This is a genomic window from Kitasatospora sp. NPDC049285 (assembly GCF_040678815.1).
In the GTDB taxonomy this organism is placed as follows: Bacteria; Actinomycetota; Actinomycetes; order Streptomycetales; family Streptomycetaceae; genus Kitasatospora.
In genome coordinates this window covers 1-45,627 of sequence record NZ_JBFAQR010000060.1, presented here as the reverse complement: position 1 = coordinate 45,627, position 45,627 = coordinate 1, and the positions used below count along the sequence as shown (strand labels likewise).

33 protein-coding genes, 1 other RNA gene and 1 pseudogene are annotated in these 45,627 nt (G+C 70.4%); 14 read left to right on the top strand and 21 right to left on the bottom strand.

All coding sequences use genetic code 11. The features are described 5' to 3' along the window. The 5 genes and pseudogenes from AB0K51_RS28530 to lanL form a co-directional block, all read right to left on the bottom strand. A pseudogene (locus tag AB0K51_RS28530) lies at positions 1 to 1,091 on the bottom strand (ABC transporter ATP-binding protein); the annotation flags it as partial. A 99-nt stretch (positions 1,092 to 1,190) separates the two neighbouring features. Continuing rightward, positions 1,191 to 2,813 (bottom strand): ABC transporter ATP-binding protein, encoded by a 1,623-nt coding sequence (locus AB0K51_RS28525; RefSeq protein WP_363460034.1) that lies wholly within the window; start codon positions 2,811 to 2,813, stop codon positions 1,191 to 1,193. Between the two features lie 141 nt (positions 2,814 to 2,954). Continuing rightward, positions 2,955 to 3,098, bottom strand: a complete 144-nt coding sequence (locus tag AB0K51_RS28520) for a VenA family class IV lanthipeptide (protein ID WP_363460033.1) — start codon at positions 3,096 to 3,098, stop codon at positions 2,955 to 2,957. Between the two features lie 328 nt (positions 3,099 to 3,426). Beyond that, a complete protein-coding gene (locus AB0K51_RS28515) occupies positions 3,427 to 5,598 on the bottom strand; it encodes an alpha/beta fold hydrolase (RefSeq protein ID WP_363460032.1) in 2,172 nt (723 codons plus the stop codon). Then, on the bottom strand, positions 5,595 to 8,534 hold the full coding sequence (lanL, locus tag AB0K51_RS28510) for a class IV lanthionine synthetase LanL (protein WP_363460031.1): 2,940 nt from the start codon (positions 8,532 to 8,534) through the stop codon (positions 5,595 to 5,597). The genes AB0K51_RS28515 and lanL overlap by 4 nt, the downstream gene beginning before the upstream one ends. A gap of 475 nt (positions 8,535 to 9,009) precedes the next feature. Between lanL and AB0K51_RS28505 the strand changes: the two genes are divergently transcribed. The 3 genes from AB0K51_RS28505 to AB0K51_RS28495 are packed head-to-tail and all read left to right on the top strand — an operon-like array spanning position 9,010 to position 11,805. Further along, the gene (locus AB0K51_RS28505) at positions 9,010 to 9,846 is read left to right on the top strand and encodes a Nif3-like dinuclear metal center hexameric protein (RefSeq protein ID WP_363460030.1); all 837 of its coding nucleotides are present in this window, start codon (positions 9,010 to 9,012) and stop codon (positions 9,844 to 9,846) included. A gap of 35 nt (positions 9,847 to 9,881) precedes the next feature. Next, entirely contained in the window at positions 9,882 to 10,625 is a 744-nt protein-coding gene (locus AB0K51_RS28500; protein WP_363460029.1) for a C4-type zinc ribbon domain-containing protein, read from the top strand. A 4-nt stretch (positions 10,626 to 10,629) separates the two neighbouring features. Further along, positions 10,630 to 11,805 (top strand): bifunctional RNase H/acid phosphatase, encoded by a 1,176-nt coding sequence (locus AB0K51_RS28495; RefSeq protein ID WP_363460028.1) that lies wholly within the window; start codon positions 10,630 to 10,632, stop codon positions 11,803 to 11,805. 93 nt (positions 11,806 to 11,898) lie between these two features. Here the strand turns inward: AB0K51_RS28495 and yaaA are convergent, their stop codons facing one another. Beyond that, complete coding sequence (gene yaaA / locus AB0K51_RS28490; protein ID WP_363460027.1) at positions 11,899 to 12,696, bottom strand: peroxide stress protein YaaA; 798 nt, start codon at positions 12,694 to 12,696, stop codon at positions 11,899 to 11,901. Positions 12,697 to 12,930: 234 nt separating this feature from the next. Beyond that, positions 12,931 to 13,527, bottom strand: a complete 597-nt coding sequence (locus AB0K51_RS28485) for a DUF3995 domain-containing protein (protein ID WP_363460026.1) — start codon at positions 13,525 to 13,527, stop codon at positions 12,931 to 12,933. A gap of 50 nt (positions 13,528 to 13,577) precedes the next feature. Here AB0K51_RS28485 and AB0K51_RS28480 point away from each other — a divergent pair, with 50 nt between their 5' ends. The 3 genes from AB0K51_RS28480 (at position 13,578) to rnpB (ending at position 16,972) form a co-directional block, all read left to right on the top strand. After that, positions 13,578 to 15,038 carry an RNB domain-containing ribonuclease gene (locus AB0K51_RS28480; protein ID WP_363460025.1) on the top strand — a complete coding sequence of 487 codons (1,461 nt, stop codon included), beginning with the start codon at positions 13,578 to 13,580 and terminating at the stop codon, positions 15,036 to 15,038. A gap of 55 nt (positions 15,039 to 15,093) precedes the next feature. Beyond that, positions 15,094 to 16,557: a DHA2 family efflux MFS transporter permease subunit gene (locus AB0K51_RS28475; protein ID WP_363460024.1), complete on the top strand. Its 1,464-nt coding sequence runs from the start codon at positions 15,094 to 15,096 to the stop codon at positions 16,555 to 16,557. 13 nt (positions 16,558 to 16,570) lie between these two features. Then, an RNA gene (rnpB, locus tag AB0K51_RS28470) (RNase P RNA component class A) lies at positions 16,571 to 16,972 on the top strand. 446 nt (positions 16,973 to 17,418) lie between these two features. Here rnpB and AB0K51_RS28465 read toward each other — a convergent pair. After that, positions 17,419 to 17,919 (bottom strand): very short patch repair endonuclease, encoded by a 501-nt coding sequence (locus AB0K51_RS28465; RefSeq protein WP_363460035.1) that lies wholly within the window; start codon positions 17,917 to 17,919, stop codon positions 17,419 to 17,421. A gap of 779 nt (positions 17,920 to 18,698) precedes the next feature. On the opposite strand from AB0K51_RS28465, the gene AB0K51_RS28460 reads away from it, so the two are divergent. The 8 genes from AB0K51_RS28460 to AB0K51_RS28425 all read left to right on the top strand — a co-directional run bounded on the left by AB0K51_RS28460 (position 18,699) and on the right by AB0K51_RS28425 (position 32,847). Then, complete coding sequence (locus AB0K51_RS28460; protein WP_363460023.1) at positions 18,699 to 19,025, top strand: CU044_2847 family protein; 327 nt, start codon at positions 18,699 to 18,701, stop codon at positions 19,023 to 19,025. Positions 19,026 to 19,069: 44 nt separating this feature from the next. Beyond that, the gene (locus AB0K51_RS28455) at positions 19,070 to 23,209 is read left to right on the top strand and encodes a hypothetical protein (RefSeq protein ID WP_363460022.1); all 4,140 of its coding nucleotides are present in this window, start codon (positions 19,070 to 19,072) and stop codon (positions 23,207 to 23,209) included. Between the two features lie 99 nt (positions 23,210 to 23,308). Continuing rightward, the gene (locus AB0K51_RS28450; RefSeq protein ID WP_363460021.1) at positions 23,309 to 25,870 is read left to right on the top strand and encodes a Z1 domain-containing protein; all 2,562 of its coding nucleotides are present in this window, start codon (positions 23,309 to 23,311) and stop codon (positions 25,868 to 25,870) included. Next, positions 25,867 to 26,892, top strand: a complete 1,026-nt coding sequence (locus tag AB0K51_RS28445) for a PD-(D/E)XK motif protein (protein WP_363460020.1) — start codon at positions 25,867 to 25,869, stop codon at positions 26,890 to 26,892. Before AB0K51_RS28450 ends, AB0K51_RS28445 begins: the two co-directional genes overlap by 4 nt. Next, complete coding sequence (locus AB0K51_RS28440) at positions 26,889 to 28,886, top strand: hypothetical protein (RefSeq protein WP_363460019.1); 1,998 nt, start codon at positions 26,889 to 26,891, stop codon at positions 28,884 to 28,886. Before AB0K51_RS28445 ends, AB0K51_RS28440 begins: the two co-directional genes overlap by 4 nt. Continuing rightward, complete coding sequence (locus AB0K51_RS28435; RefSeq protein ID WP_363460018.1) at positions 28,883 to 29,782, top strand: hypothetical protein; 900 nt, start codon at positions 28,883 to 28,885, stop codon at positions 29,780 to 29,782. Before AB0K51_RS28440 ends, AB0K51_RS28435 begins: the two co-directional genes overlap by 4 nt. Then, positions 29,779 to 31,605: a DUF6339 family protein gene (locus AB0K51_RS28430; protein ID WP_363460017.1), complete on the top strand. Its 1,827-nt coding sequence runs from the start codon at positions 29,779 to 29,781 to the stop codon at positions 31,603 to 31,605. Before AB0K51_RS28435 ends, AB0K51_RS28430 begins: the two co-directional genes overlap by 4 nt. Positions 31,606 to 31,737: 132 nt before the next feature. Next, positions 31,738 to 32,847 carry a DNA cytosine methyltransferase gene (locus AB0K51_RS28425; RefSeq protein ID WP_363460016.1) on the top strand — a complete coding sequence of 370 codons (1,110 nt, stop codon included), beginning with the start codon at positions 31,738 to 31,740 and terminating at the stop codon, positions 32,845 to 32,847. 126 nt (positions 32,848 to 32,973) lie between these two features. Here the strand turns inward: AB0K51_RS28425 and AB0K51_RS28420 are convergent, their stop codons facing one another. The 13 genes from AB0K51_RS28420 to AB0K51_RS28360 form a co-directional block, all read right to left on the bottom strand. After that, positions 32,974 to 34,953 carry an ABC transporter ATP-binding protein gene (locus AB0K51_RS28420; protein ID WP_363460015.1) on the bottom strand — a complete coding sequence of 660 codons (1,980 nt, stop codon included), beginning with the start codon at positions 34,951 to 34,953 and terminating at the stop codon, positions 32,974 to 32,976. 372 nt (positions 34,954 to 35,325) lie between these two features. After that, positions 35,326 to 35,808, bottom strand: coding sequence for an NUDIX domain-containing protein (locus AB0K51_RS28415; protein WP_363460014.1), 483 nt, complete (start codon positions 35,806 to 35,808; stop codon positions 35,326 to 35,328). A gap of 126 nt (positions 35,809 to 35,934) precedes the next feature. After that, on the bottom strand, positions 35,935 to 36,828 hold the full coding sequence (locus tag AB0K51_RS28410; protein WP_363460013.1) for a phosphotransferase: 894 nt from the start codon (positions 36,826 to 36,828) through the stop codon (positions 35,935 to 35,937). After that, positions 36,825 to 37,265, bottom strand: coding sequence for an NUDIX domain-containing protein (locus AB0K51_RS28405; protein WP_363460012.1), 441 nt, complete (start codon positions 37,263 to 37,265; stop codon positions 36,825 to 36,827). Before AB0K51_RS28405 ends, AB0K51_RS28410 begins: the two co-directional genes overlap by 4 nt. Before the next feature lie 394 nt (positions 37,266 to 37,659). Next, a complete protein-coding gene (locus tag AB0K51_RS28400; RefSeq protein WP_363460011.1) occupies positions 37,660 to 38,991 on the bottom strand; it encodes a serine hydrolase domain-containing protein in 1,332 nt (443 codons plus the stop codon). Then, positions 38,988 to 39,893: an HEXXH motif-containing putative peptide modification protein gene (locus tag AB0K51_RS28395; protein ID WP_363460010.1), complete on the bottom strand. Its 906-nt coding sequence runs from the start codon at positions 39,891 to 39,893 to the stop codon at positions 38,988 to 38,990. The genes AB0K51_RS28400 and AB0K51_RS28395 overlap by 4 nt, the downstream gene beginning before the upstream one ends. 98 nt (positions 39,894 to 39,991) lie before the next feature. Beyond that, positions 39,992 to 40,132, bottom strand: a complete 141-nt coding sequence (locus AB0K51_RS28390) for a hypothetical protein (protein ID WP_363460009.1) — start codon at positions 40,130 to 40,132, stop codon at positions 39,992 to 39,994. A 106-nt stretch (positions 40,133 to 40,238) separates the two neighbouring features. Continuing rightward, positions 40,239 to 41,096, bottom strand: coding sequence for a protein kinase (locus AB0K51_RS28385; RefSeq protein WP_363460008.1), 858 nt, complete (start codon positions 41,094 to 41,096; stop codon positions 40,239 to 40,241). Continuing rightward, on the bottom strand, positions 41,056 to 41,739 hold the full coding sequence (locus tag AB0K51_RS28380) for a hypothetical protein (RefSeq protein ID WP_363460007.1): 684 nt from the start codon (positions 41,737 to 41,739) through the stop codon (positions 41,056 to 41,058). Before AB0K51_RS28380 ends, AB0K51_RS28385 begins: the two co-directional genes overlap by 41 nt. Before the next feature lie 5 nt (positions 41,740 to 41,744). Then, positions 41,745 to 42,500, bottom strand: coding sequence for a hypothetical protein (locus tag AB0K51_RS28375; protein ID WP_363460006.1), 756 nt, complete (start codon positions 42,498 to 42,500; stop codon positions 41,745 to 41,747). Beyond that, positions 42,497 to 43,129, bottom strand: coding sequence for a hypothetical protein (locus tag AB0K51_RS28370; protein WP_363460005.1), 633 nt, complete (start codon positions 43,127 to 43,129; stop codon positions 42,497 to 42,499). Before AB0K51_RS28370 ends, AB0K51_RS28375 begins: the two co-directional genes overlap by 4 nt. Then, positions 43,129 to 45,024, bottom strand: coding sequence for a radical SAM protein (locus tag AB0K51_RS28365; protein ID WP_363460004.1), 1,896 nt, complete (start codon positions 45,022 to 45,024; stop codon positions 43,129 to 43,131). The genes AB0K51_RS28370 and AB0K51_RS28365 overlap by 1 nt, the downstream gene beginning before the upstream one ends. A gap of 37 nt (positions 45,025 to 45,061) precedes the next feature. After that, positions 45,062 to 45,496 carry an NUDIX domain-containing protein gene (locus AB0K51_RS28360; RefSeq protein WP_363460003.1) on the bottom strand — a complete coding sequence of 145 codons (435 nt, stop codon included), beginning with the start codon at positions 45,494 to 45,496 and terminating at the stop codon, positions 45,062 to 45,064. Positions 45,497 to 45,627 lie beyond the last annotated feature (131 nt).

The window sequence follows — 45,627 nt, the reverse complement described above, 5'->3', positions numbered from 1 at the left end:
GGCGCCGGTGCGGGCGCGGGCGCGGGCGCGGGCGCGGGTGCGGGCGCGGGTGCGGGTGCGGGTGTGCCCGGTGTGCCCGGTGCGCTGGGTGTGGAGGTGGTCGCCAGGCGGTCCAGGACCACGGCCAGGTCGAGCAGCCAGCTGCCCAGCATGCCGGCCAGTGTCCGTACCGCGGGCTCCAGTTGTTGCAGCAGGTAGGTGGCGACACCGAGGACCTGGCCGGCCGTCAGCCAGTGCTGACCGATCAGCCACGGGGCGGCGAGCACCGTCGCGAGCAGCGGCAGCCGGCCGCCGAGGGCGACGATCAGGGAACGGGCCGCCGCCGCCCGGCCGAGGGCGCGGACCGCGGCGCCCTGGGCGGCGACCAGGGCGGTGAGTTCTGCCGCGACGCGTTCCTGCGCGCCGCAGGCGGCGACGTCGCGCAGACCGGCGAAGGCCCGGCCCGCCTCGGCGGCGATCCGCTCGTCGGCGACCACCACCGCCCGGCGGCGGGCCACCAGTGGGCGCAGCAAGCGGACGAACAGCCCGCCGGAGACCAGCAGCGGGAGCAGGACCAGCGGCAGCACGGCGGGCGCCAGGACACCCAGGCCGACCAGGGCGGCGACCAGGCCGATCCCGACGCCGCGGGCGCTGCGCAACAGGGTGGCAGTCAACTGCCGCGCCGACTCCACCTGTTCGGTGATCCGGGCGATCTCCGCCGGGCCGTCCGGGACGGGCCGAGCCAGCGCGCCGTGCACCACCCGGGTCACCAGGGCGTCCCGTAGCGGCTCGACCACCTCCGCCAGGTGCGGGAACACGGCCCGCGCTGCCACCGCCCGCACGGCCGTTACCGCGCCGAGCGCCGCCAGCCACGCGAAGCCCACGCCCGGCCGACCCGCCAGGAAGCCGCGATCGGCCGCCGCCGCCACCAGCAGTCCCGACGCCAGCGCGGGCAGCGCCTCCACCGCCGACCACCCGGCCACCCGCCACCCCGCCCGCCGAGCCGCCGCGTCCCGGGACACCGCCCCGGCCAGCCCGCGCAGCAGCACCCCCGCGAGACCGGCGCTGCCGGCCGTCAACTCGCCTTCACCCGGCGAACCTTGCCGCACCATCCCCTACTCCTCGTCCCCCGAGCGCCGCCCCATTGCGGCACATGCGTCATCGTCGTCCGGGCCTGACTCTCAACTCGCCGCCGCCCAGCGGCCCTTGCGTCACTGACCCGCCGTCACCGCCGCGCCCGCCAGGGTGGTGCGGTAGTCGGGGTCGGCGAGCAGTTCGGTGTGGCGGCCGGTCGCGCGGATCCTGCCGTCGGCGAGCCAGACCACCAGGTCGGCGCGGGCGGCGGCGGAGGCGCGGTGGGTGACGACGAGGCGGGTGCGGCCGGCGGTGGAGTCGTGGAGGGCCTGGCCGACCTGGTGCTCGGTGGCGGTGTCGAGGCTGGAGGTGGCGTCGTCCAGGACCACCACCCGGGACTGCCCGGCCAACAGTCGGGCCAGCCCGAGACGCTGCAACTCGCCACCTGAAAAACGGAGTTCACCGACCTCCGTACGTTCTCCCGCAGGCAGCCGGCTGACGAACGCGTCCGCCCGGGCGGCGGCGAGCTCGGCCGGGCCCGCACCCTCCAGCGCGTCCGCCAGGGTCGGCCCGACCAGCAGCGGACGTTCGAAGGCGTACCCGACCGCACGGCGGCGCGCCGCGACGTCCAGATCCGCCACCGGCACCCCGTCGACCAGCACCGCGCCCTCGTCCGGCACCCGCAGCCCGCCGGCCAGCGCCGCCAGCAGCGACTTGCCCGCACCGGAGCGGCCCACCACCGCGACGGTCGAGCCCCCCGGGACGACCAGCTCCAGCGGGCCGAACACGACCGCCCCGTCGGCGTCCCGCACCGTCACCCCGCGAAAGACCAACTCGCCAGGCCCGTAAGGAAGTTCCAGCATGCCCGTGAGCGTGCCCGGAAGCCCGGCAACCGCCGCGACCCGGTCCCGCCCGGCCCGGGCGTGGGCGACCCCGACCAGCGCCTCGACCTGCTCGAAGAACCCCAGCCCCAGAGCCGCCCAGCCGGCCGCCGCGGCGAAGGCCCCGGGCGGCAGGGCACCCTCGGCGATCAACTGGCCGGCCGCGCCGAGGACGGTGAGCTCGACCGCGGCGATCAGCAGCATCGCCTGCCACACGGTGCTGCGCTGCACCTGCCACAACGCCCGACCGGCCGAAGCCAGTTCAGGCAGGACGGCGAGCACCCGGCGGGCCTCCACCGGCTGGGCGCCGACCGCGTGAATGGTCCGGACGCCCTCCAGCGCGCCGGTCAGCCGGTCGGCGAGCCGGCCCTGGGCGGCCTGGTAGTGCGCGAAGACGTCCTCGGCGGTGCGCATGAACAACCGGACCAGCACCGCTCCCGGGACCACCCCCGCGAAGAACGCCAGCGCCAGCCAGGGGGAGAGCACGGCGAGACCGAGGATCGCGCCGGACGAGGTGAGCAACGCCGTCACGGCGCCCAGGCGGGCCACCCGCGCAGTACCGGCGTCCGCCGCCGCGCCGACCAGACGCGCCGTCAGATCACCCGCGCCCGGCCGTGCCCCGGCCGCCTGCTCGGCCGCCGAGGGGAACGGCCGAAGCCACAGCACCCGGCGCAGCAGACCCGTTCGCAGCACCACCGTGTCGGCGGCCGTGCACGCCGGACCGGCCGCCGCCGCGACCGCCGAGGCCGCCGCCCCCGCGGCCAGCACCGCCGCCAGGGCGCCGATCGCCCAACCGTCGGACCGGCCCGCCAGCACCGCGTCCAACGCCGCCCCGGCGACCCCCGGCAGCGCGAGGGTCGCGGCAGCCTCCAAGGGCACCGAAAGCACCAGAGCCAGCGACCAGCCGCGCAACGAGGACTCCTGAGAGAGAAGGGAACGGGCGGCCCCGGGCCGCCCGGCGGGGCTGTGCCCGCCCCCGGAGACCGGAGGCGGGCACAGCGCGAGCTCGGTGACCCGGCGTCAGCTGATGGTGAAGATCAGGCAGGTCAGGATCAGACAGGTGAACTGGCACCCGCCGCCGTGGCCGCCCAGCTCGACGGACTCGAGCTCGGGCAGCTCCTGAAGGGCCGCGAGGTCGGTCTCGAAGGCGGTCATGTTCTCCATGGTGTTTCCTCCCCTTGGGTTGCTCCGCCGGAACGCTCCGGCAGACTGCGCCCGGGACTCTCCCCGGCGCAGACCTCGCCCCGCCGTCGACGCTCAGGCCTGGCCGGACCCTTGAGGGTCGGCCGGCTCGCGTGCGCGGCGGGAAGTCTGATGTGTAGTCAGGCGGAATGGGCGGCCGTCGGGTCGACGGGCCGATGGCACAGGGCAGCCGGGTCGACGGGCCGATGGCTCGGGATGGCTGTCCAGCCGAGGGGCCGGCGGCTTGGGGTGGCTGTGGCGTTGACGGGCCGACGGCGCCGGGTGGGTGTCGAGGCGACGGGCTGGCGGCTCAGGCGGGTCTGCCGGTCCGCAGGAACCCCGCGAGCAGTTCGTGCAGCACGGCTGCGCCCTCCTCGGCGAGCACCTCGTGACCGGAGCCGGCCGCCTCCACGTAGCGGAAGTCGGCGCCCTCCGTCCGGCCCAGGCGCAGCAACTCGTGGCGCAGGGCCCGGGACTGGCTGACCGGCACGACCTCGTCGCGGTCGCCGTGCACCACCAGCAGCGGGCTGTGCAGCCGGTGGGCCAGGTGCAGCACGTCCCGGGGGCCGCGGGCGTCGTCGATCGCCCGGTCGCCGCCGAGCCGACTGGTCAGCGCCCGGACCGGGGCGGCCGCCTCCGCCAGCAGCCGGCCACCGGACAGGAACGGTGCCACCACCGCACAGCGCGACACCTGCCCGGACGGGGCGTGCGCCGCCGCCAGCAGCGCCAGGAACGCGCCGTAGCTGACCCCGAACAGGGCGGGCGGCTCCAGCCCGAGCGCGGCACGCTGCCCGGCGACGCCCTCCACCAGGGCGAGCACGTCGTCCAGGTCGGGACCGCCCCAGGCGCCGCGGATAGCCATCGCGAACTCCGGCCCGTAGCCGGTGGACCCGCGCTGGTTCGGGGCGAGGACGGCCAGGCCCTCGGCGGCCATCCGCTGCAGTGCCGGATCGAACTCCAGCCGCCAGGCGTCCGCCGGACCGCCGTGCAGCGCGATCACCAGGTGCGGTGCGGACAGCCAGGCGTCACCGCCGTAGACCACCGCCTCGATCGGCCCGGCCGGGCCCGCCAGCTCCAGGCTCTGCGCCGCACGCCACCGTCCGCCGTCGTTCGGCGGGGCCGAGCCGTCCAGCCGCCAGCCCGCCGGTGCGGCGCGCAGGGCCCGTAGCGTGCCGGTCGACTCCGGCAGCGCCGGGGCCGGTTCCGCCGCGCCGTGCTCATGGCCGCTCAGTGCGGCCGCGAGCTGGGACGAACTCACGTGCGCCGTGCCGCCGTTGAGCGGTGCGAGCTGGAGCGGCAGCGGCACCGCGGCGGGCATCACCGCCGGGCCCTGCGCCAGCAGCGCGGCTACGTCCAGGGTGGCCAGCGCCGCCGGATGGTCCGGCGCCGAGTACGGCATCCGCAGACCCGCCACCGACCAGTGGCCGACCGCACCGAGCCGGCCGGGCGGCACCGGCAGCGGGTCCAACCGCCCGCCGCTGGGCTGCCACAGCGCCAGCGCGGAACCCGCGCCGTGGTCGATCTGCAGCGCCACCTGCGGTTCGGCGGCGCCGAGCCCGCCGGGGGCGAGCGCGATCGGCCGCAGGAACATGCCCGGGATGTGCAGGCACTCCGGGAAGCGCACCGGCTCGTCGCCGCCGATCAGCGCCCAGCCCAGCCGGTCCGCACCGGGCGCGTCGCTGCGCAGCATCCCGAACCGGGTCGCCGGGTCGAACAGCACCAGCCGGTCGTTGCTGGCCTCGCCGAGCTCCAACAGTGGTGTGGTCTGGCCGAGTTGGAGGTCGAGGACGACGGTCTTGACCACCCCGTCGGCGACCCGGTCCAGCGCCAGCAGCCGGCCCACGGTGTCCAGCCACACCCCGCCGCCGTGCAGCCCGGGCAACTCGGCGACCTGGCGTGGTGCGGACCCGTCCGCGGCCAGCAGCCACACCGTGGTCACCGGGCGGGTGTCGGTGCCGAGCAGCACCGCGACCGGTGCGTCGGGGTCGGTCAGGTACTTCGGCTCGATCGGGTCGGCCGATGCGTGCGGCTGGGTCAGCTCCTGCGGTTCCTGCGGTTCCTGCGGTTCCTTTGGTTCGTGCGGCCTGGTCCGTGGGCCGGGCATCGCCAGCAGCCGCAGGCCGGGCAACCGCAGGGTGGCCAGCGGGAGTTCGACGGCCGGGCGGAGTCCGGCGGTGGCATCGGACGGGGCCTCGGCGGGCGCTGACAGCAGGGCCAGCGCGTGCCGGTCGGCGTCGTGCCGGCAGACCAGCACCCGCCCGTCCGGCAGTGCCATCAGCTGGGACCGCAGGCTCTCCGAGCGTCCGTCCGGCAGCAGCAGCGCGGTCGGCTCGGCCGGACCGCTCTCCGGCAGCCGCCAACTCTCGGCGTACCAGCCGCCGTCCGCCCCCGCCGCCAGGCAGGCGGCGTGCGAGCCGTCCCCGGCGAAGGCGAAACTGAGGCGGCGCAGCGCCTGCGGCGCGGTTCGCAGTGCGGTACTCATCGGCCACCTGCCAGGATCGGTTGACTGTCCGTCAGTTCGGCCGCGCGGTAGGGGAGCGGATCGGTCCACAACCGCGGGCCGCCGTGCCGCAGGCGCAGCAGGAAGGCCAGCGGGCCGGCGGTGCCGGTGCCGTACGCGGCGGCACAGCCGGTGCCGGTCTCGTCCGGGAGGACCAGCAGGCCGTCCCGGAGGGCGGCGCGGGCGGCGATCAGCCGGGCGAGTTCCTGCGCGCCGTGCCGGAACCGGCTCTCGCCGGTGGCCTCGGCCAGGTCGAGCAGGTACTCGCCGTTCCCGGCCAGCCCGTGGCAGGCGCAGACTCCGCTGTGCCAGCGGCCGTCCAGCACCGCCTGCCCGGCGGCCACCGCGAGGCGGTGCGCCTGCCGGTCGCCGGTCGCCTGCCAGAACCGGACCAGGAAGGTGCCCACTCCCGACGACCCGCTGCACCAGTGCGCCAGCCGGACGTGCTCCGGGTCGCCGTGGCTCTGCGGCCACCAGGCGGAGCCGCCGGACCACCGGGCGGTGGCCGCCAGGGTCTCCGTCGCCGCCTGCGCGCCGGTCGTCAACTGGTCTGCCGTATCGACGAGTTCGGGACGGTCCCGGAGATCGGGCAGCTCGCGCAGGGCCGTGGCGGTGGCCAGCAGGAAGGCGCCGACCCCGGCCACGCCGTGCGCGTAGCCGAGGTGGACCGCGCCGGCGAGCGCCGAGTCGAAGTCCGCGGGCACCGGCCAGACCGTCCCGTACGGTTCGGTGCGGGCGGCCGCCAGCAGGCCGCGGGCACACTCCACCGCCCGGTCCAGGTACGTGCGGGCGCCGGTGACGCGGTGGACGCGCAGTTGCAGGAAGCCGGCGCCGGCCGCGCCGTGGCAGACGTCCGGGTTGGGCCAGGCCAGCCGGACCCGGGACGCCAGGCCCGCCGCGCGCTCGGCCAGGCCCGGGTCGGCCAGCGCCTCGGCGGCCTCCAGCAGCGCCCAGGCGGTGCCGGAACGGCCGAAGTGCAGGCCCGGCAGCACCACCGGCTCGGCGGCGCACCGGCGTTCGATCCACTCGGCGGCCAGTGCGGCGGTGTCCCGGGCCCGTTCGCGGGCGGCCTCCGGCAGCGGCGCCTGCGCGGCGCGGGCGAGCACGGCGAGGACTCCGGCGGCGCCGTGCTGCACGTTGCACGGGTCGGTCAGGCGTCCGGCGGGGACGGTCGGCCACAGGTGGTCCCGGCGCTGCGGGGTGACGGTCTGTGCGAGGTGGCGCAGGCCGTCGTGCAGCAGCCGGTCCAGCGCCGGCGGGGTGACCGGGATTCCGGGACGCGGCGAGGTGGTCACCGCGCGCTCGTCGGTCGGAGCGCCCTGGACGGTTTCGGTGCTCCGCGCGGCCTGGGCCTGCTGGATGGTGAGCTCCTCGCGCACCCGGGCCAGGCTCCAGCGCTGGTCGGCGGCCTCGGCCCGCAGCCCGAGCACCGCCGGCGCGAGCCGCCGGGCGCTCTCGCCGTCACGGGCGGCCAACGCCAGCCAGCGGCCGAGCCGTTCGGCGACCGGCCGGGCCAGCGGCAGATCGTCCGGGAGCAGCGGGTCGTGGCCGGTGGCGAGCAGGAAGAACAGGCCGCCGAGTGCGAACAGGTCGGTGGTGTGGGCGGCCCGGTCGGCCAGGTGCGGACCGGAGTGCTCCGGGGCGCGGTACCCGGGGGTGCCCGCCGATCCTGCCAACACCCCGGCGGGGACGGCCAGTTCGAGGTCGACCAGGCGGAGTTCGCCGTCCGGGAGGACCAGCACGTTGCCCGGCGACAGATCGCGCAGCACCAGGCCGCGGCGGTGGACCCGGTCCACCAGCTCAAGCAACGCCAGCGCCATCGGGCCGGCCTCCGCCCACCCCACGTCCGGCGAGCCGTCGTGGCGCAACCGGGCCGCCACCCAACTGCCCAGCGCCTGGCCGTCGATGCGCTCCTGCACCAGGAACAGCGAGTCCTGCTGCTCGATCAGCGCGTACACCTTCGGCGTCAGCCCGCTGTCCGCCAGCCGGCCCAGCAGCTCCGCCTCGTGCCGCAGCGCGGCGCGGGCGTCGGTGCCGACCCGGTCGACCTCGATGTGGGCGCGGGCCTGCTTCACCACCACCTCGGCGCCGGTCGTCGTGTCGGTGCCGAGGAACACGCCGCCCTTCGCGCCGTGCCGCACGGCGGCGGTCAGCGCGTAGCGGCCGTCCAGCAGCACCCCGGCCCGGCGCTGCGCGGGCTTCGTGGTGGCGGGCGCTGTGATGGCGGGCTGCGCGAGCGCGGGCCTCGCGGTGGCGGGCTTTGCGGTGGCGGGCTTTGCGGTCGACCCGGCCCCCTCGACGGGGTCGACGGCCCACGGCGGGCAGCGGTAGGCGGCGGCGCGGACGTCCTCGACCAGGCTGCCGTCCGGGCCGCGCAGCATCGAGCGGTAGGCGCCGTCGTTGCCGAGTACTGCGTGGCCGGCGAAGGCGCCGTACCGGTAGTGCACGCGGCTGCCGGGGCGGTACGGGCGGTCGGAGAGAATCACCGGTCCGGGCATTCCGACGGTGGCGCGGTGGAGTTCCTCGGCGAGCCGCAGGAATTGCTCCTCGCCGTCCGGGTAGACCGTGATGAATTTCCCGGCCGAACCGCGTTCGCTGTTCCGGGAATTGATTTCGTGGACCTTTTCCCGGTCGGCTGCGAACTTGAACGCGCAGGGATCGTCGACGAGCGCCGAGGCGACCGCGGAGAGCACTTCCACCGCGACTTCGGACGCGGCACTGACGTGCAGTTTCCATCCCTGGGCGGGGAGGTCGCGGCCGGGCGGCCGTACCGTGCACCAGAAGCCCTCGACCGCGACTCCCCAGTCGCCGCCGCCTCCCCGGGCCCTGCTGCCGGTCACGGCCGCCCGCACCACCTCCACCAACGTGCCGTCCACACCCGGCACGTCCTCCTCGACCGGTACCGGCTCCCCTGCCATGCGCAGCGGTGTGCCCGCCCCCATCTGCTTCACACCCCTTCGCCGTGGCTCCGACCGGTACGGTCTTTGGAAGTCACGAGAGCCTCGGCCGCGCCTGCCGGAATTCCGGGAACGGAAATGCCGGCCGGTCGCCTCTTTTCGACCCCCCTGGTCGAGGCAACTCTCGTTCGCAGGACTGAAGTTACTTTCGAGGCGGGGGCGGCTCAACACCGCTCGGGTCACTTCACTCTTAAGGGTGATCAGAGTTCGCTTTCGAATGCGCGTCCACCGGCGCGTGTGGCCTGAGTGCCCCGCGCGGAACCGGACCGCCCCTGCCGGTACAGGCACGGATCGGGCGCCGCGCGCCCCCGCGCGCCAGGCCGCGCCGGGTTGACGCGTGGTTGTGCGGAACTCCGATTCCCGTGCGAATAGCCGGACGAGGGTGCGGCAGCCGGGCACGGCCGGGCCCGGGCGTGACACGCGGTAGTCTCGACAGGTGCCGAAACTGTCCGACGTCATCGCCGTGCTCGAAGACATCTACCCGCCGCAGTGGGCGGAGTCCTGGGACGCCGTCGGCCTGGTCTGCGGTGATCCCGACGCCGAGGTGAACCGGGTGCTGTTCGCCGTCGACCCCGTGCAGTCCGTGGTGGACGAGGCCGTCGAGTGGGGCGCCGACCTGGTGGTCACCCACCACCCGCTCTACCTGCGCGGCACCACCACGGTCGCCGCGACCGGCTTCAAGGGCCGGGCGGTGCACTCCCTGATCAAGCACGACATCGCGCTGCACGTGGCGCACACCAACGCCGACCACGCCGACCCGGGCGTCTCGGACGCGCTCGCCGAAGCGGTCGGCCTGCGGGTCACCGGACCGCTGGTGGCCGACCCGACCGACCCGGCGGGCCGCCGCGGCAGCGGCCGGATCGGTGAACTCCCGCAGCCGATGACGTTGGCCGCGTTCGCCGCGCAGGTCGCCGCCGGACTGCCCGCCACCGCCGCCGGGGTCCGCGCGGCCGGTGACCCGGACCGGCTGATCAGCCGCGTCGCGGTCTGCGGCGGCTCCGGCGACTCCTTCCTCGCCGAGGCCCGCGCCGCCGGCGTGGACGCGTACGTGACCGCCGACCTGCGCCACCACCCGGCGTCCGAGGCCACCGAGGCGGCGCCGCTCGCCCTGGTCGACGCCGCGCACTGGGCCACCGAGTGGCCCTGGCTCACCCTCGCCGCCCGCGAACTGGCCGACCGCGCGGCCAAGCGCGACTGGTCGTTGGAGAGCCGCATCTCCACCCGGGTCACCGACCCGTGGACGGCGCACGCGCCGATGCCGTACGCCCCCTGACCCCCCGTCGAAATCCACCCACAGGAGCCTGACGCGTGAACGCCGCGCCCGCCGACCAGATCCGCCTGCTCGACCTGCAGGCCATCGACTCCCGCCTCGACCAGCTGGCCCACCGGCGCCGCACCCTGCCCGAGCACGCCGAGATCGACAAGGCCGCCGCCGACCACACCGCCCTCAAGGACCTGGTGATCGCCGCCCAGGCCCAACTCGGCGACACCACCCGCGAACTGGCCAAGGCCGAGGCGGACGTGGAGCAGGTCCGCTCCCGTTCCGCCCGCAACCAGCAGCGGATGGACTCCGGCGCGGTCACCTCCCCGAAGGACCTGGAGAACCTCCAGCACGAGAACGTCTCGCTGGCCAAGCGCCAGGGCGATCTGGAGGACGTGGTGCTGGAGGTGATGGAGCGCATGGAGTCCTCGCAGACCCGTGTGACCGAACTCACCGCCCGCCTGGAGCACTCCTCCGTGGTGGTCGCCGAGGCCGAGGGCCGCCGCGACGCCCAGTTCGCCGAGCTCGACGCCGAGGCCGAGAAGGTCCGCCGCGACCGCGAGGCCGTCTCCGTCGCGATCCCCGCCGACCTGATGAAGCTCTACGTCCGCCTGCGCGAGCAGCAGGGCGGCGTCGGTGCGGCCCGCCTGTACCAGCGCCGCTGCGAGGGCTGCCGCACCGAGTTCTCGATCACCGAGTTCAACGCCATCAAGGCCGAGCCCACCGACAAGGTGCTGCGCTGCGAGAACTGCGGGCGGATCCTGATCCGCACCGGCGAGTCGGGCGTCTGACCCGGTGGCGAAGTTCATCGTCGAGGCCGACGGCGGCTCCCGGGGCAACCCGGGGCCGGCCGGCTACGGCGCGGTGGTCCGCGACGCCGACACCGGCCAGATCCTGGTCGAGGCCGCCGAGTTCATCGGGCGCGCCACCAACAACGTCGCCGAGTACAAGGGCCTGATCGCCGGACTCCGGGCCGCCCGCGAGCTCGACCCCGACGCCCGCGTGGACGTCCGGATGGACTCCAAGCTGGTCGTCGAGCAGATGTCCGGACGCTGGAAGATCAAGCACCCCGACATGCAGCCGCTCGCCGCCGAGGCCCGCGGCATCCTGCCGCGCGGCAACGTCGAGTACCGGTGGATCCCGCGGGAGAAGAACAAGGACGCCGACCGGCTCGCCAACGAGGCGATGGACGCCGGCAAGGTGGGCCGCCAGTGGGAGCCCAAGGCCCGGGCCGCGGCCGGGGCGGTCCCCGCGCCGCTTGCCGCACCGGTGACCGCACTTGCCGAGGACGAGGCGCTGCCCGCCGCCCCCGCGCCCCGGGCGGCCTGGGCCGCGCCCGCCGACGTCGGCACCCCTACCACCCTGGTGCTGCTGCGGCACGGCGAGACGCCGCTGACCCCGCAGAAGCGCTTCTCCGGCAGCGGCGGCAGCGACCCCGGGCTGTCCGAGAAGGGCCGCTGGCAGGCCGAGCGGGCCGCCGAGGCGTTCGCCGCCCGCGGGACCGTCCAGGCCGTGGTCGCCTCGCCGATGCTGCGCACCCGGCAGACCGCCGAGGCGGTGGCGCTCCGGCTGGGCCTGGAGGTGCGGATCGAGGAGGGGCTGCGCGAGCTCGACTTCGGCGACTGGGAGGGCCTGACCTTCGCCGAGGTGCAGGAACGCCACCCCGACGACCTGGAGGCGTTCCTCACCTCCGCCAAGGCCAAGCCCACCGGCAGCGCCGAGTCGCTCACCACGCTCACCCACCGGGTCGGCCAGGCCCGCGACAAGGTGCTGGCCCGCTACCCGGGCAAGACCGTGCTGGTGGTGTCGCACGTCAGCCCGATCAAGACCCTGGTCCGGCTCGCCCTCGGGGCCCCGCCGGACGCGGTGCACCGGATGGAGCTCTCCGCGGCCTCGCTCTGTGCCGTCCAGTACTACCGGGACGGCAACGCCTCGCTGCGGCTGCTCAACGACACCGGCCACCTGCGCTGAGCACGCTTTCTGACGGGCCGTCCATAATCTTGTGACGGTCCGTCAGGTGTGTCTGTGGGCGAGGTGTGTGCGGGCGGTGCCGGGGAGATCCGGTCAGTGCACGTCGGTGACGATGACGTCCAGCTGCCAGGGCTTGCGGGCAGTGCCCCGGGCCGAGACCTCCACCCGGTAGCCGAGGCCGGTCAGCGCGTCCACCAGGTCCCCGGGGGAGGCGGGCTCGACGCCCTCGGCGAGCAGGTCGCGGACCAGCCGGCCCTTGGTCGCCTTGTTGAAGTGGCTCACCACGGTGCGCTTCAGCACCCCGTCCACCTCGCGCTCCTGCAGCACCCGCACCGTCGCCGTCCGGCCCGCCAGCTCACCGGCCGGCTTCCACGCCGCCGCGTACGCGGAACTGCGCAGGTCCAGCACCAGTCCGTCCGCGACCTCCGGCAGGACGCCGCCCAGCACGCCCCGCCAGTACGGGCCCAGCGCGCCCAACGGCGGCAGCTTCACCCCCATCGAGCAGCGGTACGGAGGGATCCGGTCGCTGATCCGGACCGCGCCCCACAGTCCGGAGAAGACCAGCAGCGAACGCTCCGCCAGCGCGTACGCCCGCTCGTCCAGCTTGGCCAGGCCGAGGTTGTCGAAGAGCACCCCGGTGTACACCTCGCCGGCCGGGAACGCGCCCGTGGTCGGCAGGGCCGCGTTCTTGCCGATCTCCCCACGCAGGCCCTTGCTCAGGCCCAGTACCTCGGCGGCCCGGTCCTCGTCCCCTCCGCACAGCTCCACCAGCGCGGACAGCACCGCCCGCCGCGCCCCGGTCAGCCCCGGCAGCGACAGCTCCGCCAGCTCCACCGGCGCTCCCGCCTCCGGCGCGGCCTTCCCCTCCGACGGCGGCAGCAGAACCAGCACGGCGACACCCCTCAACAATCTGTAGCACCAGGACGCGCCAACCCTAACGACCTCACCCCCCGACCCTCGAATCCCACCGGTGCCACCGAGTCCCACCGGCGACATCGAGTCCTACCGGCGACACCGAGTCCCGCCGCGGCCATCGAGTCCTACCGGCGACACCGAGTCCCGCCGCGGCCATCGAGTCCTACCGGCGACATCGAGTCCCGGAGGTGCGCGGGCAGCGCCGCCGGGTCACTCGCCGCCGGCCGCCACCACCGCCGCACCCGCGCCCAGCGCCACGCAGAGCGGCGCGTACACCCGCCGGTCCAGCCGGACGAAGCGGGTCGACCGGGCCGGGTGCCCGGCGGCGAACAGCGCCGGACCGCCGACCCCGCGCACCAGCAGCGCCCCCGCCACCCCGGCGGCGCCCGCCGCCCGCACCCAGCGCGGACCGCTCGCCGGCACCACCCCGCCGCGCGCACCCACCAGGTACGCGCCCGCGCCGAGCAGCCCCGCCACCCCCAGGCACATCCCGCCGGACGGCATCGCCTCCGGGCCGACCCCGACCACCGCGTCCGCGAACCGCGCCCGGTCCCGCCAGGGCCACGGCGAGTAAGCCCACACCGCGTGTAGGCCCCCGACCGCCGCCAGCGTCCCCGCCACCGCTGCCGCGGTCGCCCGAACCCGCCGGCCGCCCGGGCGAACCCCGGACGCTCCCGCCGCCACCTCCCGGCCGCACGATCCGCAGGCATGCCCGGCCCGTCCCCGACCCGCAGCCCGATCCGGGCCACCCGTCCCCACCGTCACGGCGCCACCTCCATGGCCAATCCCCCTACGCCACAACCGCATTAGCGGCGTTCCGACGCGCCATCCACGCTACTCCGCCTTACGCTGCGACCATGCCGCGCCGACACCTCAGCGTCCGAGCCGCCCAGACCGCCAGGATCAACACCGAACTCGCCGAGCTCCGAACCCGCTTGGAGATCCGCACCGACTGGCCACCCGAGGTGCTCGCCGAAGCCGATCGGGTGGCCTCGCTGCCCCGGCTGCCGGAGTTCGACGCCACCGACCTCGAACTGTTCACCCTCGACCCGCCGGACTCCCGCGACCTCGACCAGGCCATGCACCTGGCCAGGCGCAACGGCGGCTACCGGGTCCACTACGCGATCGCCGACGTCGCCGCCTACGTCGCCCCCGGCGGCGCCATCGACACCGAGTCCACCCGGCGGGTGCAGACCCTGTACTTCCCGGACGGAAACGTCCCGCTGCATCCCGCCCGGCTCTCCGAGGGCGCCGCCAGCCTGCTGCCCGGCGAACTGCGGCCCGCCCTGCTCTGGCAGCTCGACCTCGATGCCGACGGCGCGCTCGTCCTCGCCGACCTGCGCCGCGCCCGGGTCCGCTCCCGCCGCCGACTCGACTACGCCACCGTCCAGGGCCGGATCGACGCCGGCACCGCCGACGCGCAACTCGGCCTGCTCGCCGAGATCGGTCGGCTGCGGGAAGCCCAGGAGCAGGCCCGCGGCGGGATCAGCCTGCCGATCCCCGAACAGGAGGTCGAGGCTGCCGACGGCGGCTACCGCCTCGGCTACCGCGCACCCCGCCCCGCCGACGGCTGGAACGCCCAGGTCTCCCTGCTCACCGGCATGTCCGCCGCCGAACTGATGCTGGACGCCGGCATCGGCCTGCTCCGCACCCTGCCGCTCGCCCCCGAGTCCGCCTACGCCCGACTGCGCCGGGTCGCCGCGGCACTCGGCGTGGACTGGCCCGCGGAGCTGCCCTACCCGGCGCTGATCCGCTCCCTCGACCCGGCCCGCACCGCCGACGCGGCCTTCCTCAACGAGTGCACCGGACTGCTCCGCGGCGCCGGCTACCACGCCTTCGACTCCGCCCGCGGCATCGCCCCGCCCGCCGACCCCGGCCACGCCGCGCTCGCCGCCCCCTACACCCACTGCACCGCGCCGCTGCGCCGACTCGGCGACCGCTACGCGCTGGAGATCTGCCTCGCGGTGGCCGGCGGCACCGACGTCCCGGGCTGGGTCCGCGACGCCCTGCCGCGGGTGCCCGCGCTGATGGAGAGCGGCGACCGCCGAGCCCACGAGGTGGAGCGCGCCTGCGTGGACCTGGTGGAGACCGAGCTGCTCCGCGGTCGCGAGGGCGAGGACTTCGAGGCGGTGGTGATCGACGTCGACGAGCGCAAGCCCACCGTCGGCACCGTGCAACTGCGCGAGCCCGCCGTGGTCGCCAAGTGCGACGCCCCCGACCGCCTCCCGCTCGGCCGCCGCGTCCGGGTCCGCCTCACCCGCGCCGACCCGGACACCCGCACCGTCCGCTTCGCCCTCGCCCCGCTCGCGGCCGGATAGTGGGGCGGGTAGCGGATGGAAGAGGCCTCGAAACGTCCGGTGCGATGATCGGGTCATGAGTCGACCGAGTACCGCGCCGGACCGTCGCCGCAGGCTGTTGATCCTCGCGATCTGCTGCCTCAGCCTGTTCATCGTCGGTCTCGACAACACCGTGGTGAACATCGCGCTGCCCGCGATCCAGCACGACCTGGACGCCCCCGCCTCCGGGCTCCAGTGGGTGATCGACGCCTACACCTTGGTGCTCGCCTCGCTGCTGATGCTCTCCGGCTCGATCGCCGACCGGATCGGCCGCAAGCGGGTCTTCATGGCCGGACTGGTGCTCTTCGTCCTCGGCTCGCTGCTGTGCAGCCTCGCCCCCGGGCTGGGCTGGCTGATCGGATTCCGCGCGGTGCAGGCGGTCGGCGGTTCGATGCTCAACCCGGTGGCGATGTCGATCATCACCAACACCTTCACCGACCGCGCCGAACGGGCCCGGGCGATCGGCGTCTGGGGCGGTGTGGTCGGCATCAGCATGGCGCTCGGCCCGCTGATCGGCGGCTTCCTGGTGGACAGCGCCGGCTGGCCGTCGATCTTCCTGATCAACATTCCGGTCGGGCTGGCCGCCTTCGCCCTGACGTTCCGTTACATCCCGGAGTCCCGCGCGCCCCGGGCCCGCCGTTTCGACCCGGTCGGCCAACTGCTGATGGTGGTCATGCTCGGCTGCGGCACCGCCGCGATCATCGAAGGCCCCGGCCACGGCTGGACCTCCCCGGCGATCCTCACCCTCGGCGCGCTCGCCGTCGCCGCGCTGATCGCCTTCCCGCTCTGGGAACGGCGGGTCGCCGAGCCGCTGATCGACCCCCGCTTCTTCCACAGCGCGCCCTTCACCGGGGCCACCGTCACCGCCGTCTGCGCGTTCGCCGCACTCGGCGGCTTCCTCTTCCTCAACACCCTCTACCTGCAGAACGTCCGGCACTACAGCCCGGTCGAGGCCGGACTGTGGACCCTGCCGATGGCCGGACTCACCCTGCTCGCCGCGCCGCTCTCCGGCCGGATCGTCGGCAGCCGCGGCCCCCGCCTGCCGCTGCTCGTGGCCGGCGTCGCGATGGCCGCCAGCGGGGTGCTGCTCACCCGACTCACCGCCGACTCCTCAGCGCTCCTGCTGCTGCCCGCCTACGCGCTGTTCGGCCTGGGCTTCGGACTGGTGAACGCGCCGATCACCAACTCCGCGGTCTCCGGGATGCCGCTGGCCCAGGCCGGCGTGGCCGCCGCGGTGGCCTCCACCAGCCGACAGATCGGCCAGTCGCTGGGCGTCGCGGTGATCGGCACGGCGGTCACCAGCGCCGTCGTCTCGGCCGGCGGGTTCACTCAGGCCACCCACCTCGGCTGGTGGATCATCACCGGCCTCGGCCTGATCATCCTCACGCTCGGCCTGGTGACCACCACCCCCTGGGCGACCGCCACCGCCGCCCGCGTCGCGGCCCGCTTCGACCAGACCCCGGGTCCGGTACGGGAGGCCCCCGTCGAGCGGCTACGATGACCAGTACGGCGGACGAGCCGGCCGGGCGGTCGCGTCGGGTCCTTCACGGGCCCGCCGAGGAACGTCCGGGCTCCACAGAGCAGGGTGGTGGGTAACGCCCACCCGGGGTGACCCGCGGGACAGTGCCACAGAGAACAGACCGCCCCCGCCTCGGCGGAGGGTAAGGGTGAAACGGTGGTGTAAGAGACCACCAGCGACCGAGGTGACTCGGCCGGCTCGGTAAACCCCACTCGGAGCAAGGTCAAGATCGACGCCTTCGGGCGTCGTGCGCGGATGTTCGAGGGCTGCTCGCCCGAGTTCGCGGGTAGACCGCACGAGGCTGTCGGTAACGGCAGCCCTAGATGGATGGCCGCCGCCTTGGGCCGCGCAAGCAACCCAGGGGCCACAAAACCCGGCGTACAGGCCGACTCGTCCGCCGCCACCTGCGGCTTTATCCCGGAAAGGGCCTCTGACCTGCGTCGGAGGCCCTTTCCGATCTTTCACGCCCTTGCTGTCTTAGGCGGCAAAAAGTCCCTGGAAGGTCCCTCGGGCAGAGCGGAAAGTCCCTGAAAAATCCCTGGGATGATCTTGGTCTGGCGAAGGCGTTCGCTGGCCGTGGCCCATGGCACCTCAAGGTTCCCGTGGACATCGCCGGTCCTCCGGCCGTCTCAAGAGGTGATCGGTACGCGATTCGCGCGCACATGGCATGCTGAAGCCGTGATCAGAGAACCTGTCGAGGCCGTCATCCGCGAAGACGGGAGCGTCGAGCTTCCCATGGGGATCATCGTGGAGGCAGGCCTCTCGGTCGGTTCGCGGATCGTGGCCTTCAGTGACGGCGATGGCAGGATCGTCCTGCGACGAGAGGCCGATGCCGTCGACGACCTACTGAACGGTCGTCCTCTCTAATCGCTTCACCGCGGTGGCCTTCAGGCGCGCAGTGGTGACCGCCTCGATAACCTGTCGGGCGGCATCCTCTGCCGGGACGTGCTCCCAGAACCGGAGTACCGTCCAACCGGCCTGTTCGAGCAGCCGCACGGTTTCCGCGTCCCGGGCCTTGTTCCCTTCGATCTTCGGAGCCCAGAAGTCGCGGTTGGTCTTGGGTACGGTCCGATGCTCGGCACATCCGTGCCAGTAGCAGCCGTCCACGAAGACCGCCACCTTCGCCTTCGTGAACACGATGTCCGCAGTGCGACGGAGTGTCGGAACCGGCCGAATCGAAACCCGGTACCGGAGCCCCTCTCGGTGCAGGAGGGATCGGAGCCGCAGCTCGGGCTTCGTGTTCTTCCCCTTGTTCGCCTGCATGGACTTCCGGGTGCCAGGAGATGACGCCCACGAGCCCTCTGCAGCCGGCGCGCTCGAGAGCAGCCCGGACGATTCCGCCAACCGCCAACCTTCACGGAGGTTTTCGGCGCGAGTGCGGTGGTCTACCTCCCCGAGCGGGACGCGGCTCGAATGGCCGTCGACGGACCACTGGAGCACGGCCCTCACCCGCCCGGTGCGGCTGGATCCGCTCAGTACCACGGCTGCTGGCCGTAGTCGCCCTCCGCCGGCATCCACGAGCCGTCGCCCGGCGCCGCCGGCTGCACGGTCCTGTTCCCGCGATCGCTGTGCTCTATCGAGTCCCTGGCGAGGCCGCCACGAGCGGTCGGATACGGCCGTCTCCGACGATCTGCTCGTGCTCTTCACTGTCACTGGCCGTCCCTCGGCTGTCGAGAATGCGTTTCGATTCCGACGATACGGGTCGTTGGGTCTTGCTGTTGCTGCGCCGGAGGAGGCCCCGATACCCGAGGGCCAGCTGTGGCACGGCGTGGTCGCGCTCGTTGCGCGGTCTTCGGGAGGCTTTCAGAGCATTCACCGGCCCTGTGGAGTCCAAGCCGAACTCCGAGGGCTGCCCTGTGGTGGGAGATGGCCATCGGCTCCAGCAGGTACCTCGAAGTGGACGCCGGCCTCTGGACGACGGTCAAGCCGACTGGGCGGACGCGAGCGGATCCGACCCCGACCGACGTGCACGAAGGGCGGAACACCTCCCCTGACGAACCGTCACCAATCGCTACGTTCAGGAACGAAACGTTCGCCACTCCGCGAGCGAATGTGCCGCCGGTTCTTCGCCATCCCGGGGTTGCCGGTACCGTCTTCGCAGCAGAGAACTCGAAGGGGGGCCCGTGGCGTCGCAGGTGGTGTCGTACGAGCTGGATCCGGATACCGTGGTTCAGTTCGAGATCGAGCCGACGGATGAATACCAGCAGGTCGGTGCCGATCAGATCCTCGGCCGAGTCCAGGAGGCCGCGCGCCCGGCTATCGAGGCAGCGCGAGCCGTGCTGGACCAGGCCGTGAGGCTCGGTCCCTCGGAGGTCGAGGTTTCGTTCGGTATCAAGGTGAACGGGTCGGTCAACTGGGTAGTCGCCAAGGCCGCCACGGAGGCCAACTTCGGCGTAAAGCTCACATGGCGGCCCGGCACCGGCCGAGACGAGGCCGACGGTCAGGAATGAGCGCGGCATCCCCGGATGGTCGCCGACCGGCGGTGGACGGCTGGGTGGCAGCCGTCCACCGGTCCGAGCTGCACGATAAGCCGCTCGGCTCGGGATTTCTCATCGATGCCCATCGGGTGCTGACGTGCGCCCATGTGGTCTTCGCGCAGGATGAGCTGCGCAGTCCGTTGTGGGTGGCGTTCCCGAAGGCCGATGAGCTGATGCACCGGCGGATCAAGGTCGACCGGGTCGTGGCACCTGATCCGGCTGTCCGAAAGGTGAAGGACGTGGCCGTCCTGATCCTCGAGGAGGCGGTGTCAGAGGAGTTCGCTGCGCCGTTGCGCCGACCCAGGCCGGGTGAGCTCGTCGGCAGCTCGTGGTGGTCCTTCGGCTTCTCCGACGACCTTCTGGGCGACTCCTCGGATGGCCGCGTCGGTGAGTCGATCTCCTACGGTTGGGTTCGCTTGGACGCCGACCGTCGTCCCATCCGCCCCGGCGACAGCGGCGCCGCGCTCTGGTCGGCGGACCACCAGGCCGTCGTCGGGATGGTGGGTCAGGCCCGGCCGAACGGCGACGAGGCCCGCGCGCTAAGCATGTGGGCCATCGCCGATTACCTGCCGGACGAAAAGCTACAGCTGCTTACCGACTGGACCGTCGAGGACGCTGGCGAGGCCGCGCTGTCCGAGTGGGGCTGGACCCTGGCGGGAGATCCGGAAGCCGCCCGACACTGGCGCCCCCGTGCCCGCGGTGTGAGTAGGGATGCCGAGCGAGGCTTCCGGTTCCGTGGCCGTGTGGCAGCGCTTACTGCGATCGTCGACTGGATCACCCGCTCGGCGGGCGATCGCCGACAGGTCCTGGTGGTGACCGGTTCCCCCGGGGTCGGAAAATCCGCCGTGCTCGGCCGCATCGTCACCACCGCCGATCAGGCGATTGCGGCGACTCTACCGTCCGAGGACGACGCCGTTCGTGCGCCAGAGGGATCCGTGGCCTGTGCGGTTCACGCACGAGGCAAGACCGCTCTGGATGTGGCCTGCGAGATCGCCTCCGCTGCGTCCGCCGTGCTTCCGGGCGATGTGGAGGATCTGCCTCTCCTGATGAGGAACGCGCTTAGCGGACGGCCGCCGGGAACTTTCGCCGTCGTGGTGGACGCTCTCGACGAAGCCGCGACGCCCGAGGATGCGCGGGCGATCATGAGGTCCATTGCGATTCCCCTTGCGGAGACGTGTGCGGACCTCGGTGTGACGGTGGTGGTCGGCTGTCGACGTGTGGACGGAGTGGGAGGCCTCATCGCACCATTCGGCGGTGCCCTCGAAGTCCTGGACCTCGACAGCCCGAGGTTCTCCGCGCAAGAGGACCTGGTCGCCTACACGCTGGCGACTCTTCAACTACTCGGTGACGAGCGCTCGGACAATCCGTACAACGCACGAGTCGCAGCCGACGCGGTGGCCGAACGGATTGCCGTCATCGCGCAGGGAAACTTCCTGATCGCCGGACTGGTCGCGCGTTCCCACGGCATGCACGATCGTACGGCGATCGATCCCGCCTCGATCTCGTTCACACCGACCGTCGACGCCGCACTCCGGGACTACCTCGCCTTCCTGCCATCGCTGGACGGTATTCCGGCAGATGACGTTCTTACCGCGCTGGCCTACGCGGAGTCTCCTGGGATGACGCTCGGTCTCTGGTCCATCGCAGTAGGCGCTCTAACCGGTCATACCCCAGCCCCGGACGACCTTCGGGCGTTCGCCCGATCATCGGCGGCGAACTTCCTGATCGAGTCGAGCGATGTCGCCGCTCAAGCGAGTGCCTTCAGGCTATTTCACCAAGCGCTGAACGAAGCGCTCGTCGTCGGCCGGGCAGCCGAGCTGGCGATCGCCGATGAACGCTCGATCGCCATCGCCTTCCAGCGCGTCGGTAGCGACACCGGCTGGGAAGGTGCTCCCGACTACCTGTTGCGCGCACTGCCCGACCACGCCGCCCGGGGACGTGTCATCGACGACTTGCTCGAAGACCACTCCTATCCCCTCTACGCCGACCTTCGTCGGCTGGTGCCAGCCGCAAAGGCTTCGACCTCGGCGGCGGGACGTACCCGTAGCCGATTGCTGCGAATGACCCCGCAGGCACTCGACGCGGCGCCGGAGGACCGGGTAGCCCTCTTCAGCGTGACGGAGACACGCGAACACCTGGGCCACACGTATCGCGACGCCGGGCTTCGCGCGCCGTATCGCGGGGTCTGGGCCGCAGGGGCACCTCACCTGGAAGAGATCGTTCTCGAAGGCCACGGTGACTGGGTCAATGCCGTGTGCATGCTTCCGATGGAGGGCCGCGCCATTCTCGCCAGCGCCGCGAACGACGGTACCGTCCGTCTCTGGAACCTCGATACCGGAGACCAACTGCGGGTTCTCGAAGGCTACAACGGCTCGGCTCAGGCGTTGTGTTCCGTCTCGGTGGGGGGCCGGCCACTTCTCGCGACCGCCGGGAACGATTCTGTGGTTCGCCTCCAGGATCCCGAGTCCGGAGTGCTATTGCACGTCCTTGAAGGGCACACCGGAGCAGTCAGGGCCGTGCTCGCGGTCGAGACGTCCGGCCGGTCGCTTCTCGTTACCGCCGGGAACGACTCCACGGTTCGCGTGTGGGACCCGAGGTCGGGCGAGTCGGTGCACGTACTCGAAGGGCACGACGGTTGGGTCAACGCCGTGTGTGCCGTCTCGGTGGAGGGACGGACGCTTCTCGCGACCGCCGGGAACGACTCTGTGGTTCGTTTGTGGGATCCGGAGTCCGGTGCCGGTTACAGAGACCTAGAAGGACATGCGGGTGCGGTACTGGCGGTGTGTGCCGTCGAGGTGGGGGACCGGCCGCTTCTCGTCACCGCCGGTGACGACTCCACGGTTCGCGTGTGGGATCCGAAGTCGGGCGAGTCGGTGCACGTACTCGAAGGGCACGACGGTTGGGTCAACGCCGTGTGTGCCGTCTCGGTGGAGGGGCGGACGCTTCTCGTGACGGCTGGTGATGATTCCATGGTTCGCATGTGGGATCCGGAGGCCGGTGTGGCGTGCGGGGGGCTTGAGGGCCATACCGGTCGGGTGTTGGCGGTGTGTGCCGTCTCGGTGGGGGGTCAGCCGCTGATCGTGACGGCTGGTGATGATTCCATGGTTCGTGTGTGGGATCCGGAGGTCGGAGCGGTTTCCGGCGGACTTGGGGGCCCCACCGGCCGGGTGTCGGCGGTGTGTTCCGTCTCGGTGGGAGGCCGGCCGATGGTCGTGACCGCCGGACACGACGCTGGCGTTCAGTTGTGGGACCCGGAGTCCGGCGCCGTACGGCGAACCCTGGAAGGTCGTACCGGCCGGATTAGAGCCCTCTGCGCCCTGTCCACGAGTGATCGCAGTCTGCTCGTCACGGCCGGCGATCACACGATCCGTCTTCGGGATGCCGGTACCGGTGAGATTCTGCATAGCTTTGAAGGGCACCCGGACGGAATCAATGCAGTATGCGAGGTCCCGATCGGTGATCGGACTCTGCTCGCCACTGCTGGCGACGACCGAACCGTTCGTCTGTGGGACCCCGAGGCCGTCGAGTCCTCGCGGACCTTCGACAGCGAAACCGGGTCGTTCAATGCGGTATGCGCACTCTCGACGGGTGGTCGCACCCTGCTCGCGGCTGCAGGCGAGCGCCTCGCCGCGGTCGGCGGCGGGACGGTGATTCGTCTTTGGGACCTGGACTCCGGCAGCATGCGGTGGACCTTCGAAGGCCACACCAAGGCGGTTAACGCCGTGTGTGCCGTGCCGCTGGGCGATCGCACTTTGCTCGCTTCCGCCGGTGACGATCGCACGGTTCGTCTGTGGGACCCCGAGACCGGCGAAGTGGTTTCCGTTCACGAGGGCCACACAAGCCGGGTCACGGCTGTCCGGGCGGTCGTGACGGGTGATCGGACTCTTCTGGTGACCGCGGGAAACGACCACACGGTCCGGCTCTGGGATCCCTTCGTCTCGCACGCGGTGCGGGTCATTCCCGTTCGTTCCCCGGCGCTTTCCATCGAGGAGGTCGACGGGCTGGTCGTAATCGGCCTGAACGACGGGGTGATGGCTCTGGCCGTCACCCCGGAAGCGGTATCGCTGATGAATACTCCACGGTCCTCTGGCTTGCACTCCGCCGTGGGTCGGAATACGCGCGGTCTAGCCGCTGGAGCCGAGAGGCGCAGCCTGTGAAGAACGCTAGCGTGTTTTTGCGGTGCGGTAAGAGCGCGACGGCGCGGACTTCGAATAATATTGGCTCTATCGAACGAGATCGGGGAACGGTCGACTGCTATGACCGATGAATTCGACGGAATGTACGACACGTTCAAGGCGCTTCTTGACACGTTCACTCCGGCAGACTCGATTAAGCGGCTGGAGCAGTTCGGTATCGGCCCCGATGTTATCCAGCAAATCCGAGACCGGCACGAACGGGAGGCGATTCGTGTCAGAGAGCTCGAGGAACCCCATGTCGTAGAGGACGGGGCTCGCGAAACCTGGTACACGGGCTCGCAGCCCAAGGACAAGTGTTGGCCGGCGATCGAGGCCCTGCTTCGTAAGGACGGATGGCCGGAGCCAGCGGTCAAGAGTCTCGATGACTCCTCTTACCGCATCGTGTCGTTGCTCAACCATCCGCGGGAGAGGGCCTTTTCCACACGCGGTCTTGTCGTCGGTTACGTGCAGTCCGGCAAGACGACCAATTTCACGTCGGTCGTGGCGAAGGCTGCAGACCGTGGCTACAAGCTGTTCATCGTCCTCGCGGGCGTCCACAACGGCCTTCGTCGCCAGACCCAGGCGCGACTGATTCAGCAGCTCGTGGAGCCGAATCCAACCTTGTGGTCCCAGCTAACGGGGCCCGACAAGGACTTCACTCCGCAGGAGAACCCGGCCTCGTATTTCGGCAAGAGCAACAAGACGCATGTGCTGTGCGTTGTGAAGAAGAACGCCACGGTGCTGCGCAAGCTCGCTCGTTGGCTCGATCAGGCGTCGGAGTACCTGCAGGACTGCCCGGCGCTGATCATCGATGACGAGGCTGATCAGGCGACCGTGGCGACGAAGTCGATCAACCCGCTGATCTTGAGCATCATGGAGAGTCTGCCGAAGTGTGCATACCTCGGCTACACCGCGTCTCCGTTCGCCAACCTGCTGATCGATCCGAGCGCCGAAGATCTTTACCCGAAGGACTTCGTGGTCAACCTTCCGAAGCCAATCGGTCATTTCGGCACGGAGGTTCTGTTCGGGCGCTATGCGCTCGACGGTGAGGATCCGGAACAGGTCGACGACGGGCACGACATGATTCGGTCGATCCCCGACGAAGACGTGCCGTACGTGCGTCCCGCCACGAAGGCGGACGTCGACGGCTTCGAGCCGGTTATCACCGACACCCTTCGTGAGGCCGTCGAATACTTCTGGCTGGCCACGGCCGCTCGACGCGTGCGCGACAGGGGGAATCCGCATAACACGATGTTGATCCACACCAGCGTCAACACGGCGGTACACAACAGCTTCGAGCGGCCACTCGAGCGACTGCGCGATCGGTCTGCGGAGGCCCTGGCGAATCCCGAGTTCGTCGCTCGGCTGCGCGGGCTGTGGGACCGAGAGACCGCCCGCGTCGCAGCCGAGGAGTTTCACGAGACGAAGGTGGAATTCGACCGACTTCTTCCGGAACTCCCGGGCGTCCTCGCGAGCTGCCGGATCATCATGGACAACTCCAGCAGTGAAGCTCGACTGGACTATGAGAACGGTCCGGTCGTGGCGATCGCAGTGGGCGGTAACACCCTTTCCAGGGGACTGACCCTCGAAGGCCTGTCGGTCAGCTACTTCGTCCGCTCGGTGTCGGCGTACGACACGCTCCTGCAGATGGGACGCTGGTTCGGGTTCCGAAACGGATACGCGGACCTCCCGCGGATCTGGATGACCGACGAGCTCGCCGGATGGTTCCGCCACATCGCCACCGTCGAGACCGAGATGCGTCGAGATATCGACGTCTACATGACCGAGGCCGAGACGCCGCTTACCTTCGCCGTGCGTCTTCGTACGCATCCGGCGATGCGTGTCACCGCGGCCGCCAAGATGCGGGGCGCCGTCATGGCCGCCTCCTCTTACGGCGGGAAGCGCGTTCAGACCCATTACTTTCACACCAACGCCGAATGGCTGAGGGGCAATCTCGATGCCGCCCGGACGCTCGTGACCGCGGCCAAGACACACTCGGTGCGGATGGAGGAACGCCCTGAGGACGGTCGCTACATCTTTCGCGACGTGCCGCACGAGCTCGTGACCGACTTCCTGGCGTCGTATCAGTTCCACGAGAAGTCCCAAGAGAACGACGGCGACCTGATCACGGGTTACATCAAGAAGCGAGTCCGTACGGCCGGCTCGCTGGGCAGGTGGAATATCGCGATCGTCGGCCACCCCGGCGGTACCGAAGACAAGCCTCTGACCTTCGCCGAAGGCGTAACGGTCGGCCGGATCAGCCGCGCCCGCGTCACCACCACCAGCCCCACGCCGGACTTCGCCGACATCAAGACGCTGATGAGCCGCCGCGACGCCGCCGTCGACCTGGGGGGCGACACGGCCAAGCTCGCGGAGCAGGAGATCAAGGCCGAGCGGATGCGTCAGTTCCCCGACCACGGCCTGCTGGTCCTCTACCCGATCGACAAGGTCTCGACGCCCGACCCGTCCAAGCAGCAGCGGCGTGAGCCGTTGAACGCAGAAGAACACGTCATCGGCGTCGGCCTGGTTTTCCCCGAGCCGAGGGGCTTGGACAGCACCGTGGAGAAGTACATCTCGGCCGACCTCTCCGGGATCCAGATCGAAGACGAGGACTACAGCTTCCTCGACGGTGAAGGCGCATGACCGACAGCGCGCTCCGGAAGGTCGTCGAACAGCACTGGACCGCTCTCGAGGCCGAACAAGCCAGTGGTGAAAGGCACCTGCGAGTCTCCCAGCTGCCCGTGAACACAGACAGCGGGCCCTTGGCGGTGGGTGTCGATCATGACGGTCACCGCCACCTCCTCGTGCCGATCCATTCGCATCAGAAGGTCCGGACGGGCTTGGACGGCCCAGTTCTCCGGCTGCGCAAGCGACCGTTGGAGGACAAAGAGATCTATCAGACGTACGCCGATCTCGGATGTCTGAGAGGTGACCTCAACGATCTGTTCACGGAACTGTGCGTGGAGGTTCTGGTCGTAGCCGAGAGCATGCCCGAAACCCCGGTCAAGGCCCTATACCGCGTCCTCGACCGGTGGCGGGCGCTGTTCCGTACAGAGAACAAGCCGCTGGGGCCAGAGCAACTCGCCGGTTTGTTCGGAGAGTTGATCCTACTGAATCGGCTTCTAGACCAGGACCCGAGCGCTCACCGGCTCTGGCGCGGTCCGCATGGTCACAGTCACGATTTCTCGACGGCGACCACCGCCGTCGAGGTGAAGGCCACCACGGTGGGTGAGGGACGTAGACCGCGGATCCATGGGCTCGACCAATTGGAACCACCGGCAGACGGTCTCCTCTGCCTGGCCTGGTTCCGCCTCCAGCGAACCACCGCAGACGGCCTGGGCACCGGATTCATCGAGTCGATCGAACGGGCACTGCGGCTCTGCGACGACGAGAGCTCGCTACTCGAACTGCTCGCTTCGGCCGGCTTCCACCCCTCCGACAGCGATTACTACCGGGATGTGCGCTTCGTGATCACCGAGGAGGCGTGGTATCGAGTCGATGCTGAATTCCCCGGACTGACGAGCCAAGCCCTCGCGGCGGCAGGCGTGCCGGTGACGATCCTGGAGGTCGAGTACACGATCGACCTGTCCGGAGAACATCCCGTGCCGCTGACGCACGAGACCGTGTCCGAGGTGATCAACACTATGATCCAGGAGTCCGTGTGACGGATCCCCGCTGGTTGTCCCAGCCGTTCCCTCCGGAAGGCGCAAGTGCGGCCGAAGGCATCCGTAACCAGCTCGGACGCCCCGAACTCGACCTTCTCACCATCTTGGTGCGTGAGTCCGCACAGAACAGTTGGGACGCGCGCCTGGAGGGCTCCCCCGAACCGGTCGACTATCGAATCGACCTGGGGACGGTCGGCCCCGCACACGTACGCGAGTGGCGTGAGCTGCTTCTGGGCGGGGCACCGATGAGCGCCCATCTCCCGCTGCGGGAGTCGCTGATGCGTGGCGTGGTTCGAGTGGTGGCGATCTCCGACCGGGGCACCCGAGGTCTCGGTGGACCCACCAGAGCCGATGACGCGATCGGCGACGACCGAGACTTCGTCTCGTTCATCCGCAACATCGGCGAACCGCGTAATACAGCGCTCGGTGGCGGCACTTACGGTTTCGGCAAGGGCATCTTCTACCTGCTTTCCAGATGCGGCACGATCCTGGTACACACACGCTGCCGGACCGACGAGGGCGGGTACGAGACCAGGCTCATCGGTTGTGCCCTGTGGAAGAGCTACGTCGCCTCCGGGCCTAACGGCGAACGTCGGTACACCGGTAGGCACTGGTGGGGCGATGCCTCGGGCCCGGTCGTCGAACCCCTCGTGGGAGCCGAAGCCGAGGCCACGGCCCGACGTCTCGGTCTCAAGCCGTTCGGTCCCGCCGAGACGGGCACCACCATCGTGGTCGTAGACCCTTCCCTTGAGGACCTCGAGCCCGCGGCCGCGGCAGAGTACCTCGCCGAGACCGTGACCTGGCATCTGTGGCCGAAGATGATCGCTACCGGTACCGGACAGTCCGCGATGCGCTTCACCGTCGGTTGCGACGGCAGGGATCATCCGGTCCCCGACCCGCGGCAGACCCGCCCCCTCGACATGTTCGTCGCCGCTTACGAGGCCATGCTCGGCCCGAACGGCAAAGACATCGAGTGCCGCAAACCCAAGAAGCACCTCGGCAGGCTCGGCCTGGTCACACGGATCATCCCGCCCCTGGAACCCAGCAGCGCCTCTCGCCTGCTCGGGATGGAAGACCTCGTCCATCACGTCTGCCTCATGCGGCCCGCCGAATTGGTCGTCACCTACCACCCCGGACCCAAGCCGCCGAGCGTGAACCAGGGCTACGCCGGGGTGTTCCGGGGAGACCCGGACATGGACGACGCGTACGCGCGGGCCGAACCACCGACGCACGACGCCTGGCACCCTCAGTCACTGGACTACCCCGATAGCACCTTCGTCCGAACGACGTTCCGGCGCATTCAGGAACAGATCGACGGGCTACTCGCACTCGGAGGGACCGCCCGCCCCGGTGCTGCCAAGGTGGCACTGGGAGCGGCCAGCTCACTCTTCGCAGGGCTCGTAGGAGGCGCTTGGGGAATCGGCGGCGCAACGGACTACCGCAGACCCGGTAGCACGGCGACTCCCTCTTCGCGCGTCGCGGAGGTCGCCGAGCACGAGCTCCTCGAACCGGTCGACTCAGGCCGCCCCCGGGTGAGTACCGGCTTCACCACTACTCACCCGGCTTCAGGGGAGTCCGGCTCGGGAAGCGATAATGCCAATGCGGGTGCCGCGCACGGCCACGGAGTAGCCGCTCCGGGGGGTGGGTCCATTCGCCGTCGCCCCCGCGTGCAGTATCTCGGCGATCCCTACTACGAGGACGGTTCCGACACCACCGTCCTCGTGCAGGAGTTCATATTGCCCGTACCAGGGCGCCAGCGTGTTCGCGTCGACCTGGCGGTCACTTTGCCGGGCAGCGGCGGCCGAGAGTCGGACCCGCCCCTGGATGCGCAGATGCCCGAGCTCGTCGGCTGGCAGGACGCTACGGGACGCCTCCACACCGACCCGTCGTTCGAAATCGACGGAAGTGACGTCGTGTGGCGAGCCGTGGTCCGTCCCGCTCCGGACACCATGACGGAAATCGACATCAAGGTCGAGGCGGTGAAGGCCCAGTGAGCCGTCGGGCACTCCCGTATCGAATCCCGTCCGAAGACGTCGTCCAGGTCGACCCCTGGGACCTGATCACCGACGACGGCCACATCCCTATGCCCGAGGCCCTGCCCGACTGGGACTACCAGATGGATCTGCACCTGCGTAGAACCGTCCGGATCGACCAGGACCGAGCACGCTCCCAGGCAGGACTCCCGCCCGAAGCCGTGCTCATGCTCGCCGTCGTTTGGACGGCCACCGGCTCCAACCTCAGTGGCCCCGCCCAGCACGTCCGCCTTACGGGCAGCGGGTCGGCCGCCGTCTCGCTCGACGTCCGGCTTCGAGGGTCCGATCTGGGTGGACTCCTCTTCGTGGATACCGCCCTTCTACTCGCTGAACACCGAAGTGACGGCCGGCCGTCCTCGCCGCGCCGCGCCGGATCGGTCCTGTGGAGTGACCGTTCGGCCCTACGGCTTCAGGGCGACGCACCGCAATTCCCGATGGCAGTGATCGACTTCGGGCGGACCTCCTTTCCAGACGGTGCGGCCTGGCATTTGCAGATCAGCGGCAACCTGGAGAGCGCGACCATGGGCTCGCTGCTTCTGCTGGTCAACGAGCGGAATACGGCGGTGGCCACGGCCTTCGAGAACGCGGGCAAGCCGCGAGACATCGACAGGATCGTACTTTCCGCGGTGTACGCGGACACCGCACGGACCATGATCGAACATGCGCTGTCACTCGACGAGTTCGTCGATGGCGCCGAGTTCCCAGCCGAGTCGCTCGGGGAGACCTTGACGGCGCTGTTCGACCAGCTGTTTCCCGGTCGCTCGATCAGTGACATGAGGTTGCGCCGACACCAGTCACCGAGCCTATTCGCCTCGGAAATGCAGGAAGCCGTGAAGATCTTCGAGGTGTCGCGATGAGCAATCTCTACCCCCGTCTGCTCTCCGACCAGGCTCGACGCCTGTTCGACGAATACCGCCAACTCCCGCTTGCCCAACTCACGAAGCAGGTGGCCACTTCCCACGACTCCGCGGTCTACGTCGCGACCGGGGGCGACCGGATTTCCGATGCCCAACTCAACCGGCTGCGCGGCCTGGTGCTGGACCTCGCCGCAGATGCCGGCTTTCCAGAGCCGGCCGGTCGCGCGCGGAACGCCGAGTTCGACATCCGACTCGCGGCGCTGTTGCACTCGGAGATGGGGCTGGTCCCCGCCGAGGCCGCCGCACGGGACGTGTGGGCGTTCCTGGCCTTGGTCCTGCTGCCGGACGTGGCCTACTGGCGCTACCCCGAACCGCCCAGAGACCGCATACTCGGCACTGATCTCACTCGTCATGTCTTCGGCCGTCTGTGGTGGCGGGCCCAACTCGTCCATTCGTCGGGCGACACGGAGCCCTACGGCGCGCTCGGAATCCTCGGCGAGGCCGCCTTCGACCAGATCTATGCCCGTCGAGCGGCGCTCGGCGGAAGCCCGCACACGGTCAAGGCCATCCTGCGGGTTTGGAACGGACTCGACCTGCGGGGTCTGAACGAACGCGACACTCTGCGTGACTTTCTCAAGAGAATGCTGCGACTCGCTCCGTTCGTCCTCTTCGACGGAATCGAGGAGCAGGCGCTTGATGAGGAACTTCGAGCCGTCGCGCATGAATCGGTGACCGCGCTGCTACGAGCGTCCTCCCCGGAATCCCCATCGTCGGGAGCATCGGATCAGGTGCCCGCGCCCGTCTCGGAGCGCACACAGTCCAAAGCCCGGCCAGCGAGTGATGCTCACCGCGAAGTGTCGTCACGGCTCACCTCGCTGGAGATCTGCGCCGGGTCCGGAGCCCAGGCACTCGGTCTCGAGCGCGCGGGCTTCGAACCGATCCTCCTGCTCGACCGCAACCCCAAGGCGTGCGCGACCATCTCTCTCAACCGCCCCCACTGGGACGTGCGCTGCAGCGAGATCGGGGACTTCGACCCTCTGCAGCACCCAGAAGCGCTAGAGGTAGACCTGCTCAGCGGTGGCCTGCCTCGAATCAAGTCGGCGGCCGCGGTGCGGAGGGCCGACGACGAGGAACCACGCAAGGTGCTCGAGGCCGCTCTGCGACTGGTGACCCTCGTCCGACCCAAGGTGGTTCTCATTGAGAACCTCGCCGATCTCGTCGCAAGTCCGGATTTCTCCGCCGACCGTGCTTGGATCGAAGCCGAGCTGGCGCAAGCCAGCTACCACTCGAACTGGGCAGTGCTCGACGCCGCCGACTTCGGTGTGCCCCAGCACCGGAAGAGCGGATTTCTCGTCGCTCTCCTCGAGCCTTTCAGCTCCGGCTTCTTCTGGCCGGAGCCCATCGGCAGGCCCGCGCCGACCGTTGGTGAGGTACTCGGTGCTTCCATGGCCAGCCACGGCTGGCCCGGTGCCGATACCTGGTCCGCCCGAGCGGATCGCGTGGCGCCCGCGCTCGTAGGCGGCTCGGAGAACCGAGGCGGGGCAGACCTCGGCCCCACCGGAAGCAAGCGAGCTTGGGCCGGCTTGGGGGTCGACGGCAACAGCCTGGCAGATGATCCCCCAGGCGCCGACTTCCCGGTGGACGGCCACCCCAAGCTCACGGTGAGGCAGGCGGCGAGGATCCAGGCGATCCCCGACGATTGGCAGCTCGCTGGCGGAAAGACCGCCGAGTACAGGCAGGTCGGCCATGCTCTGCCACCGCCGGTCGCCGAGGCCGTGGGCCGCGCGATCGCCTGCGCGCTCGAGGCCGCCGAGCGAGTATAGGCGGCGTCACCCGGTCATCCGGTTCGAAGAACCGATCCGGCCGGCTAGCATAGGGGCGACCTGTGTCCGCGACGCGGGAGAGTGGGCATGGACCGCAGCTCTCCCACACCTCCCGAACCGCAAGGAAACCGCGTGCCTGCGCCCTTCAAGATCATCGACCTGTTCGCCGGCCCGGGAGGGCTGGATGTGGCAGCGCAGGCGCTCGGCGTTCCGGTGGTCGCCGGTATCGAATGGGACGACGACGCATGTGCTACACGCACGGCAGCCGGGCTCCCGACAAGGAACCGGGATGTGCGCGAGTTCAAGCCGAGCGATTTCAAAGACGCCAACGTGCTGGCCGGCGGGCCCCCGTGTCAGACCTTCACCGTCGCCGGGAACGGTGAGGGAAGGGCCGCACTCGATCAGGTTCTCGAGTTCGCGAATCGTTATGCCGCCGTCCAGCCGGGGCGCCACGACGAGGAGTTCGCGGCGATTCGCGACGACCTCAAGCAGCTCAGCGACGAACGTACCGGCCTGGTCCTGGAACCGCTGCGATGGGCACTTGAGGCACTCATCGACGGACGGCCTTATCAGGCGATCGTCCTAGAACAGGTTCGTGCGGTACTCCCGGTCTGGCAGGCGTTCGGGGAGATCCTCAAGAGCAAGGGCTACGCGGTAGCCGAGCCGGAGATCCTCCACACTGAGGAATTCGGGGTTCCCCAGACTCGCCGTCGTGCCATTCTGATCGCTCGCTGGGCGGGGGATGGCGCTCAAATCGAGGGGGCGCCAGAGATTCCCGAGCCTTCTCACCGGCGTTACAGGAAGGGGGTCAGCCGGAACTCGGGGAATTCATCCCGCCTGCCCTGGGTGACAATGGGGGAGGCGCTCGGGCGAACGGACTGCTTCGAGGTGGTCTCCAACTACGGAACCGGCGGTAACCCGAAGGCGCGAGGGCGACGCCGGTACGACGAGCCTTCCGCCACCGTGACCGGCAAGGGTTCACGCAACAAGCTCGACTGGCGTGGCCGGGAACTCGGAGTGTTCTCGCTCGCCGAGTTGGGTGTACTCCAAACGTTCCCCCGGGACTATCCGTGGCGACGCGAAAACGGCGACGACGTCAATGCCCCCGGTGCACGCAGCGTCATCGCCCAGCAGATCGGCAACGCCGTGCCACCACGGCTGGGCATGCACGTCCTCGCCTCCGCGCTCGGTTTCAAGCGCGAAGATCTCGAAGCCGCGATCAAGCTGCAGTACGACTACTGAGCCGGAATCCACCGGTGATCGGGCGGGTTTGGCCCGGCGAAGAGAGGTATCTGCTGAGCTGGGAAGACGGGAGTTCTCACGCTTTCGTCGGCCCGACCAGCAAGGCACCTCTGAATCGGATGGCGGTCAGCCGAGCGCGGCTGGGCGCTGGCCCGGGATGGTCCGGTCGCGTTGAAGGTCCAACAGTTCCCGGAAGAGGCCGTCCTTCTGCCCAGCCAGCTCTTCCCACGTGCCCGTTTGCGCGATCCGGCCCTGGTCCATGACGATCACCCGGTCCGCGACCTTGGCGTTGCTGATGTTGTGCGTGACCAGCACGGTGATCCGCTCCGGTGCGAGTGGTCGCAGGGCGTGCAGGATCTTGTGCTCGCTTCGGGGGTCGAGGTCGCTGGTCGGCTCGTCCAGGATTAGCAGGCCGGGGTTGAGGGTGGTGCGGTAGAGGGCGCGGGCGACGGCGGCGCGCTGCCAGCCTCCGCCGGACAGTTCGGCGCCGCCGAGCCAGCCCTGCGCGAGGAGGGTTCGCCAGCCGGAGCGAAGCCGGGCCACGATCTCGTCGAAGCCGGTCTTCGCCGCTGCCTTCTCGATCTCGCCCATCAGGTCGTCGGTGGTGTGCCCCAGGTGGACGTTCTCGGCGGCGGAGAGCGGCCAGCGGGCGAACTCCTGTGGGATACGGGCGACGCGCTGCCACATGCCGTCGGCGTCCAGTTCCCCGACCGGGACGCCGTCCCAGGTGATCTGCCCGTGCTGGGGCAGGAGCAGCCCGGCGAGTAGTTTGAGCAGGGTGGTCTTGCCGCTGCCGTTCTGGCCGATGATCGCGACCACCTGGCCGCGGTGCAGGGTGAGGCTGACCCCCTTGAGGGCTGGTTCCTGCTGGTCGCCGGGATAGTGGTGGGTGAGATCCTTGACCTCGACCACCGCGGGCGCGGCGGGGATGATGTCGCCGCGCTGGATGCGGTATCCGCCAGCCTCGTCAAGGAACTCGAAGAAGTCGTCCAGGTACAGGCCCATGCGGTAGAGGCGGGCGCCGTTGCCGACCATGCCCTGGATGCCGCCGGTGGCGGTGCGGATCGCGAAGACGGCGCTTCCGGCGGCGGCGAGGGCGATCCGGCCCGAGGCGAAAAGGTACAGCAGCGATCCCCAGATCAGTGCGCTCCCGACTCCGGTGCCGACGGCGGCCCACAGGGAGACCCAGGCGGCGTCCCGGGTGGCCTGGTCGGTGGCGGCGGCGATCCGCTGCTCGACCTGCCGGTACTTGCGCATCATGAACGGGGTGATCTGGTCGGAACGGACCTGGTCGGCCCGGCCCTTGTCGATCAGGAACCAGCGGTAGATCCGCAGCGCCTGTCGTTCCTCGCTGGTGGTCACCGCGGCGAGGTAGTGGATGCGGGCCGTGCGCACCGCGGCGATCCCGGTGGGTACGGACCCGAGTAGCAGGAACGGGACGATCCGCCAGTCCAGCGAAGCGAGCACCCCGGCCGCCGCGATGAGGGAGATGGTCGAGGCGATGACGTCCTGAGCGCTGGACAACAAGTCCGGCGTAGTCGCAGCCCCGCGGTCGGCGGCCTCCCACTTCTCCGTGTAGGCGGGTTCGTCGTAGGCGCGCAGCTCGGCCGCGCACCCGGCGGCGATCAGCGCGAGATCGGCCTCGCGGTTCATCCGAGGCGACACCCGGCCCGACAGCGCCACTACCGCGATGCCCAGGATGGCGCGCAGCCCCGCGGCGACCAGCAGCGGGATCAGCGACGGGACCGCGGCGCGCAGGTGGTCGGTGACGGAGCCGGGCTGGAACAGCGCCCTGATGGTGCCGGTCGTCGCGTAGAGGGCGACGGCGCCGGCCACGCCGGACAGTGCCTGGCATACGAGCAGCAGCACCGTGGAAGTGCGGTCGGTGGCCCACGCCAGTGCCATCGCCCGGCGCACGAGTTGTGGCAGCCGGCGCAGCATCGCCACGGTGGAGATCGAGGTGCCGACCTTGAGCCGGTTGTCCCCGTAGTACCGCGACCGCAACTCTTCGTCGTGCTCCTCTACTGCCTGATCGTCCGTCGCCTGGGCAGGGAGGGCTGGTGCGTCCTCGGGGTCCTGGGCGGTCTTGACGCTGGGTTCGGTCACGGCGCTCCCATGAGTGGCTGGTGGCGAGAGGGACGGGCATTGTTTCGACCGGGTCGGAGCAGCGCTCCGCCCGCCGGCGCGCACTGTGCGGGTTCTGCAGTGCTGCTACGAAGACCAGGGATGGAGGCGCCTACGCTGGTCGGTCGGGCGGCGGGAAGGGCAGCCCGGTCGCGTCCAGACGGGTCAGCTCCCGGTGCACTTCGCCGTCCGGGCCGGTAGACGGCGCGATAGAGGAACGCGGCGTCGCCGCTCGCCGGGACGGCAACGCCTTCTTCGACGACGGTGCTCGCGCTGGCGACCGCGCGCAATCGCTGGTCGAGATCCGTGTCGGCGACCGGCGGCTCGGGCAGCCAGCGATGGCGTTGGCCACGCTCACACCTCCTCCATGTCCCGCAGCGTGGCCGCGTCCCAGCCGAACGTGGAGAACGCGGGCCCGCCGCGCAGGTGCGCCTCGACCGCCCGGCGGGAGGTCGGGAACATCGGGGCGGGCAGCCGCGCGGCGGGCGACCAGCGCACATCCAGGTGCTTGTCCGGCTCCATGTTGGCGAGCGTGCCGCTGAACTCGGTGACGGCGAATGCAAACAGGACGAACCCGCCCTTGCCGTCCCAGCCCTGCCTGGCCTGCAGGGTGTGGACCAGTCGAAGGTTCTCAGGTGCGGCGATCAAACCGCACTCCTCGTACAGCTCGCGGGCGGCCGCGAGGTGGATCTCCTCGCCCGGGTCGACCTTCCCTCCGGGGATCGTCCAGGCCAGCTGGGGTGTCCAACTGTGCTGGGCATAGTGGACGGTGGCGATCTGGTCGCTCGCCAGGTCGTGGGCGATGACGCAGGCCGACAGCCTGCTCGTCTCGTGCACCGAGTACTCCAAGTCCTAGGGGGGAGGGAACGTGATTGGCGGTTCTACGTCCCAGGCAGCGGGGAGGTCGAGCGCAGCGCCACGAAAGACGTCGACCGGTCCTCCTCGTTGACGTCTGGGCGGCGATCAGTCGGCGGGGCGGCGGAGCTGGTCGAGCATCGTGAGGCCGTATCGGTGGATCTCATCGTCGCGGTGCTTGGCTGCCCAGCGCAGCGCGGACGGGCAGTCGATCGCCGCGTACGCCCGGCACGCGGCCTGTTCGGCTTCGGTGAGGGTGCGGCCGTAGCCGTCGAAGAACGCCTCGCGCAGCACCGGCCGGTGGGCGGTGATCTGGTAGACGATCCGCATCAGGTCGCGACGGACCGCTTCCTCGACCTGGCTGCGCTCGAAGTCGATCAGCCGAACCAACATTCCGTCGCCGCTGGCGGTGTCAACGATCCAGTTCCGCGGGCTGAAGTCTCCATGACACACCACCAGCGGCAGCACGGGCGGCGGCACGGCCAGCGCCGCGTCCAGCACCGCCAGGTCCTCGCCCCCAAGGCCGACCTCGCGCGCCACGTTCAGGGCTCGCTCGCGCTCCTGTGGCCACGGCATACCCCGCTCGTCGCCGGGGCCGACCACATCGGGCAGCGGCTGGTCGTGCAGCCTGCGCAGCAGCTCGCCCGCCTGCCGGTAAGTCTCCGTTCGCTGCCGCGCGGTGAGCGAGGTGTGCCGCAGCGCGGTGCCGTCGACCGCCCCGGTGACGACGAGCAGCGCGTCGGCGTCGTGAGCGTGGAGAGCAGCGACGCGTCCGGGCGGCAGGACAGCGGTGGCGTGCTGATAGGCGTGGACCTCGCGCCGGTAGGACAGCTCCTTGCTGTGCCGCTTGGCGAACCACCGCCCGCCGACCTGGTCGGCGACCTCCCACAGGTAGGGGGCGCCGTGGCGGGTGTGCCCGTGGACAGCGAGTAGCCGGACGTCACCGAGGGCCTCCGTGAGGAGGCGGGTGACGTCGCTGGGCAACGTCTGGTCGTGGATCACGACGGCCAGCCGACGACGGACATGGTCTGCCCGGCCGTGATCTGAGCGAGGGCGAGAGCCGTGTACTCCACGATCGGCTCCGGCAGCTTCTCGATGGGGAACCAGGCCAGCGCGGTGCACTTGCCGGGTTCGCGGTTGGTGACTTCTCCCGTGAAGGTGCGGGGTGCGAAGAACATCTGCATCCGTCCGGCCCCGTCGTCGGCGTCGAGGTGGTGCAAGGTGTGGACGAGCTCGAGGTCCTCCTCGCGGATCTGGATGCCGAGTTCCTCCTCGGCCTCGCGGGCCATGCCGCGCAGGACGGACTCCCCCTCCTCCAAGTGGCCTGCGGGTACGTGCCAGTGCCCTTCGGCGAAGGAGGTGCCAGCGCGCTGCCCGAGCAGCACCCGGCCGTCCTCGATCAGGACCAGGTGCACTCCCACAACCATCGTGTGCGGCACGGGACTTCTCCTCCGTATATGACGGACAGCGGACTCGGGTATCGGCCCAGGCCGGTTCAGGGCACGGCGAAGCAGCGGTTCGGCCATGAGTACGGTCCTCGCACGTGAGTGCGTTGGCAGGTGTCCCACCGTAGGCGGCGCGCCGGGGCCGCATCGGCGTGTCGCGCCGGATGCCACACGATCCGGTGAACAGCTCCAACTGCCTTTACTGAGAGTGTCGTTGCCAGCAGCAGTGAACACCCTCTCAGAGGGTCCTGACAGCGGGGGCCGGACCGGCCTGGCGGTCGTGTTCACGCCGTCTCCAGGGCGGTGATCTGCTCGCGGATGCGTCCGCGCCGCGGCTGCTGCCGGCTGCCGCAGCCGGGTGAGGAAGCGGTGTCGTCCGGTTTCTGTGTCACTGGCGCTTGTAGAGAAGAGCTGGAGCCCGGACGAGGTCGAGGATGAAGCGTTCGGGGACCATCTCGTCGTCTTCAGTCCCCTGGACGGTGATTCGGTAGCCGGGGCCGATGTACGTGAGCGGTCCTGACTTGGTCAGCCGGTCTCCAGTGCCTCGGCGCCAGAGATGAAGGGCTCCGTCCTTGTGACTGAGCCGCAACGTGCCGGGCACCTCGGCACAGACAAACGTGCCGAGAATGGAGGGGCCCTCACTATCGATCCGGGTACCTTCGCATGCGTAAGCCGACGCCCTTGGGCCTGTTGACACTGCCAGCGCTGCGGCGACCGACTCCTCGAGTCCGTCGACGCGAGGGGTTCGGAGCTGCGCACCGAGCCTTGCCGCGACGTGATCGGCCGCGATGGTGTGGTTGTTTGACATGCAGATGATGCGCGCCCCGGTCGAACCCAGTTGAGCCGCTGCAGAAAAGCCTTGTTCGTGGCCATAGTGGAAGACGTCACGCTGCGCGGTGTGGGCGTCTGCGTATAGACCAGGTCCGTACAGATAACGGCCTTGGTCGGCTGGCTGGTACGGAACGGTGCGCTGCTCGGGGAGAGCGAGACCGTCTTGGTGCCAACGGCCATGGAGGTAGTCCAGCCAGCGGTCGAGATCGGCTGGTGTGGTCCAGAGGGCGCCGGGTCCGGGCAGGGCGGCTGGCTCGGCTGCGTGTTGCCAGCCTCCCGAGGTGGGCTGGTAGCTGCTGGCGCCGCCGAGGACGAGTTGGCGCGGGTCGGTCTTGAAGCGGGTGGAGGCCATGCCCAGCGGGTCGAAGAGGCGGACGCGGGCGAGGTCGGCCAGGTCCCTGCAGTAGACGACTTCGAGGATCTCGGCGAGGAGGAGATAGTTAGTGTTGCTGTAAAGGAACTGGCCTTCGGGGACTGATCTTTGCTTCTGCCGGCAGGCGAGGCTGAGTAGGTCGTCGGCAGTGTAGTAGTCGAGGTCGCGGAAGCCAGCGAGGGAGAGCAGAGTCTCGGCGTCGCGGAGGCCGGAGCGGTGGGTGATCAGGTCGGCGATGGTGACGCGGACCTGGAGGCGTGGGAGGAGGGTGTTCGCCGGCTGATTGAGCGTGAGGAGGCCGTCCTCGGCGGCGAGCAGGACGAGGTGGGCGGTGATCTGCTTGGCGACGGAGCCGACGTTGAAGGTGGTGTCCGGTCCGATCGCGACGGCGTGTTCGAGGTTGGCCAGCCCGATGTGGAGCTGGGCAGCGTCTTCACAAGGGCGGCGGACCAGGATCGAGATTCCGGGTGAGGTGTGGGGGTCGGCCGTCGGCAGGGTGTCGTGGTGGGCGTTCACAGGCTGAGGGCCTGGTGGTGGACGGCTTGCAGGCGGGCGCGGAGGCCGTCGTTGGTGATCAGCTGGAGTGCCCGGGCGTAGTCGTCGGTGGTACCGGCGAGCAGGTCGCGCTGCTGGTCGAGGTAGGCGGTGAGGAAGCGGTGGAGGTCACCGCTGGTCCGATGGAGGACGCGGGCGGTGTAGATCATGGTGAGGGGGAAGGCCCAGCAGGCGTGGAGGAAGCCGAAGGCGGGCCGGGTGGTCTGCTTCCACGGCGAGTAGAAGTGCTCGTTGTCGCTGATCTTGCAGCTTGTGGCGGCCAGAGCGTCGTTGAGCCAGTTGTGGCCGGCCTCGTGGATCAGGTCGCGGGCGAGGACGACGGGGTCGCCGACGTGGTCGAGGAAGACCGTGCCGGGCAGGCGGCTGATGGTCCAGCTGTCCAGGGTGTCGCCGAGCTGTTTGTTGCGGAGCAGGCAGAGGACGAAGGCGTGTGCGGCGAGGAGGTCGGCGAAGCCGTTGCCGGCGGCCGTGGAGTAGGCGGAGGCCGCGAGGCTCCGGAGCTTGAGCGGGGCCTGGGCGGTGTCCGGGCGCAGAACGTAGTACGGGGTCTCGGAGATCGGTGACCGGGGCAGGTCGGCGAGGTCGGGGCTGAGAATGACGCGCGGGCCGACGGCGGTGGGGGTGAGCTTATCGGTGGCTCCGGCGTCGGGATTGACGGAGTACCAGTCGAAGCGGTCGGGGTCGTTGGCCCGGGCCGCGGCCTCGGCGCCTTCGAGGACGTGGTGAGCGAGGGCGTAGTCGATGGCGGCGTCGCCGATCGGTGGCGGGGGTGCGGTGGGGTGGGTGACGCTGTGGATCTTCGCGATGCGGCTGCGGTGAAGGCGCTTGATCGGCGGGAAGTCGAAGGCGATGGGTGCGTCCATGCGGTTTCTCCTCGGAGGGTTGAGGCCCTGGGGCCGGGCCGGCTGGCCCGGCCCCAGGGTTCACTGCCGGTGCTTGGAACTCCGGCGAGTGAGAGTGATCAGGCGGCGTCGACCTCGGTGGTCGGCCAGCCCTCGGCCGAGACGCTGGAGGTGTGCGCGGTGGTGCGGACGGTCTCGTCCTCGCCGCGCAGGTCCTCGACGGCGGCGATGAAGTCGCTGATGCGGTCGTTGGTGTCCATGTCCGTGCCCTTCTTGGTTGATGGATGGAGTGGAGCGTGTGCGTTGCGGGCTCGGCTCCAGGGCGGTGCTCTCGCCCTGCGCATGGCGGGCCTCCTGGAAGGTTGGTCAGCTGCGGTGGCTGGTGTGCCGGAGTGCGTCGCGCAGTTCGTCCATGCCTGGCCGGTCGGTCGGTGCGTGGGCGAGGGCGGCGGCGACGGTGGTCTTCAGTTCGCGCGGGATGCTGGTGTGCTCGTCCGGAGAGCTGAAGCGGGGGATGTCCGCGCGGAGGTACCGGTACGTGAGGACGCCGAGGCTGAACACGTCGGCGGCCGGGGTGGCGTGGTGGTAGTCGGTGGCGTACTCGGGCGGCCAGTGGACCTCGGGTCCGCGGGAAGCCGGTCCGCGCGGGGCGTCGGTGTGACAGGCCGCGCCGAGGTCGGTGATCAGGCCTTGGCCCCCATGGATGAGGATGTTCTCCTGGTAGACGTCCCGGTGCACGATGCCGCGGCGGTGAAGGTTGTGCAGGCCGTCGGCGACGTCGGCGAGGATGCCCAATCCCTGGCTGGACGTCTGATTTCCCAGCAGGGTCCGGAAGTTGCCGCCCTCGCAGTGCGGCATGGTGTACCAGTCGAAGCGCTCACAGCTGCCGCGCTCCAGCAGGGGGACGACGTGGTCGGTGCCGCCCGCGGCCCGGGTGAGCTCGGCTTCGTGAAGGAAGTCCTCACGGGCCAGGGCGCGTTCGGCGTCGGTCATCTGGGCGTACCAGTAGAAGCCGTAGGCGGCGGGCTTGGTGGTGTCGTCGAGTTCGGCGAGGACGTGGTTGCTGCCGAATCCGGCCTTGAGGACGACGGGTGCCTGGCCAGGGCGGCTGGCCTTGATGAGGGTGCTTGCGCGGGTGAAGGCGAGGAGGTCATGGACGTGCCAGCCGGCGTCGCGGACGTGGTCAAGGACCCATGCTGCGGGGTGGAGGGGGTGCAGGATCATCGGCGAATTCCTGGGTTCGGGGCTGGGGGACGGTCTCGCGGAGCCGTTCGAGGCAGGCGGCGGCAAGGTGGTCGAGGTGGGCCGTGGTGGCACAGAAGTGCCGCAGGACGGGCAGACCGGTGGTCTTGGTCCAGGCGTCGGCGGCCTGCTCGTACAGGTCGGCCAGCCGGTCGGCGGTGTCCGGATGCTCGGCGAAGCGCCGGGCTGTCGCCCGGGCGGCGATTCGGGTGTTGCAGGTCTCGGGCGGTGTGGTGAGCAGGACGGTCAGCCGTGGCCAGGTGGTGGACTGCTCGGCGAGGCGTTCGACAAAGGCGTGGACGGACCGCTGGTGGAGCAGGGCGAGCAGGGCCGCGGTGGAGAGGGTGAGCCGGTCGGCGATCACCGGGCCGAGCGTCAGGGCGGGGGTGAGGTTGAAGCGGGCGTGGAGGGCGAGGTCCCAGCAGGCGGCCTCCGAAGCCTCGTCGGCGCTGGCAGCCGGTTGGCCGGCGCGGAGGCCGATAAGGGTTCGGGTGGCGATAGGTGATAGCCAGGAGAACTGGCCGGTGTGGCTGAGGGTGATGCCCTCGACGTGGGCGTCGGCGAGGAGGCGGTCGCGCAGGGTGCTCTTTCCGGCACCTGCGATTCCTTCCAGGGCCAGCAGCACCGTGGTCACCTCCGGCGATCGGTGGTGGTGGGGTTCGGGTCGGGCTCGGCGGTCAGCCAGCTGATGAACTTGGCGGCGCGACCCTGGATGACGGGGAGAGTGCCGTGGGTGAGCTGGGAGCCGTAGAACAGGGCTGTGCCGGGGGAGGGGTCGACGCTCCAGCGGGTGCGGGGCATCTGCTGGAACCAGGTGGCGGAGTTGTCGGCGCCGTCGTTGGCCAGCCACATGCCGTCCGCGTAGCCGTGGTCGCTGGCGTCCGTGGGCTGGGTGTTCCAGAGCTGGTCGCTGGAGGCGGTCTCGACGTAGAAGTCGCCGCCGACTTCGGCGGGGGTGATGACGACGCTGATGCCGGCGATCTGGCGGGGCCAGGCGAGCGGGTCGGGAGCGATGCCGTCGAGGTGGCCGGTGATGTGCTGGCCGGGGCCGTACTCGACGTACGTCCAGGGGCGGCAGGTGGTGATGGAGGGCATGACGCGGGCGAGGGCCGGGCGGGCGCGCTCGAAGGCGTGCTGGAGCAGCTTCTCGGCCTCGTCGGGGATGTGCGGGATCTCGATCCGGCCGGCGGGCTCGTAGACGGCCATGGCCTGCTCGGCGGTGTGGCCAGGGATCTCATGGATGGAGACGCGGCGCTCGCTGCCGAAGCGGGCGCGGTCCTGGGCGGCCAGGAAGTCGTTCATCAGGGTGGTGAGGTGGCTCTGCTCGGTGGGATCGATGAAGTACTCGACGCTGCCGAAGCCGACGGTCTCGGCGATGTGGATCACTGGTGGTTCCTCCTCGTCTCAAGTACGCGGTGGACGTCGTCCAGGGCGGTGCAGTGGTTGAGCCAGCTGACGACCGGGCTGCGGGCGGCAGAGAGGGGTTCCTGCCACAGGGCGAGCAGTTCGCCGGTGAGCGGCAGGTCCTCCCGGGTGGGCAGCAGCGGGTTGCCTGCGGCGGGGCTGAGCGGCACGAGGGCAGGGCAGGCAGCGGAGTGCTGGGTGGCGAAGGCGTGCGCGAGGCGGGCGGCGGCTGTGGTGCGGCACGCCTGCCGAACGAGGTCGTCAGGCTGAGGCCGGTGGTAAGCACTGTGTTCGGTGACGATCCAGGCATCGATGATTGTGGCGCCCGCGGTGGCGACTCGGCAGGTCGCACAGCAGGTGCCATCCCGGTCAGGACAGGGCGCGTGGTGTCCAGACAGGGCGGTGGCGATCTCGTCGAGGGCGGCCCACGCGGTGGCGGCAAGGAGACCGTAGGCGGTGCGCTGGCGAGTGTCAGAGCGGTGGTTGCAGCACGCTTCTCCCGGGCCCAGCTCGGGTGCGGGCGTGAAAGCGGGGTCGATGAAGAGGGTGTGGAAGTAGACCATGCGGCCGAGGAGCTGGTGCAGCGTCACGTGGTCGAGGGCCGTGGTCATCACCGCATCGCCTCCGGCTGCCGGGTCGGCCGTTCGGCAGGGAGCGGGCAGAAGCACGCCGGACCGAAGTTCGGGTGTTCGTCTCGCAGGGCGTCCGCGAGCACGGCCGTGGCGGCGTCCAGGTGGGCGAAGTAGTCGTCCCAGCTATGGCCGTCGGCCGGTTCGAGCGCCAGGTCAAGGACCGGCGTAACCGTCCCGGCGGTCTCGCAGGTCAGCTCCGAGCGGCCGAGGGTGATCGCGACAGGGGCCGGCAGACGAGGCGTTGCCGTGCTGACGGCGCGGCACAGGGTGGCGGCGGCGCGAGCGTATTCGTGGCGGTCGCGGGCGAGGATGCCGACCTTGCGTGCGGCCGGCGCCAGGTCGAGGCCGGTGTAGGCGTGGCCCTGGCAGCTGTCGTACGTGACGAGGTTCCAGCGGCGGGTGACGGTATGGACGAGGGGCCAGACGCCGGGTTCGATGGCGTCCCGCCACTGGGTGTAGGTCGGGTCGAGGTCGTCGGCCTCGTGGATGCCGGGCTGACCGGCGGTGTTGATGTTGCCGTGGTCGCTGGTGTGCAGCCTGACCGCACCGCGCGGAGCGTCGTGGTCGTCCCAGCGGGCGAGGAAGCCCGTGACGTCGCGCATGCTATTCGGAGTGCGGGGGCGCCAGCGCAGTGTCCGGCACCAGGCACCGTCGGGATGGGCGGGCTGGGCGAGCAGGGCGGCGGTGCCGTCCACCACGCGCATCCGGTAGTCGCAGTAGGCGTCGTGGCCGTCGGCGAGGTTCATGCGCCAGCGGGTGGCGATGCAGCCGCCGCCGCAGGTGCTGCGGTAGTCGCAGGTCGTGCACTTGTTCATCAGGGCCTTGCCCTGGTTCAGCAGGTTGGAGCTCTGCTGGACGGCGGTGATCTCGCGCTGGTCGCTCGTCGTGTGCAGACGGGTGAGCTGGGCCTGGGGCCAGGGCAGTTCGTCGCAGCTGCCGAGGCGGCCGTCGGGGTAGAGAGTGAAGACGTGGTCGCACTTGAGGTCGGAGAAGTGACAGAAGCCGGTTCCCAAACCGCGGAGGCGTCGGATGGTGGAGACGGCAGGTTCAAGCTTGATGCGCCTGAAGTGCCCAGCGCTTATCCAGTGCGCAGTGGCGGTGAGGACGAACTCGGCGTACACGTCGGGGTGGATGGCCCAGGCCGGTCCGCTGGCGGCGGCAACCGCGGTCTGCTGGAGGCGGCGGCTGACCGGAATGCGCCGACTTCTGGTCGTGGTGGGCCGGCGGATGGTGGTGTCGAAGCAGGGCACGAAGCTGACCGCGTTCACCGCGTCGAAGGCGGCGAGGTGGTCGAGTACCGCCCCGGCCCTGCCCAGCACAGCCGGGGTGACGGCGGCGATCACCCCGACGTGGCGGTCCCGCTCGCCGAGCAGCTTCAGGGCCCGGGCGACCCGCGGGTAGACCGGCTTGCCGTCGTAGCCGACGCGCCAGGCGTTGCCCTGCGCGTCCCCGTCGAGCGAGATGCCGATCTGGAGGGCCGGGTAGAGGTCGTCGAAGAGGTGTAACCAGTCCTCGTCGAGCCGGACTCCGTTGGTCTGGAGGGTCACCCGGACGACCTGGGGCAGCTCGGCCAGCTGGCCGAGGATCTCGGCGAGGTGGTCTTTGCCGGCGGTCAGCGGCTCGCCTCCGTGGAGTTCGACGGCGAGCGGGCGGCCCCGGAAGAGCTCGGCCAGCCGCCCGATCTGGGCGGCGCCGACCCGGGCTCCTCCGGGTGCCTCCTTGCGCTTCTCGTAGCAGTAGAGGCAGTCGATGTCGCACTCCTCGCCCCGCACCTTGACGATGACCGACACTGCGGTGCCGGTGTCGTCGGCGTCCAGGCTCCGGTAGAGCTGGTCGATCCCCTGGTAGTGCTGCTGCTCGGTGGTGCGGTGCATCGGCTGTCTCCCTCTCTACTGCCGTGACCGGATGGGGTTAGTCGGACAGGCGTCCCAGCAGGGCGCCCTGGCCGGACTGGAGGATGTGGGCCGCCTCCAGCGGGATCCAGAAGCACTCGAAGTGGGTGGGCTCCTGCTCGCCGTCGTGGTCCTCCTGGCTCATCCATCGCTCCGGGGTGGGCTCGGTGAGCTCCAGGTGGAAGACGTGCCGGCGCTGGATCTCGAACCGGTACGGGCTGATGTCGTACTCGGTCTCACCGAGCTTGCGCACGATCTTGAAGTCGGTCAGGCCGGTCTCCTCACGGGCCTCGCGCAGCGCGGCGGCCTCCGGGGTCTCGCCGGGTCGAATGCTGCCCGCCGGGACCTGGATTCCGACCTCCTCGTAGGAGTAGTCGGTGTGCCGGAACACCAGCAGCCGACCGTCGCGCACGACGTAGACGAGCACCTTGTCCTTGGTGACCTTCTCGGGCATGGATGAGCCTCTCGCTTGGTGAAGGTGGTTGTGGCCGGGTCGTGTCCCGTGGGGTGGTGTAGTGGTGGTGCGCCAACGGTCATGAAGTAGACGGGAGTTCGTCGAGGCCGGGGTTGTCGGGGTAGATCTTC

Coding starts and splice junctions, on each gene's coding strand:
- AB0K51_RS28520 (WP_363460033.1), bottom strand. CDS start 3,098: ATGGAGAACATGACCGCCTTCGAGACCGACCTCGCGGCCCTTCAGGAG.
- AB0K51_RS28515 (WP_363460032.1), bottom strand. CDS start 5,598: ATGAGTACCGCACTGCGAACCGCGCCGCAGGCGCTGCGCCGCCTCAGT.
- lanL (WP_363460031.1), bottom strand. CDS start 8,534: ATGGCAGGGGAGCCGGTACCGGTCGAGGAGGACGTGCCGGGTGTGGAC.
- AB0K51_RS28485 (WP_363460026.1), bottom strand. CDS start 13,527: ATGCGGTTGTGGCGTAGGGGGATTGGCCATGGAGGTGGCGCCGTGACG.
- AB0K51_RS28480 (WP_363460025.1), top strand. CDS start 13,578: ATGCCGCGCCGACACCTCAGCGTCCGAGCCGCCCAGACCGCCAGGATC.
- AB0K51_RS28475 (WP_363460024.1), top strand. CDS start 15,094: ATGAGTCGACCGAGTACCGCGCCGGACCGTCGCCGCAGGCTGTTGATC.
- AB0K51_RS28450 (WP_363460021.1), top strand. CDS start 23,309: ATGACCGATGAATTCGACGGAATGTACGACACGTTCAAGGCGCTTCTT.
- AB0K51_RS28445 (WP_363460020.1), top strand. CDS start 25,867: ATGACCGACAGCGCGCTCCGGAAGGTCGTCGAACAGCACTGGACCGCT.
- AB0K51_RS28430 (WP_363460017.1), top strand. CDS start 29,779: ATGAGCAATCTCTACCCCCGTCTGCTCTCCGACCAGGCTCGACGCCTG.
- AB0K51_RS28395 (WP_363460010.1), bottom strand. CDS start 39,893: ATGGACGCACCCATCGCCTTCGACTTCCCGCCGATCAAGCGCCTTCAC.
- AB0K51_RS28390 (WP_363460009.1), bottom strand. CDS start 40,132: ATGGACACCAACGACCGCATCAGCGACTTCATCGCCGCCGTCGAGGAC.
- AB0K51_RS28385 (WP_363460008.1), bottom strand. CDS start 41,096: ATGATCCTGCACCCCCTCCACCCCGCAGCATGGGTCCTTGACCACGTC.
- AB0K51_RS28370 (WP_363460005.1), bottom strand. CDS start 43,129: ATGACCACGGCCCTCGACCACGTGACGCTGCACCAGCTCCTCGGCCGC.
- AB0K51_RS28365 (WP_363460004.1), bottom strand. CDS start 45,024: ATGCACCGCACCACCGAGCAGCAGCACTACCAGGGGATCGACCAGCTC.
- AB0K51_RS28360 (WP_363460003.1), bottom strand. CDS start 45,496: ATGCCCGAGAAGGTCACCAAGGACAAGGTGCTCGTCTACGTCGTGCGC.